Annotated in this window: 37 protein-coding genes, 1 tRNA gene and 1 pseudogene; 14 read left to right on the forward strand and 25 right to left on the reverse strand. The window is 70.9% G+C overall.

Going from position 1 to position 43,701, the window contains the following annotated elements; translation table 11 throughout:
- Positions 1-449: pseudogene (locus KILIM_RS15375) on the forward strand (iron-sulfur-binding reductase); the annotation flags it as partial.
- Positions 450-704: 255 nt separating this feature from the next.
- A complete protein-coding gene (locus KILIM_RS15380; protein WP_006593643.1) occupies positions 705-1,304 on the forward strand; it encodes a mycothiol transferase in 600 nt (199 codons plus the stop codon).
- Positions 1,305-2,058: 754 nt separating this feature from the next.
- Here the strand turns inward: KILIM_RS15380 and KILIM_RS15385 are convergent.
- The 5 genes from KILIM_RS15385 to dcd all read right to left on the reverse strand — a co-directional run bounded on the left by KILIM_RS15385 (position 2,059) and on the right by dcd (position 7,841).
- Positions 2,059-4,089, reverse strand: a complete 2,031-nt coding sequence (locus KILIM_RS15385; RefSeq protein ID WP_157551751.1) for an ABC transporter ATP-binding protein — start codon at positions 4,087-4,089, stop codon at positions 2,059-2,061.
- A complete protein-coding gene (locus KILIM_RS15390; protein WP_006593646.1) occupies positions 4,086-5,813 on the reverse strand; it encodes an ABC transporter ATP-binding protein in 1,728 nt (575 codons plus the stop codon). The genes KILIM_RS15385 and KILIM_RS15390 overlap by 4 nt, the downstream gene beginning before the upstream one ends.
- Complete coding sequence (locus tag KILIM_RS22545; RefSeq protein ID WP_006593647.1) at positions 5,807-6,496, reverse strand: TetR/AcrR family transcriptional regulator; 690 nt, start codon at positions 6,494-6,496, stop codon at positions 5,807-5,809. The genes KILIM_RS15390 and KILIM_RS22545 overlap by 7 nt, the downstream gene beginning before the upstream one ends.
- A gap of 65 nt (positions 6,497-6,561) precedes the next feature.
- Positions 6,562-7,257 carry an alpha/beta hydrolase family protein gene (locus KILIM_RS15400; RefSeq protein WP_006593648.1) on the reverse strand — a complete coding sequence of 232 codons (696 nt, stop codon included), beginning with the start codon at positions 7,255-7,257 and terminating at the stop codon, positions 6,562-6,564.
- A gap of 8 nt (positions 7,258-7,265) precedes the next feature.
- Positions 7,266-7,841 carry a dCTP deaminase gene (dcd, locus tag KILIM_RS15405; RefSeq protein WP_006593649.1) on the reverse strand — a complete coding sequence of 192 codons (576 nt, stop codon included), beginning with the start codon at positions 7,839-7,841 and terminating at the stop codon, positions 7,266-7,268.
- A gap of 321 nt (positions 7,842-8,162) precedes the next feature.
- Here dcd and dacB point away from each other — a divergent pair, with 321 nt between their 5' ends.
- Together dacB and KILIM_RS15415 are read left to right on the forward strand one after the other, a co-directional pair.
- A complete protein-coding gene (gene dacB / locus KILIM_RS15410) occupies positions 8,163-9,572 on the forward strand; it encodes a D-alanyl-D-alanine carboxypeptidase/D-alanyl-D-alanine endopeptidase (protein ID WP_006593650.1) in 1,410 nt (469 codons plus the stop codon).
- Positions 9,573-9,745: 173 nt separating this feature from the next.
- Positions 9,746-9,816, forward strand: a tRNA-Gly gene (locus KILIM_RS15415).
- 11 nt (positions 9,817-9,827) lie between these two features.
- Here the strand turns inward: KILIM_RS15415 and KILIM_RS15420 are convergent.
- Positions 9,828-11,522: a CYTH and CHAD domain-containing protein gene (locus tag KILIM_RS15420; protein ID WP_169330767.1), complete on the reverse strand. Its 1,695-nt coding sequence runs from the start codon at positions 11,520-11,522 to the stop codon at positions 9,828-9,830.
- A gap of 124 nt (positions 11,523-11,646) precedes the next feature.
- On the opposite strand from KILIM_RS15420, the gene KILIM_RS15425 reads away from it, so the two are divergent.
- Entirely contained in the window at positions 11,647-13,536 is a 1,890-nt protein-coding gene (locus KILIM_RS15425; protein WP_006593652.1) for an acyl-CoA dehydrogenase, read from the forward strand.
- Between the two features lie 523 nt (positions 13,537-14,059).
- Here the strand turns inward: KILIM_RS15425 and thiE are convergent.
- Positions 14,060-14,755, reverse strand: coding sequence for a thiamine phosphate synthase (thiE, locus tag KILIM_RS15430; protein ID WP_006593653.1), 696 nt, complete (start codon positions 14,753-14,755; stop codon positions 14,060-14,062).
- Between the two features lie 253 nt (positions 14,756-15,008).
- Here thiE and thiO point away from each other — a divergent pair, with 253 nt between their 5' ends.
- The 5 genes from thiO (at position 15,009) to KILIM_RS15455 (ending at position 19,742) form a co-directional block, all read left to right on the forward strand.
- Positions 15,009-16,256, forward strand: coding sequence for a glycine oxidase ThiO (gene thiO / locus KILIM_RS15435; RefSeq protein WP_006593654.1), 1,248 nt, complete (start codon positions 15,009-15,011; stop codon positions 16,254-16,256).
- Positions 16,253-16,501 (forward strand): sulfur carrier protein ThiS, encoded by a 249-nt coding sequence (thiS, locus tag KILIM_RS15440; protein ID WP_006593655.1) that lies wholly within the window; start codon positions 16,253-16,255, stop codon positions 16,499-16,501. The genes thiO and thiS overlap by 4 nt, the downstream gene beginning before the upstream one ends.
- 83 nt (positions 16,502-16,584) lie before the next feature.
- The gene (locus KILIM_RS15445; protein ID WP_169330769.1) at positions 16,585-17,322 is read left to right on the forward strand and encodes a thiazole synthase; all 738 of its coding nucleotides are present in this window, start codon (positions 16,585-16,587) and stop codon (positions 17,320-17,322) included.
- Positions 17,319-18,488, forward strand: a complete 1,170-nt coding sequence (moeB, locus tag KILIM_RS15450; protein WP_006593657.1) for a molybdopterin-synthase adenylyltransferase MoeB — start codon at positions 17,319-17,321, stop codon at positions 18,486-18,488. The genes KILIM_RS15445 and moeB overlap by 4 nt, the downstream gene beginning before the upstream one ends.
- Positions 18,489-18,866: 378 nt before the next feature.
- Positions 18,867-19,742: an AlbA family DNA-binding domain-containing protein gene (locus KILIM_RS15455; protein WP_006593658.1), complete on the forward strand. Its 876-nt coding sequence runs from the start codon at positions 18,867-18,869 to the stop codon at positions 19,740-19,742.
- An 18-nt stretch (positions 19,743-19,760) separates the two neighbouring features.
- Here the strand turns inward: KILIM_RS15455 and KILIM_RS15460 are convergent, their stop codons facing one another.
- From KILIM_RS15460 to KILIM_RS15510, 11 genes are all read right to left on the reverse strand, one after another.
- Positions 19,761-19,967: a hypothetical protein gene (locus tag KILIM_RS15460; RefSeq protein ID WP_006593659.1), complete on the reverse strand. Its 207-nt coding sequence runs from the start codon at positions 19,965-19,967 to the stop codon at positions 19,761-19,763.
- A gap of 21 nt (positions 19,968-19,988) precedes the next feature.
- A complete protein-coding gene (locus tag KILIM_RS15465) occupies positions 19,989-21,389 on the reverse strand; it encodes an NAD-dependent malic enzyme (protein WP_006593660.1) in 1,401 nt (466 codons plus the stop codon).
- 57 nt (positions 21,390-21,446) lie between these two features.
- The gene (locus KILIM_RS15470) at positions 21,447-21,890 is read right to left on the reverse strand and encodes a hypothetical protein (protein WP_157551752.1); all 444 of its coding nucleotides are present in this window, start codon (positions 21,888-21,890) and stop codon (positions 21,447-21,449) included.
- A 131-nt stretch (positions 21,891-22,021) separates the two neighbouring features.
- Positions 22,022-22,771, reverse strand: coding sequence for a sirohydrochlorin chelatase (locus tag KILIM_RS15475; RefSeq protein WP_006593662.1), 750 nt, complete (start codon positions 22,769-22,771; stop codon positions 22,022-22,024).
- On the reverse strand, positions 22,756-24,105 hold the full coding sequence (locus KILIM_RS15480; protein ID WP_006593663.1) for a sulfate adenylyltransferase subunit 1: 1,350 nt from the start codon (positions 24,103-24,105) through the stop codon (positions 22,756-22,758). Before KILIM_RS15480 ends, KILIM_RS15475 begins: the two co-directional genes overlap by 16 nt.
- Positions 24,105-25,100 carry a sulfate adenylyltransferase subunit CysD gene (cysD, locus tag KILIM_RS15485; protein WP_006593664.1) on the reverse strand — a complete coding sequence of 332 codons (996 nt, stop codon included), beginning with the start codon at positions 25,098-25,100 and terminating at the stop codon, positions 24,105-24,107. The genes KILIM_RS15480 and cysD overlap by 1 nt, the downstream gene beginning before the upstream one ends.
- Entirely contained in the window at positions 25,097-25,708 is a 612-nt protein-coding gene (gene cysC / locus KILIM_RS15490; protein WP_006593665.1) for an adenylyl-sulfate kinase, read from the reverse strand. The genes cysD and cysC overlap by 4 nt, the downstream gene beginning before the upstream one ends.
- Complete coding sequence (locus KILIM_RS15495) at positions 25,705-26,460, reverse strand: phosphoadenylyl-sulfate reductase (RefSeq protein ID WP_006593666.1); 756 nt, start codon at positions 26,458-26,460, stop codon at positions 25,705-25,707. Before KILIM_RS15495 ends, cysC begins: the two co-directional genes overlap by 4 nt.
- A gap of 84 nt (positions 26,461-26,544) precedes the next feature.
- A complete protein-coding gene (locus tag KILIM_RS15500) occupies positions 26,545-28,266 on the reverse strand; it encodes a nitrite/sulfite reductase (protein ID WP_006593667.1) in 1,722 nt (573 codons plus the stop codon).
- A gap of 107 nt (positions 28,267-28,373) precedes the next feature.
- A complete protein-coding gene (locus KILIM_RS15505) occupies positions 28,374-28,862 on the reverse strand; it encodes a precorrin-2 dehydrogenase/sirohydrochlorin ferrochelatase family protein (RefSeq protein WP_006593668.1) in 489 nt (162 codons plus the stop codon).
- A 64-nt stretch (positions 28,863-28,926) separates the two neighbouring features.
- Positions 28,927-29,160, reverse strand: a complete 234-nt coding sequence (locus tag KILIM_RS15510; RefSeq protein ID WP_006593669.1) for a DUF6458 family protein — start codon at positions 29,158-29,160, stop codon at positions 28,927-28,929.
- Positions 29,161-29,334: 174 nt separating this feature from the next.
- On the opposite strand from KILIM_RS15510, the gene KILIM_RS15515 reads away from it, so the two are divergent.
- Complete coding sequence (locus KILIM_RS15515; RefSeq protein ID WP_006593670.1) at positions 29,335-30,402, forward strand: LLM class flavin-dependent oxidoreductase; 1,068 nt, start codon at positions 29,335-29,337, stop codon at positions 30,400-30,402.
- Positions 30,403-30,429: 27 nt separating this feature from the next.
- Here KILIM_RS15515 and KILIM_RS15520 read toward each other — a convergent pair whose 3' ends face one another.
- Both KILIM_RS15520 and KILIM_RS15525 read right to left on the reverse strand, forming a co-directional pair.
- Positions 30,430-31,470, reverse strand: coding sequence for a Rossmann-fold NAD(P)-binding domain-containing protein (locus tag KILIM_RS15520; RefSeq protein WP_006593671.1), 1,041 nt, complete (start codon positions 31,468-31,470; stop codon positions 30,430-30,432).
- 205 nt (positions 31,471-31,675) lie between these two features.
- Positions 31,676-33,673: a bifunctional copper resistance protein CopD/cytochrome c oxidase assembly protein gene (locus tag KILIM_RS15525; protein ID WP_169330768.1), complete on the reverse strand. Its 1,998-nt coding sequence runs from the start codon at positions 33,671-33,673 to the stop codon at positions 31,676-31,678.
- Positions 33,674-33,700: 27 nt separating this feature from the next.
- On the opposite strand from KILIM_RS15525, the gene KILIM_RS15530 reads away from it, so the two are divergent.
- On the forward strand, positions 33,701-34,561 hold the full coding sequence (locus KILIM_RS15530; protein WP_006593673.1) for a maleylpyruvate isomerase family mycothiol-dependent enzyme: 861 nt from the start codon (positions 33,701-33,703) through the stop codon (positions 34,559-34,561).
- A 40-nt stretch (positions 34,562-34,601) separates the two neighbouring features.
- On the opposite strand, the gene KILIM_RS15535 is transcribed toward KILIM_RS15530, so the two are convergent.
- Complete coding sequence (locus tag KILIM_RS15535; protein WP_246308469.1) at positions 34,602-36,206, reverse strand: hypothetical protein; 1,605 nt, start codon at positions 36,204-36,206, stop codon at positions 34,602-34,604.
- A gap of 164 nt (positions 36,207-36,370) precedes the next feature.
- On the opposite strand from KILIM_RS15535, the gene KILIM_RS15540 reads away from it, so the two are divergent.
- Positions 36,371-37,126, forward strand: a complete 756-nt coding sequence (locus KILIM_RS15540; RefSeq protein WP_006593675.1) for an EAL domain-containing protein — start codon at positions 36,371-36,373, stop codon at positions 37,124-37,126.
- A 63-nt stretch (positions 37,127-37,189) separates the two neighbouring features.
- Positions 37,190-39,499, forward strand: a complete 2,310-nt coding sequence (locus KILIM_RS22550) for a putative bifunctional diguanylate cyclase/phosphodiesterase (protein ID WP_085956016.1) — start codon at positions 37,190-37,192, stop codon at positions 39,497-39,499.
- A gap of 27 nt (positions 39,500-39,526) precedes the next feature.
- Here the strand turns inward: KILIM_RS22550 and KILIM_RS15550 are convergent, their stop codons facing one another.
- The 4 genes from KILIM_RS15550 to KILIM_RS15570 form a co-directional block, all read right to left on the reverse strand.
- Complete coding sequence (locus KILIM_RS15550; protein ID WP_006593677.1) at positions 39,527-40,309, reverse strand: hypothetical protein; 783 nt, start codon at positions 40,307-40,309, stop codon at positions 39,527-39,529.
- Between the two features lie 102 nt (positions 40,310-40,411).
- Positions 40,412-41,641 (reverse strand): GDSL-type esterase/lipase family protein, encoded by a 1,230-nt coding sequence (locus KILIM_RS22555; RefSeq protein ID WP_051988820.1) that lies wholly within the window; start codon positions 41,639-41,641, stop codon positions 40,412-40,414.
- 170 nt (positions 41,642-41,811) lie between these two features.
- Positions 41,812-43,437, reverse strand: coding sequence for a serine/threonine protein kinase (locus KILIM_RS23405; protein WP_006593679.1), 1,626 nt, complete (start codon positions 43,435-43,437; stop codon positions 41,812-41,814).
- Positions 43,438-43,443: 6 nt separating this feature from the next.
- Positions 43,444-43,701 (reverse strand): hypothetical protein (locus tag KILIM_RS15570; RefSeq protein ID WP_006593680.1); only part of this gene is annotated, 258 nt, incomplete at its 5' end.

The following is a 43,701-nucleotide window of genomic DNA, read 5'->3' on the forward strand; positions in this document are numbered from 1 at the left end:
CCCCGGCGGCGCCCGCTCCTGCGGCGGCCAAGCCCAGCGCCGCACCGGCACCTTCTCCGGCGCACCCGTCGGGCCACCCGAGCGCGGCCGAGGCCTTCGCCAAGTTCCGAGGCGATGCCGGGGGTGGGCCGCCCGTGGCTACCGCGCCGCCGGCCGACTCGGCGCCGACTGCGGCTCCGGGGCCGCCAGCGAGTGAACCGGCTGCGACCCCCGACCCGCAGGCCTCGGCTGGTGAGACGGCGCGCGCCGACGAGCCCACCGAGCCCTCGCCCGCCGAGCAGCCAGCCACTCCCGAGCCTGCTGCCACTCCCGCTCCGGCGCCCGCCCAGTCGAGCACCACACCCGCCGGCGGTCGCGCAGACGCGGCGGCCTGGCAGCGCCTGGTCGACGCCGCCGACGGCAAGACCCTGCCCGCCTCGGAGGCGCTGAAGATCCTGCGCGGCGAATAGCCAACCAGCACCCCAGCCCACCCCTCCCCGATAGTCGTACTCTCCGGCCTGCTTCAGAGAATGGCTCTGCAGGTCGCCGCGAAGTAGGGCTCTCGGAGAGGGGTGGGCTGGTCTATGGGCCGTCGAGGCCGGTGACGCCGGGCGGCCCCCGGGGCCGGCCAAGGGCCAGGATCTGACCGCAGCCAGGTCGACACTGCGGGTGTCCCGTTGCCGGACCCTCCGGCACACGAGCCTTCCCGATTCGAAGGAGCGCCCATGTCCCTCACAGTCACCCCCGCCGTGCGCAGCGAGATCGACGAGCTCACCAGTTACGTCGAGCAGCAGCTGCGCGCGATCCGCACGTCCGCCTACGGCCTCACCGACGAACAGGCGCGGGTCACGCCCTGCGCGAGCGCCCTCTCGATCGGCGGCATCGTCAAGCACTGCGCCTACGTGGCCGACGGCTGGCGCCGCCGCCGCACCCAAGAGCCGGGCCCGGTCGATCCGCAGGCCTTTGCCGAGACGGCGCAGGCCTTCATGGCCAGCTTCGCGCTCACCGACCAGGAGTCCATCACGGACGCCCTGGCCGACTTCGACGCCGCGGCCGAGCGACTCCTCTGCGACCTGCGCGCCCTCGACCCCGATGCCGAGGTGCTCGAACCGCCGGCCCCCTGGGACGGCCGCTTCGAGCCGACGCCCACCCGCGCCCGGTACGCGATCCTGCACGAGATCGAGGAGTTCGCCCGTCACGCGGGTCACGCCGACATCATCCGCGAACAGCTCGACGGCGCCGACGCCGGTGGGCTCGACCTCGCAGTCACCGGCCGGCCGGGCAACGACTTCATCCGCCCCTGGACCCCAGAACCTAAGGCGTGACCCGTCTCCCACCCGGGGTGTTCTACGAACGAGGATCCACGGGCCCCTGCCGGTGAACCAGAGCACGCTGAGATGTAGCCCTCGCCACACACCACCGGGCGGCGATGACAGAGTACCGGCATGAACTTCTGCCCGGCCCAGGGCGACGCAACCGCCGAGCACGCTGATCGCGGCGCTGAAGGAGTGAGCGATGTTCGGTAGGCGAAAGAATCAGCCCGATCAGTACCCCTCACCCTACGAGGGGTCGGACTGGGCGGCGTTACGGGACTATCTCGAGCGACGCGCTCCGCTGCTCGACGCCCATGCCGATCCGATGTTCCGACCACGGGAGCAACTCGTCACCATTGAACGTCTCGATGTCAGCGTCGGCGTGGCGGGTGAGCCGTCGGTCGCCCGCTGGGTGCAACTCCTCGGCGGGGGCCCCACCGTCATTCTTCAGGCGAACACCTCACCCCGCGCGGCTGACGACCGGGGCCTACTTGAGCGGGGGTGGAGCGTCTTTGAACCACGAGGAGGCCCTGTCCTCCTCAATGCGACAGTGGCACTCGACGCCGGCGGTTGTCACCAGATCGTCGAGATGGCCCTCGACGCCCTCACTGCACCCCCCAGGGGCGAAGATCCGGTGCACTTGCGGGTCGTGGACGCAGCGTGTAGGCCGCAGGAACAAAGGGGTTGAGTCGACACTTCCCTCACGGCACAGCTCAGTTGGCATGCGATAGATCCGGCCCCAGCGGCCAGAGACATCGAAGGGGGGTCAGCTGGAGAAGTCGTTGTCGTCGGTGGTGGCGGCGCCGGCGAACTGGGCGTTGTAGAGGCGGGCGTAGGCGCCGTTACGCTCCAGCAACTGCTCGTGGTTGCCCTGCTCGACGATGCGGCCGTCCTCCATCACGAGAATGAGATCGGCGTCCCGGATGGTGGAGAGCCGGTGGGCGATGACGAAGCTCGTGCGATCGGTGCGCAGCGCGGCCATCGCCTGCTGCAGCAGCAACTCGGTACGGGTGTCCACCGAACTGGTCGCCTCGTCGAGGATGAGCAGCGACGGCTGAGACACGAACGCCCGCGCGATCGTGATGAGCTGGCGCTCCCCCGCGGACACGTTGGCGCCCTCGTCCTCGATGATCGTGTCGTAGCCGTCAGGCAGGTGCTGCGCGAACCGGTCCACATAGGTCGCCTCGGCAGCCGCGCGGATCTCCTCGTCGGTCGCGTCGGGGCGCCCGTAGGCGATGTTGTCGCGGATCGTGCCCTTGAACAGCCACGCGTCCTGCAGCACCATCCCGATCTCGTCGCGCAACTCGTCCCGAGACAGGTCGGTGATGTCGACACCGTCGAGCCTGATCCGGCCGCCGTCCAGCTCGTAGAACCGCATGATGAGGTTCACCAGCGTCGTCTTGCCGGCGCCGGTCGGCCCGACGATCGCCACGGTCTGGCCGGGCTCGGCGACCAGCGACAAGTCCTCGATGAGCGGCTTGTCGGGGCTGTAGGAGAAGTCGACGTTCTCGAACTCGATGCGCCCGCACGAGCCCTCGAGCGCCGGCCCGGCCACATCGGGCACCTGCTCTTGCGCGTCCAGCAGCTCGAACACCCGCTCCGCCGACGCCACCCCCGACTGCAGCAGGTTGGCCATCGAGGCCACCTGCGTGATCGGCTGGGTGAACTGCCGCGAGTACTGGATGAAGGCCTGCACGTCGCCGAGCGTCAACGCGCCCGTGGTGACCCGCAGGCCGCCGACGACCGCGACGAGCACGAACGACAGGTTGCCGACGAAGAACATGATCGGCATGATCATCCCGCTGACGGCCTGAGCCCCGAACGCGGCCTTCTGCAGCTCCCGGTTCGTCGTCTCGACACGCGCGATGACCTCCTCCCGGCGGCCGAACACCGTCACCAGCTCGTGCCCGGTGAACGCCTCCTCGATCTGCCCGCCGAGATCACCGGTAGCCGCCCACTGCCTGATGAACAGCTTCTGGCTGCGTTTGGCGATGAGGGCCGTGACCCCGATCGACACGGGGACCGAGATCAGCGCGATGAGCGTGAGCATCGGGGAGATCCACAGCATGAGCGCGAGGATCGCGACGACCTGCACGAGGGAGTTCAGCAGCTGCCCGAAGGTCTGCTGCAGGCTCTGGGTGAGGTTGTCGATGTCGTTGGTGACGCGACTGAGCAACTCGCCCCGCGGCCTGCGGTCGAAGTAGCTCAGTGGTAGCCGGTGCAGCTTCTCCTCGACATCGCGGCGCAACTGACGCATCGCGTTGACCGCGACGTCGTTGAACAGCCGGCCGGCCAGCCATGCGAGCAGCGCCGCGACGACGTACAGGCCGAGCACCAGCAGCAGGATGCGCGCCAACCCGCCGAAGTCGATGCCCTGCCCCGGCACGACGTTCATGCCGCCGAGCATGTCGGCGAAGGTCGTGTCGCCGCGGGCGCGCAACCCCTCGATGACCTGCTCCTTGCTGACCCCGGAGGGCAGCTGGGAGCCGATGAAGCCGGCGAAGATGAGGTCGGTGCCCCAGCCCAGCACCCGCGGCCCCAGTGTGGAGAGGATGACGGAGGCGATCGTCAGCACGAAGCCGCCGATGAGCTGGGTGCGCATCGGCGTCAGGCGACGCAGGATGCGGGCCGAGGAGGCGCGGAAGTTCAGCGATTTCTCCACCGGCATCGCCATGGCCGGCCCACGCCCCGGGCCACCGCCGGCCCCGCCCGGCGCAGGGCCACCGGGGCTGCCGGGCCGCGGCACCGCCGGCCGATCCTGGCCCCCACCGGAGGTCGCGTTCGTGGTGCTGCTCATGCCGTCACCGCCAGCTGCGACTCGACGATCTGCTGGTATTCCGTGCAGGTCGCCAGCAGTTCCTCGTGCCTGCCCAATCCGACGATGCGGCCGGCCTCGAGCACGACGATCTGATCGGCGTCCTCAATGGTGGAGACGCGTTGGGCGACGATGACGACCGTCGCGTCCGCCGTGTACGGCTTGAGCGCGGCGCGCAGCCGCGCGTCGGTGGCCAGGTCCAAGGCGGAGAAGGAGTCGTCGAACAGGTACAGCTCGGGCTGCGCGACGAGCGCCCGGGCGATGCACAGCCGCTGCCGCTGGCCGCCGGACACGTTCGTGCCGCCCTGGGCGATCGACGCCTCCAGGCCGCCGTCCATCGCCTGCACGAACGACGCCGCTTGGGCGATCTCCAGCGCCCGCCACAGCTGTTCGTCGGTCGCGTCCGGATTGCCGTAGCGCAGGTTACTGGCGACCGTGCCGCTGAACAGGTACGGCCGTTGCGGCACGAGCCCCACCCGACGCCACAGCTGCTCGGGGTCGATCTCACGCACGTCGACACCGTCGAGGCGCACGCTGCCGCCGGTGGCGTCGAAGAGCCGCGGCAGCAGGTTGACCAGCGTCGTCTTGCCGGAGCCGGTGGAGCCGATGATCGCCGTGACCGTGCCGGGACGCGCGGTGAAGCTGATGTCGCAGAGCACTGGCGAGTCGGCGCCGGGGTAGGTGAAGCTCACGTCGCGCAACTCCAGCAACCCGCGAGCCTGCCCGATCGGGGTGGGATTGCTGGGCGGCACGACCGTCGAGCTGGTCTGCAGCACCTCCATGATGCGCTCCGCCGAGACCGAGGCTCGCGGGATCATCGTGGCGACCATCGTGGCCATCATGACGCTCATGAGGATCTGGATGAGGTAGCTGATGTAGGCGAACAGCGCCCCGACCTGCATGTCTCCGGAGTCGATGCGGTGTGCACCGAACCACAGCACCGCCACCGTCGAGACGTTCATGACGAGCATGACGATGGGGAACATCAGCACCATGAGTCGCCCGACGCCCAACTGGGTGTCGGTCAACTCGTTGTTGGCGACGGCGAACCGCTCCCGCTCCTGCTCCTCGCGGACGAAGGCCCGCACGACCCGGATGCCGGTGATCTGCTCGCGCAGCACCCGGTTGACGTTGTCGAGGCGCGTCTGGGAGAGCCGGAACAGCGGCACCATCTTGCGGATGATGAGCAGGATCGCCACGAGCAGAACCGGCACCGAGACCGCAACCAGCCAGGAAAGGCCTACGTCTTCGCGCAGCGCCATGATGACTCCGCCGACCATCGTGATCGGCGCGGCGACGAGCATGATGGCGCCCATGACGACGAGCTGCTGAATCTGCTGCACATCGTTGGTGTTGCGGGTGATCAGCGAGGGCGCCCCGAACTGCGCGACCTCACGCGAGGAGAAGCTCATGACCCGACGCAGCAGCGCGGCGCGCACGTCGGCGCCCATGCCCATCGCGGCGTGCGCGCCGGCCCGCACGGCCCCGATCTGGGCAAAGACCTGCACCAGGCTGAACCCGAGCATCCACACCGAGACCGCCCAGATGTGCGCGGTGTCGCCGACGGCCACGCCGTTGTCGATGATGTCGGCGTTCAGGCTCGGCAGGAAAAGCCCGGAAATGCCGGCGACGAACTGCAGCACAATGACGGCGATGAGCGCGCCGCGATAGCGCGCTAGGTAAGTGCGGAGCAGGCGGCTCAGCATGGGCACTCCTTGGTGGCTGAAGGGGTGGCTGAAGGGGTGGCTGAAGTGGGGGCTGAAGTGGTGACGGGCGGTGTGATCTCTTGCTCGCGGCGGGCGGCGCCGTCGAGCAGTAGGTCGGTGACCTCGGCGGCCGACAGCAGTTGGGCGCGCCCGATCTGTCGGCTGGCGTTGCCGAATGCGAGCAGGCGCAGGACGTGGGCGAACTCCTCTGGACCCAAGCGCAAGTGGTCCGCGTCGCACGCGAAGAGTGACTCCAGCGCGGTGCGTTCACCGGGGTGGGCGCTGGGGATCTTCGCTTCGGGGTCGGGGCAGCCAGGGTGGCGGTGGTGTGCCGGCGGGCCGTTGACGCCCAAAGGCTGCAACACCTCGAGCAGCCCGGCGAAGCGCTCCATGAGCAGCTGGGTGGCGGCCAGCGTTCGCTCGCGCAGGGGCAGCGTCGGATCGATACCACCGATCGCGGTGCGCAGCGGCACAGGGCAGGCGATGGCGCCGACCACGGCATCCGTCAGCGCGTCCTTGGTCTCGAAGGCCCGGAACATCGTGCCCTCGGCTATGCCGGCGGCCTTGGCGATGTCGCGGGTGTTGGGCAGCTCGTGCCGCTCGCGCACCAGGCCGATCGTCACGTCGACCAGATGCCTGCGGCGCTCGTCCTGGCTCAGTGCAGGTGCGCGGCGGGCAGTCACGCGCCAGATCGTACGTGGAGTGAGTGCTCACTCACAACCTGGTTTGCGCTCCACCGAGCCCACTCTCAGATCGTCGCGCCGGCGCTCGGGTCGTCGGGCAGCAGGGTGCGGACCAGGAACGTAGCGGCCAAATCGTGCCAAAGGGGCGCCCGGCGCAGCATGAGGTGGCCCGCGCCGGCGAGGCGCTCGAAGGCGACCGACCGGCCATCGGCGCGGGCCCGGCGCACGAACGCCTCCGTGTCGGCGATCGGGCAGACGAGGTCGGCGGCACCGTGCAGGATCAGCACGTCGCGGTCGGCCAGGGGCTGAACGTCTTCGCCCGGCGGCAGCCAGGGCGCGAGCGCGACGACAGAACGGACCGCGCGATGGTCAGCGACCCGCAGTGCCGTCCGCCCGCCCAGCGAGTGCCCCAGCAGCCCGATCGGCACGCCCGGGGCAGCCTCCGCCAGGTCGTCCAGGGCCAATCGCGCCTCGACGGCCGTCGAGGCCGCAGCACCGTTCCAGCCGTTGTGCCGGTGCCGCAGCCGGACGACGGCGATGCGGTCCTCGCTGCGGCGGCGCACCGCGCGGCCGTAAGGGATCATCCGCAGGTAGGGGGCGCCCAGCCGACTCGCCTCGCGAAACCCCCGCTCCGGGCCGCCGTGCAGCAACACGAGGATCGCCGTCGACGGGGTGGGAGTCGGCACCACCTCCAGGTGCGGCCGCACCGGCTCCGGCAGATCCTCCGGCAACTCCCCCGGCGGGGGCGCCGCACTGGGCACAGCTGCTCCTACACCTGGGAGCGAAAAAAGTTGGCGTGGGAGCGGCTGGCCGTCGGGCCGCGCTGCCCCTGGTAGTGCGAGCCGCGCGCGGCGGATCCGTAGGGGTGCAGCGCCGAGCTGGTGAGCCGGAAGAAGCACAGCTGGCCGATCTTCATCCCCGGCCACAGCTTGATGGGCAGGGTTGCGACATTGCTGAGCTCCAACGTCACGTGCCCAGAGAAGCCTGGATCGACGAAGCCCGCAGTCGCGTGGGTCAGCAACCCGAGGCGCCCCAGCGAGCTCTTGCCCTCGACGCGAGCGGCGACGTCGTCGGGCAGGGTCACCGCCTCGAACGTCGACCCGAGCACGAACTCCCCCGGGTGCAGGATGAAGCACTCGTCCGGCTCCACCTCGACGAGCCGGGTCAGTTCCGGCTGCTCCTGCGAGGGGTCGATGACCGCGTACTTGTGGTTGTCGAACAGGCGGAAGTAGCGATCCATCCGCACGTCGATGCTCGACGGCTGGATCATGCCCGGCTCGAAGGGGTCGAGCACGACCCGCCCGGCATCGACCTCGGCCTGGATATCGCGATCAGACAGCAGCACGGCGTCAGGCTACCCGCGCGGGGCCGGGGTGGGCAGACGGTGCCCACGACAGCGCCACGGGCGCCGAATCTCCTTGTGCCACAACGATCAGCAGCCCCTTGGACCAGCGGGCATACCGAGATTTTGCACAACTGGCACTCAGCCCGGCCACCGGCGCGCCGAAAGGAGTTCGCGAGCGGTGGGCGATGTGCGACGTCCAAGACGGCCGGCGTCGGAGGGGGCGCCGGTCGTCGTGGAGGTCGCATGCGTCCGCCCGGAGGGGCTCGCGGTCCACTCTCTGACCGCCGAGCACCGGCGCCGACCCCCGAGGACTGACCAGGCATGACTGCGCGTCCCAGCCGTCCCGCCCACCCCAACTCTTCCCGCGGACGCCCGACCGCACAGCTGCGTCGCCGGGCCGTTGCGGTCACGGTCGGAGCGCTGCTCGCCCTACCGGTCGGGGGCCTCGCGCAGGCGCCGGCCGGCGCCGCCCCCCTGTCGACGGCCGCGGGAGCATCTGTCGCGGCGGGCGCCACTGGCACCACCGTCTCCGCGAATCACGCGCAGCTCGCGCAGGTCGGCGTCGCTGCGGCCAGCGCCGACCCGGTGCGCCTGTCGACCGCCCTGCAGGCCACGATCGCCCGGCAACTCGCCGGGGGCGCCCGCAGCCAGTACCTGGCGGGCCTCAGCGGCTACGTCGTCGACACCGCGACCGGGGAGGTCGTGTGGTCGCGCTCGCCGGACCGCACCCGGATGCCTGCGTCGACGCAGAAGGTCATCACGGCGTTCGTCACGCTGCGCTCGCTGCATCCGCAGGCTCAGATCATCACCAAGACCGTGCAGTCCCAGGCCAACCCGGGCAATGTCTACGTCGTCGGCGGTGGCGACCCGACGCTGACCCGAGCCCGCATCAACGCCCTCGCGGCGCAGACCGCCGCCGCCCTGCAGGCGCAGGGGCGCACGAGCGTCAACCTCTACCTCGACGACACGGTGTTCCCGCGCCCGACCTTGGCGACGGGCTGGAAGAGCAGCTACCTGCGCGGCGACGTGCAGCAGGTGCGCGGCCTGACCCTGCGCAGCTATCGCGGCGCCGACGGGACGCTGGCCGCGGGCGCGGCCTTTCGCTCCGAGCTCACCAAACGCGGTGTCGCCGTGGGCAACTACGGCCGCGGCACGGCCCCCGGCTCGGACGAGTTGGCGCGGACCGCGTCGGCATCGATCACCGCGATCATGAGCGTCATGCTCAACAACTCCGACAACGACTACGCGGAGTACCTGCTGCGCTTGTCGGCGTTGCGGGCCGGTGAGGCCCCGACGTGGAACGGCTCGCTGCGGCACGCCCGCTCCGTGCTGGCGGCCAACGGCATCCCGCTGACCGGGTACGCCGCCTACGACGGCTCCGGCCTGTCGCGCAGCAACCGGATGCCGGTGCGCACCCTGGTGCAGACCCTCACCGCGATGTACCAGGACCCGCAGGACCGGGCGCTCGTGTTCCGCCGCGGCGCGCTGCCGATCTCGGGGCAGACCGGCACCCTACGCACGCGTTACCACTCGAGCGTGCAGCGGTGCGCGGTCGGCAAGGTCAACGCCAAGACGGGCACGCTGGGCGATGTCGTGGCGCTCGCGGGCGTCGCGCACGGGGCCGACGGCCGCGACCGCATCTTCGCTTTCCTGGAGAACGGCAATCGCCGGACCGCCGCGGTGCGCAACGCCGTCGACACCCTGGCGACCAGCACCGTCGGCTGCCGCTGACCGTCGGCTACCGCTGGGCGTCCGACCGCCACGACCTCCCCCCGGCTGTCCCGACCGCCGAGCGCCTCGGGTACAGTTGTCCGTCGACGCGATCCACCGTGGTCGCGATCCGTTGCAGGAGACTGGCGAGCCTCGCTGAGATTTTCGAGAAACCGTCCGTGACCTGCAATAACGCGAGTGTAGTTCAATGGTAGAACATCAGCTTCCCAAGCTGAACACGCGGGTTCGATTCCCGTCACTCGCTCAACACTGGCCTCAGCCCGCCTCGCCGAGCGCGCGGGCTAGAGCCTTCTCGATCTTGCTGGCGTTGTCGGCCAGGCGTTGCGTCTCCCGGCCGACGAGCACGCCGTAGCTATAGGTGTCTTCACCAGCGGCACGGGCCTGGGCGGCGATGCGACGCAGCGTCTCGCGAGCCACCACGGCGTCTTGATGGTCGCCGAGGAGCTCCTGCAAATCCACCCACGCCGCCAGCTCCTGAGCGGGGTCCAGCGGCTGACGCCCGGCACTCTCCTCACCCTCCGCCCCGGCGCTGTCGCGAGCGGCCGCCTCGGCCTCCTCGGCGTCGTCGGCAGCACCTTCGGCAGCGTCGCCCAGCTCGTGCGGCTCCGGCGCGAACTTCGTCGCCGCCTCCACGGCGTACCGCGCAGCCTTGCCCTTCTTGCGCACCTCGTGCAGCTCGAACTCGCGCTCGGCGGGGGTGTCGGCCTCGTCGGCCAGCACCGCGCGCTTCTGCACGCGGTGGGTCGCGGCGAGCAGGAGGTCGTGCAGGCTGCGGCGGCGGCGTTTGCGCCAGGGCAGCGCCAGCAGGAAGTCGGCAATATTGGCCAGCAGGCGTTCGTATCGAGGGCTGTCCAGCGCCGCCACCGCCCGCTCATGCGCCTGGGCGTGCGTCGAATTCAGCTCTCGCCTCAGCCGATTGCGGATCGGGCCGCGCACATCGCGCCGCGGCAGCTCATCGAGTTCACCAAGGATGCGCTCCCGCACCACCTCCCCGTCTCGAGCGCCGCCGAGCGTGCGCGTCAACCAGCGCACCTGACGACGCATCGCCTGCGTCTGCTCCGCGTCGAGCCACGGGCGGATCGTGCGCAGCGTCGCCCGCAGCCGACGGGTGGCGACGCGCATCTTGTGCACCGCGTCGGGGGCGTCGTCGCGAACGGCGCCGGTCAGCGCCTGGATGACGCCGAGTTGGGCCGCCGCGTAACGCCACACCGCCAGTCGCGCCCCGGTGACGTCCGCGGCGATCGACACGTCTTCGGGCACGGCGACCGACGGCCCAGGCTGCAGACCCAGGCTTTCCAGCGCCCGCGCCAGCTTCGACGGGGCCCTTGAGGGGGCCACCCCGATCGTCTCGAAGCCGGCCAACACCGCGGCGACCACAGACGAGGAGGCCGCCTCGGCCTCCGGGGCACTGATGGCCACCGCCGGCTCGGCCGTCACGATCTCGACCTCGACCTCGCGCCAGGTGATCCGCAGCTCGCTGCCGGCCCGACCGGGGCGCCAGGCCTCGACGGTGTCGTCCTCGAGCAGCCCGATCCGCGCGCCGTCGGCGTCGAGCAATTCGCGCCGCACGCGCACGGTGCGCAGCACGCAGACCGGCAGCAGCACCTCCCGACCGATGATCGGGGCGATGACCTCGCGCAGGCTGGCGGGCACGAAGCTACGCGCCGAGCCGAGGGGCGCGGTGTACTCGGTGCGGCGCCACGCCCCGTCGTCGGACTGGCCCCCGGGAGCTTTGAGGTGCCAGCCGGCGTCGGTACCGCCGGTGCGGCGGCGCAACGTGTGCTTGGCGGCGAGCAACGCGAGGTCGGGAGTGTCGTGGTAGACGGCTGTTTGGACCATGCGGCGAGCCGGCCCCACCGTGGTGATCGGACCGAGTCCGGCCAGACGTGGCAGCCGGTCGTCGCGGGACAACTCGAACTTCAGTTCTGTCTCAAGCGCCGCGCCAGTCACGCCCATCAGTCTACGGAAGGAGCACGGTGGCCGCCCGGCCGTGCGACCCGGCCGCCTTCGGCTCTTGCACCACGTCAGGCGTTCGTGCACAATCATGTTACTGGCCGGTAACAAAGGGGTATTCGTGAGCCACTACAAAAGCAACGTCCGCGATCTGGAGTTCAACCTCTTCGAGGTACTGCGGCGCGACGAATTTCTCGGAGAGGGCCCGTTCGCAGACGTCGATGCGGACGTGGCGCGAGAGATTCTGCGGGAGGTCGCCCGACTGGCCGAGAACGAACTCGGCCAGAGCCTGCTGGACTCCGACCGCAATCCGCCGGTCTTCGACCCCAGCACCAACACGGTGACCCTGCCGGAATCGTTCAAGCAGTCGTACAAGGCGTACATCGACGCCGGGTGGGGCATGCTCAACGTGCACGGCGAGCTCGGCGGCACGGTGATCCCGCCGTCGCTGCGCTGGTCGGTGGCCGAGTTGATCCTCGGGGCCAACCCCGCCCTCTACATGTACACGGCCGGTTTCGGCTTCGCCACGATCCTCTACGAACTCGGCACTCCCGAGCAGAAGCAGATCGCCCGGCACATGATCGAGCGGCAGTGGGGCTCGACGATGGTGCTCACCGAGCCCGACGCCGGGTCGGATGTCGGCGCCGGACGCGCTAAGGCGGTACAGCAGGCGGACGGCACCTGGCACATCACCGGCGTCAAGCGGTTCATCACCTCCGCCGAACACGACATGAGCGAGAACATCGTGCACCTCGTGCTGGCCCGCCCGGAGGGGGCGAGCGGCGGCACGAAGGGACTCTCGCTGTTCTGCGTGCCGAAGTTCCACGTCGACCTCGAGACCGGCGACCCGGGCGAGCGCAACGGCGTCTTTGTGACAAATGTCGAGCACAAGATGGGCCTGAAGGTCTCGACGACCTGCGAGCTGCGCTTCGGCGAGAAGGAGCCCGCCGTCGGCACCCTCGTCGGCGATGTGCACGAGGGCATCGCACAGATGTTCCGGGTCATCGAGTACGCGCGCATGATGGTCGGCACGAAGGCCATCGCCACCCTCTCCTCCGGCTACCTCAACGCGCTGCAGTACGCCAAGGAACGTGTGCAGGGTGCGGACATGACCCAGATGGCCGACAAGGCCGCACCGCGCGTCACCATCACCCAGCACCCCGACGTGCGCCGCTCGCTCATGCTGCAGAAGGCCTACGCGGAGGGGCTGCGGGCCCTGGTGCTCTACACCGCTTCCCTGCAGGACGTCGTCGCGCGGCACGAGCTGTCGACCAGCGAGGTGCACGCCGAGCCGGGTTCGGGTGCCGAGGCCGGTTCGGAGGTCGACCTCGCGATGCGCGTCAACGACCTGCTGCTGCCGATCGTCAAGGGCGTCGGCTCGGAGCGGGCGTGGGTGCTGCTGGGCACCGAGTCGCTGCAGACCCTCGGCGGGTCCGGCTTCCTGCAGGACTACCCGATCGAGCAGTACGTGCGCGACGCCAAGATCGACACGCTGTACGAGGGCACGACCGCGATCCAGGGCATGGACTTCTTCTTCCGCAAGATCATCCGCGACAAGGGCGTGGCCCTCGGGCACGTCGCCGCGCAGATCCAGGGCTTCGTCACCGACGGGCCAGCGGCGCTGGGCACCGAGCGCAAGTTGCTCGGCCGCGCCGGCGAAGACGTGCAGGCGATCCTGGGCTACATGGTCGGCGAGCTGATGAAGTCGGACCCGCGCACCGGGGAGGACAACGACCCGCGCAACCTGTACAAGATCGGGCAGAACACCACCCGGCTGCTGATGGCCGCCGGTGACGTGATGGTCGGCTGGCTGCTGCTGCGGCAGGCGGAGATCGCCCTGCAAGCTCTGGAGCGCGAGAACCTATCCGACGCTGACCAGGCCTTCTACACGGGCAAGGTCGCCGCCGCCCGCTTCTTCGCCCGCACCGTGCTGCCGCTGCTGGCCGGCGAGCGCGACATCGCCACCCACACCGACAACGCCCTCATGGACCTGCCCGAGGCCGCCTTCTAGCCCGGGCGGGCCACCCCTGTCCGACCCGCCGCCCACCCCTGTCCGACCCCGCCGCCCGCCCCTGTCCGTCCCCCGCCGCCCGGCCCCTGTCCGTCCCCCGCCGCCCGGCCCCTGTCCGTCCCCCGCCGCCCGGCCCCCCACTCGACGGTTGCGCCTACTGCCGACGGTCGCTGTTGCGACCGCAACCCTCGGCAGGGAGCGCGCCCGTCGACCCGGGGGCTGGGACCCCGGGGGCTGGGCCGGACGGGGCGCCCCACCCCACCCGCCGACCGTCGCGCCTACTGCCGACGGGTGCCGTTGCGACCGCAACCCTCGGCAGGAAGGGCGACCGTCGACCTGGGGGGCTGGGCTGGGGGCTGGGCTGGCGGCTGGGCTGGGCTTTCCGCCAAAGCAAAGGAGCCGGCGCCCCCCGAGGGCGCCGGCTTCCTGTGCTCATCCTGCCGCCTGCACCGCCCGGCCGGGGAGAGTCTGTCCACATGGCAGGACAGAACTTGTCGACATGCGGTCGTGTTGTCGACAAGGACTAGGAGCGCAGGCGGGCGCGCAGCCTCGCGGCGACCGTCTGGGGGTCCTCGGCCTGCGTGAGCACCCGGACGACGACCGCCCGGGTGGCGCCGGCGTCGACGACCTGCCCCAGCGTCTCCTCGTCGATGCCGCCGATGGCGAACCACGGTTTGGCCTGCGGTTCTTGGGCCGGGGACGCTTGGGCTGCGGCACGGACCAGGTCGAGACCGACGCCGGGGCGCCCGGGTTTGGTGGGCGTGGCCCAGACCGGGCCGGTACAGAAGTAGTCGACATCGTCGTCGGCGAGCGCGACGGCCAGCTGCTGTGGGTCGTGGGTGGAGCGCCCCACAAGCGCCTGGGGCACCAACTGTCGACACTGAGCCGGGGTGAGGTCGCCCTGGCCGACATGCAGCACGTCGGCTCCCGACAGGATCGCTACGTCGGCGCGATCGTTGGCGCTGAACAGCGCGTTGGCCTCGGCGGCTCGGCGCGCCAGCACCCCCAACAGTTCGAGCTCGCGGGCGGCCTCCAGGGTCTTGTCGCGCAGCTGGATGATGTCGACGCCCCCGGCGAAACACGCGGCGACGAACGCGTCGAAGTCACCGCGCGCCTCCCGGGCGTCGGTGCACAGGTAGAGGTGGGCGCCCTGGAGTCGGGCCCGCAGGTCGGCGCTCTGGATGGCAGTGGGTGCGGCGGCGGGCGCGTCGATCGGCATACGCCCCACCGTAGGGGGCCCGCGCGGCGGCGCGAGTGGCGCCGCGAGGCCGGCGGTCGCGGGTTGGTCGCGGGTGGCCGTGGGCGGCCCGCGCTGCCGCCCTCGGCGGCCCGGGATACGGTGGGGAAAATCCGCGGGAGCCACAGCGCGCGGGGCACCGGGCCACCGGGCCGCCGCGCAGGGTGGCTGAGAGGGCGCCCGCAGGCGCCGACCGCTCGAACCTGTCTGGGTCATGCCGGCGAAGGGAGGGTGCATGCGCGTCGTCGTCGTCGGAGCGGGCATCGTCGGGCTGGCCATCGGGTGGCGCCTGTCGACGCAGGGCATGCGGGTGGTGCTCGTCGATCCCGCGCCGGCCACCGGGGCCACCCACGCGGCGGCGGGGATGCTCGCTCCGGTCGCCGAGACGTACTACCGCGAGGAGGCGTTGGGCCGGCTCTGCCTGGCGTCGGCCGCACGCTATCCGGAGTTCGTCGCGCAGGTCGGGCAGGCGCTGGGTCGGTCGGAGGCCGACGTTGGCTATCTGCCGACGCGCACCCTCATCGTCGGCGCCGACTCCGCGGATCGCGGCTCGCTGAGCGACCTGCACGAGCTGTCGACGTCGTTGGGGTTGGCATCGCAGCGCATCACCACCCGCGAGGCGCGGCGTCTCGAACCGCTGCTGGGACCGGGGCTGAGCTGCGCATTTCTGGCCCAGGGCGATCATCAAGTCGATCCGCGGGTGCTGGCCGCGGCGCTGTTGGAGGGGCTGGCTGCGCGTCACGCGAAGTTCGTGCCGGGTCTCGTGACCGCGGTGACGCACGAGGGTGACGACGCCTCCGCGGTCACCGGGGTGCTGCTGGCCGACGGGAGCCGGATCGGCGCCGATGCGGTGGTTCTCGCCAACGCGGTGGGCGCCCGCGACATTGCGGGTCTGGGCTTTGAGCCGGCGGTCCGGCCCGTGTACGGCGACGTGCTGCGCCTCGATGCCCCGGCGTCCCTGCGCGGCCTCATCGGCGGCACGATCCGGGCGTTGGTCGCCGGCCGACCCGCCTACCTGGTGCCCCGTGCGGATGGAACGCTGGTGCTGGGGGCCACGAGCCGCGAGGACGGCAACCCGAGCGTCAGCGTCGGCGGCGTGCACGAGTTGCTGCGCGACGCCATCCGGTTGCTGCCGGCCCTGGCCGAGTTCACGCTGCTGGAGTCGGTGGCCCGGGCTCGTCCCGGCACGCCGGACAACGCGCCGCTGCTGGGGCGGTTGCCGGCGCTCGGCCTCATCGCCGCGACGGGCACCTTCCGCAACGGCGTATTGCTCGCGCCGATCATCGCCGACACCGTGGCCCACCTGGTGGGGACCGCCGACCGGCCCGTCGGCTGTGACCTTGCCGCCTTCGCGCCCGACCGGTTCGCGCAGGCCGACCCTGACCTCGCCGCCGCTGCTGCACCCGCCGACGCCACCGCTGCGCCCGCTGCGGACAGCGGGGCAGCCACGGCCACCGCTACTACGACAAAGGAGCCCGTGTGAGCACCGACGTCACGATCACTGTCAACGACGAGCGGCGCACGCTGCCGCCGGGGTCGACGTGCCGCCAACTCGTCGAGCAGCTGACGGGCCGGGAGGTAGATCCGCTCGGGCGCCCCAGGGAGGGCGCCGGCCTCGGCATCGCACTGGCGGTCGACGGGGCGCTGGTGCCGCGGGCCGAATGGAACGACACACTGTTGCGTGCAGATCAGCGCGTCGAGGTCGTCACCGCCGTGCAGGGAGGGTGAGCGTGAGCGAACAGGTGGGCGTGAGCGTGGGCGAGCAGCTGACGGGAGAGCTGACGGAGCCGTTGGTCATCGACGGAGTGGCGATGTGCTCGCGACTCATCCTGGGCACCGGCGGCATCCCGAGCCTGGACGCGTTGGGCGCGGCGCTCGACGCCTCCGGCACCGAGCTGACGACCGTGGCGATGCGTCGCTACTCCCCCGGCGAGGCGGGCTCGCTGTTCGAGCTGCTGAGCGACCGCGGCATCCGCATCCTGCCGAACACGGCCGGCTGCTTCACCGCGCGCGAGGCGCTGCTGACCGCCGAGCTGGCGCGCGAGGCGTTGGAGACCGACTGGATCAAGCTCGAGGTGATCGCCGACGAGACGACGCTGCTCCCCGACGCCCCGGAGTTGTTGGAGGCGGCCGAGCAGCTCGTCACGAAGGGCTTCAAGGTGTTCGCCTACACCAACGACGACCCGGTCACGGCGCTGCGCCTCGAGGAGCTGGGGTGCGTGGCGGTGATGCCGCTGGGGGCGCCGATCGGCACCGGACTGGGCATTCTCAATCCGCACAACATCGAGCTGATCGTCGCCCGGGCGGGTGTGCCGATCGTGCTCGACGCGGGGATCGGCACGGCCTCGGATGCCGCGTTGGCGATGGAGTTGGGGTGTGACGCGGTGCTGCTGGCGACGGCGGTGACCCGCGCGCACGATCCAGCGCGGATGGGCGCGGCGTTTCGGCATGCGGTGGCGGCCGGGTATCTGGCGCGCCGCGCCGGGCGGATCCCGCAGCGTCGCCACGCCTTGGCGTCCTCGCCGATGGAGGGGCGGCCCGACCTATGAGCACCCCGCTCCCTCCGCTAGTCGAGCCCGGGCCGCCGCTGACGCCGACGCAAAGCCGCCGATATGCGCGCCACGCGATCCTGCCGAGCATCGGCATCGAGGGTCAGCGCCGGCTGCTGGCGGCGAAAGTGCTGGTCATCGGGGCCGGCGGGCTCGGCTCCCCCGCGCTGCTCTACCTGGCTGCGGCGGGGGTGGGGACCATCGGGGTCATCGACGACGACGTGGTGGACGAGTCGAACCTGCACCGCCAGGTCGTGCACGGCGTCGCGGATGTCGGGCGGTTGAAGGTGGAGTCGGCGCGGGACGCGATCGCGCGGATCGACCCGGCCATCACGGTGATCCCGCACGCGCAGCGGCTGACGGTCGAGAACGCTCTGGAGATCATCGGCGGCTACGACCTGGTGCTCGACGGCGCGGACAACTTCGCGACCCGCTACCTGGTGGCCGACGCGTGCGAGATCTCCGGGACGCCGTGCGTGTGGGGTTCGATCCTGCGGTTCGACGGGCAGGTCAGCGTGTTCTGGCCCGGCCGCGGCGCGGTGTACCGCGACCTGTTCCCCGATCCGCCCGATCCGGCGTTGGTGCCGTCGTGCGCGGAGGCCGGGGTGTTCGGCGTGCTGTGCGCGGCGATCGGCGCGGCGATGGGCACGGAGGCGGTCAAGCTCATCACGGGCGTCGGCCGAACCCTCGTCGGCCGGCTGCTGATCTACGACGCCCTCGAGGCGACCTGGCGGGAGCTGGCGATCCGCCCCGACCCGTCGCGGACGCCGATGACCGCACTTGAGGCGGTCGGTGCGTACTGCGCTGCTCCCGCCGCGCAGCCGGCGGAAGCGAGCGGTCGACCGGCTGGCTCCGAGATCGACGTGGAGACGTTCGACGCCCTGCTGGCCGCCCGATCCCGCGGCGAGACCGACTTCGACCTCGTCGACGTGCGCGAACAGGTGGAGTGGGACCTGGGCCATATCGACGGCGCCCGCCTCATCCCCAAGGACCAGATCCTCTCCGGTGCGGTCAAACTCCCCACCGATCGCCCTCTGCTCTTGCACTGCGCCGCCGGCGGCCGCTCCGGCCAGGTGCTCGACCACCTCGTGGCCCAAGGCCACGCCGACGTCCGCCACCTACTCGGCGGCTACACCGCCTGGGAGCGCGCTCACCGGGACGAGTGACACAGCTCGCGGCGCTACAGGACACAGCCCAGCGCGTCGGCACACAGCCCAGCGCAACAGGACACATCTGGGGCGGACGGAACACACCTGACCAGGCGTGTCCCGTCGGGTCAGGCTGTGTCCCGTTGCGACCAGGCGTGTCCCGTCCAGACCCGTGCGCCACGACTGCTCTTGGCCGCCACGTGTTCGATCTGCCGCAAGCCACGTGTTCGATCTGCCGCTGGGTGCGCGTTCGATCAGCCGCTGCTCTGTCATCAGTTTTGGCGCCCTGCCGCGCGGCCTCTGGGACCAGCTGGCCTGGTGCAACGTAGGCTCGATGGTGCGCTTGCGGTGCGCTGACCTGCCGCTCGCCACCCCCTGAGACCCGCGAGGAGTTCTGTGCCGCACAGTCCGATGTTGGTGACCTTCGCGCTCGTTCAGCCGATGATCCTGCTCGTGGCCTGGCTGATGGGCCTGGGCGCCCAGCGGCTGTTGCGCTCCCGCGTGCGGCTGTCGGTGTCGACGACGACCGTGGCCTCGGTGCTCGGCATGTGCCTCGGCTTCTTCGTCGCCGGCTGGTTCGTGCCGGGGCTGAACCTGTGGAGCCCGATCGCCCTGCTCATCGCGTTCGCCACCGACGTCGTGGTGCTGGGCCTGGTGTCCGCGCTGGTGCTGCGGCTGGCGCCGCCCCCGGCTCGGCCCTCGATCCGCGCACAGGCGGCGGCGGGTGAGAGCGATCGGCTCGAGCTGAAGTCGTCCGCGCGGGTCAACCTGCGCACCGGTCAGCGCGACGAGCGGATGGAGCTCATCGTCGCCAAGACCGTCGCCGCGTTCGGCAACAGCGACGGGGGCACTCTGCTGCTCGGAGTCGACGACGAGGGCACCTTGCTCGGCCTGGCTCCAGACTTCGCGACGCTCAAGCAGCCCGACCCCGACCGGTTCGAGCTGTGGCTGCGCGACCTGCTGCAGTCCCGCCTCGGCACGAACGCCGCCGGGCTGCCCATCGCAGACTTCGAAGAACTCGACGACGGCAGCCACGTCTGTCGGCTGCTGTGCCCACCATCACCGCGACCCATCTACCTGCGCCCCGGCAAAGGCCAAGCCGTGGTCCCCGAACTGTGGGTACGCGTCGGCAACTCCAGCCGCATGCTCGGCGTCGACGACGCCGTGGAGTACATCGCGCATCGCTGGCCGATCCCGGTGGTGGCCGCCGCGCGCGCCCAAGCCCGCGACCAGGCCCGCCGGTTCCGCGCCGGACCGCCACCCACGCGCTGAACCGCGAACCGAGCCCCCTCAGCGGCGTTTGGTGGCGGTGACGAAGAGGCGCCAGCCGAAGAACGTGAACGCGGCCGCGGCCAGGGAGGCCAGCAGCAGGTTGCCTCGGTTGAACTGGTCGACGCCGAACACCGCGGCGAGCACCATCATGACGATCGCGCCCGCCCAGAAGTCGCGCCCTGCCTCGAAGACCGAGCGGCGCGGCCGACGTTGCCGGTCACGCATGGCTCGACCTGGCCCGCGTGCTCATGGCCGGCAGACGCCGTCTTCGCGGGCCGCGTGGGCCGCCGCGGCCGCCACCGCGGGGGCCACGCGGGGGTCGAAGACCGACGGCACGATGTAGTCGGGCCGCACCGCATCGCCGACGACCTCCGCGATGGCCACCGCCGCCGCCGACTTCATCGACTCCGTGATCTTGCGCGCCCGGGCGTCGAACGCCCCCCGGAACATGCCCGGGAACGCCAGCACGTTGTTGATCTGGTTCGGGAAGTCGCTGCGACCCGTCGCAATGACCGCGGCGATGTCCGCGATGAGCTCGGGGCGGATCTCCGGGTTCGGGTTCGCCATCGCGAACACGATCGGGTCCGTGGCCATCGACTTCACGTCGTCGACCGTCAGCAGGTCGGGTCCGGCCAAGCCGATGAACGCGTCCGCGCCCGCGATGACGTCGGTGATGGTGCCCGCCAACCGGTCCGGGTTGGTGTTACCCGCGAACCACTGCTTACTGGCGTTGAGGTCTTCTCGGCCGGTGTGCACCGCGCCCCGACGATCGACCCCGACGATATTGCGGACCCCGGCGGCCATGAGCATCTTGCTCACCGCGACCCCGGCCGCCCCGACGCCGGCCACGACGACCTTGAGGTCTTCGTGCTTCTTGTCCACCAGCCGTAGCGCGTTGTGCAGGGCGGCGACCGTGACGATCGCCGTGCCGTGCTGGTCGTCGTGAAACACCGGAATGTCCAGCGCCGCCACCAGCCGGTCCTCGATGTCGAACGCCCCTGGCGCCGCGATGTCCTCCAGGTTGATGCCGCCGAAGGTCGGCGCCAACGCCGTGACGATCGCCACGATCTCGTCGGGGTCCTTGGTGTCCACGCAGATCGGGAACGCATCGACGCCCCCGAAGTGCTTGAACAGCATCGCCTTGCCCTCCATCACGGGCATCGCCGCCTCGGGCCCGATGTCGCCCAGGCCGAGCACCGCCGTGCCGTCGGAGACGATCGCCACCGTGTTCTTGCGGATCGTGTACTCGTAGCTGACGTCGGTGTCCCGCGCAATCTCCATGCAGACCCGTGCGACCCCAGGCGTGTACGCCATCGCCAGGTCGTCCTGATCGTTCAACGGCGACGACGGCACCACCTCGATCTTGCCGCCGCGGTGCATGACGTGCGTGCGGTCGTGCCACTCCAGCACCTCGACATCGGGCAGCGCGTCGATGGCCGCCCGCACCTGCTGCTGATGGGTCTCGCTGCCGCAGTAGACGACGATCTCGTCGGTCAGGTGCGAGCCGGTGACGACGAAGCCCTCCAGCCCGACGATGTTGGCGCCGACATCCCCGATCGCCACGGCCAGACGACCCAGCGTGCCCGGACGGTTCACCATCCGAACGCGCACGCGAACGGAGTAGGCAGGGGTGGGCGTAGGCGTCATCGACATACCCGCAGGCTACGCGGCGCCGGGGCGTCGGCTGCGCGCGGCTCCCCGGGTTCAGGCCGCTTCGGCGTGCAGCGGGAACGCCGCTGCACGATGCGCGAGGACCCCCGTCGGCGTCGCGATCGCCAGCCCGTCGAGACGGATGCCGTGCCCCTCGCAGACGTCCCGCAGCACCGATGCCGTCTGGTGATCGTTGCCGATCGGCGCCGCGCGGCCCCGCCGCGCCAGCACGGCCACGAGATCACGAATGCCCAGATCGGCCAGGTGGCCCAGGAGGGTCTGCAGGCAGCGCCGCTGCTCCGCAGCCGTGGCGTCGAAATCCCACTGGTCGATGGCGACCGACTGGATCAGCTGCACGCGCGCATCGCACAGCAGCAGGTAGAGGCAGCCGGCGTAGCGGCTCGCGTCGGAGGCGAAGAGGTCGACGGCGTCGGCGAAGATGTCGGGATCGGTCAGGGGACGGTCCGCCCAACCGCTGGGCAAGTGCTCGAAAGTCATGCCTGACACTGTGGCCGCAAACCCGTGGGACGCGTCGGCGAGCATCCACAGCCCTGTCCGATTCGCTCGCGGGCGGGCCGGGCCTGTGGATGAGGGTCCGGCGTCGGCCGGGGCGAGGCCGACCAGGCCGGTTACGGCACCGGCGTCAGCGCGGAGTGTTCCCGGGCTATCCGGGTGCAGACGAGGTCGACGATGCGGGAGTCGGCGGCGAGGGTGTCGCCGGCGGCCTCGATCCCGAGTTCGGCGGCTCGGCGCAGCCCGGCGTCCAGCAGCAACCCCGGAGCGAGGAACCAGGGCACCACCCCGGGATTTCGCGCGCCCCGCAGACCCACGGCAGCCACCGCCGCCTCGACATCGGGACCACGGGTGACGAACGCCGCCACCACTGGCACCTCGAGGGCGAACCCGAGCCGCTCGGCGACCTGCGCCGCCTCCGCGTTGGCGCTCTCGTGCGACGAGCCGGTGCCGAGCAGGATGATCGAGTCGTGCCCGGCCGCTCGCAGCGCCTGGGCGCGCGCCGCCACCGCCGCGTCGAGCAGCGGGTGCGGGCCCAGCACCGGACTGATCCGCGCGTGCAGGTCGACCCGGTCCGCCAACGCCGCGCCGACCCGGCCCGGCAGGTCCTCACGGGCGTGGAAGGCCGTCGCCAGCAGCAGCGGCACGACGATCACCTCGCCGGTCAGCTGCGCCAGCACGTCCTCCAGCAGCGGCTGCGACAGCTCCAAGAAGGCCAGCTCGACCCGCGGGGCGGGCTCGTCGCGCAGGCACGCCTCGGCGGTCACGGAGACGGCGACGCGGTCACGTAGGTCGCGCAGGGCCGCCGCCGACCGGGGGTCGCGGCTGCCGTGCCCGACGAGCAGCACGCTCAGGGACTCAGCCACTCGTCGTCCTCCACATCGTCGGGCAGGACGCCGAATGCCGGCGGGCCGGCCATCCCGGCGGCCAAAGTCCCCCCGGTGTTGGGGTCGATGAGGATGAAGGCACCGGTCTCGCGCAGCCGCACGTAGTCGTCGACCGCGACCGGCTCGGCCAGCTGCACGGTGACGCGGGCGATGTCGTTGAGCTCGATCGGGCGGCCGTGGGAGACCCACGCGGACTCATCCAGATCCCAGTGCGCCCCGACCTCCCGCACGATGGCGCGGACCGTCGAGGTGCCGACCCGGGCCAACACCCGGGCGCCGACGACGCCGTGACCCTGCGCCAACCAGCACACCGTGCCCTCGATCTCGCGGACCTCCTGCGGCAGCGCCTTGGCGTGGCTGAGCACCTGCCCGCGGCCCACGTCGAGCTCGTCGGCCAGCAGCACGGTGACCGACTCGCCCGCGACCGCCCGATCGACCGGCCCCCACGGGGTGTCGATGCCGGTGACCGTCGAACGCAGCCCGCCGGGGGTCACGACGATCTCGTCGCCGACAGCGATGGTGCCGTCGGCCACACGCCCGGCCAGGCCGCGGTAGTCGGGATGCTCGGGGGTGCGCGGGCGGATGACGAGCTGCACCGGCAGGCGCAGCGGGCGCTCGTCGGCGTTCTCCGTGAGGTTCTCCAGCAGTTCCAGCAGCGGCGGGTGCGCGCTCCAGGCCGGGCCGGGCTGGACGACACCCTCGCCGGTCAGCGCCGACACCGCGGCGATCCGAAGGTCGCGCAGCCCCAGGCTCTCGCCCACCTGCGCGACGTCGGCGGCGACGGCGGCGAAGCGCGCCTCGTCCCAACCGATCGCGTCCATCTTGTTGACCGCGACGATGACGTGCGGCACCCGCAGCAGCGCCATGACCGCCAAGTGCCGACGGGTCTGCACGCTGACGCCATTGCGGACGTCGACGAGCACGAGGGCAGCCTGCGCGGTCGAGGCCCCGGTCACGGTGTTGCGCGTGTACTGCGTGTGCCCGGGGGTGTCGGCCAGCACGAAGCTGCGCCGAGGCGTCGAGAAGTAGCGGTAGGCCACGTCGATCGTGATGCCCTGCTCGCGCTCGGCCCGCAGACCGTCGGTGAGCAGCGCGAGGTCGACCTCGTCGCTGCCGCGGCGGCGACTCGCGTCCTCAATGGCCTCGTACTGGTCGGCCAGGATCGACTTGGTGTCGTACAGCAGCCGCCCGACGAGGGTCGACTTGCCGTCGTCGACGGACCCGGCCACCACGAGCCGCAGCTCGCGGCGGTTGGCCGCGGCATCGTCGACGCCGACCGGACCAGCCGTGCTCACAGTGGGGGTCAGCGACATCAGAAGTAGCCCTCTCGCTTGCGGTCTTCCATGGCGGCCTCGGAGAGGCGATCGTCAGCTCGAGTCGCGCCGCGCTCGGTGAGGCGGCTCACCGAGATCTCGGCGATGACCTCGTCCAGCGTCGTGGCGGTGGAGTCGACGGCGCCGGTGCAGGAGCCGTCGCCGACCGTGCGGTAGCGCACCGTGCGGGTCTGGAGCGTCTCGTCGTCGCGCGGGCCGAACCACGGGCCGGGGGTCAGCCACATGCCGTCGCGGCGGAACACCTCGCGCTGGTGCGCGTAGTAGATGCTCGGCAGCTCCACATTGTCCTGGGCGATGTAGCGCCAGACGTCCAGCTCGGTCCAGTTGCTCAGCGGGAACACGCGGGTGTGCTCGCCGGGGGCATGCCGACCGTTGTACAGCGTCCACAGCTCGGGGCGCTGGCTGCGCGGGTCCCAGCCGCCGAAGGCGTCGCGGATCGAGAAGACCCGCTCCTTGGCGCGCGCCCGGTCCTCGTCGCGGCGGGCGCCGCCGAGTAACGCGTCGAACTTGTACTGCGTGATTGTGTCAAGCAGCGGGATGGTCTGCAGCGGGTTGCGAGTGCCATCGGGGCGCTCGACGAGTCGCCCGTCCGCGATCCACTCCTCCACCGCAGCGACGACGAGATTGTGTCCACCCTCTGCCACAACGCGGTCGCGGTACTCGATGACCTCGGCCAGGTTGTGGCCGGTGTCGACGTGCACGAGGGTGATCGGCAGCGGCGCCGGCGCCAGCGCCTTGCGGGCCAGGTGCAGCAGCACGGCGGAGTCCTTGCCGCCGCTGAACAGCAGCGCGGGGCGGTCGAACTCGGCGACGACCTCGCGGATGATCTGGATGGCTTCGGCCTCCAGCATGCGCAGCGACAGCTCGAGCGTCGGCTCGGCGCTCTCGCCGGGCGCCACGGTTTCGGCCGCCTCGGTGGCGGCGCTGGTGGGCTCGGTCGTCGCGCGCTCGGCCGCGCGGGCGGTCAGCGTCACAGCAGTCCCCTTTCGGACAACATCTGGTACACGGTCTCGACGTCGGCACCCAGGTCGGAGCCGGTGGTGTCGAGCCGCAGGTCGGGCTCGGCGGGTGCCTCGTACGGGTCGTCGACCCCCGTCAGGCTCGAGATCTGGCCCGCGGCGTGCTTGGCGTACAGGCCCTTGACGTCGCGGCGGGCGCACTCGTCGACCGGGGTAGCGACGTGCACCTCCAGGTAGGCGGTGCCGTCGGCCGCGTGACCGGCGCGCACGGCCGCGCGCGTCTGCTCGTACGGCGCGATGACCGGCACGAGCGCGACGACGCCGTTGCGGGCGAGCAGCCGGGCCAGGTAGCCGACCCGGCCGACGTGGGCGTCGCGGTCGGCGCGGCTGAACCCCAGTCCCGGAGAGAGCGCCTCGCGCAGTTCATCGCCGTCGAGCACCTCGACGGCCCGGCCCTCCTCGCGCAGCCGGTCGGCCAGCGCGTAGGAGATCGTCGACTTGCCGGCCCCGGAGAGACCGGTGAGCCACACGGTGACGCCTGGCCCCGCCGGCCGCGCCGCCTGCACCTGGGCGTCGGCGATCGCGGCGATCGTCAGCGCGTCGGCGCCCCCGACCCCGCTCATCGGTGGATCCCGCATTCGATCTTGGCGGTGCCGGCCCAGCGGCCCGCGCGGGCGTCTTCGCCGGGCAGCACCTTGCGGGTGCAAGGGGCGCAGCCGATCGACGGATAGCCCTGGGCCACCAGCGGATTGACGATGACGTCGTGCTCGGCGACGTACGCCGCGACATCCGCGTCGCTCCAGCCGGCCAGGGGCGCGATCTTGACCCGCTGGCGGCGGGCGTCGAACGCGATCTGCCGGGTGCCGGCGCGAGTGACCGCCTCGGCGCGGCGCAGACCCGTGGCCCACGCCTCGTAGTTCTCCATCGCCTCGTCCAGCGGAGTCTCCTTGCGCAGCAAGCAGCACAGGTCGGGGTTGCTGGCGAACAGGTCGGCGCCGTACGCCTCGTCCTGCTCCGCCGGTGTCTGCTCGGCGCGCAGGTCGATGACGTTGACGGCGTACCGCTCGCGGACGGCGTCGCGCGTGGCCAGAGTTTCGGCGAAGTGGTATCCGGTCTCCAGAAAGAGCACGTCGGTGCCGGGAGCGACCCGGGCGACCAGGTGCGCGAGCACGGTGTCCTGCATCGAGGCGGTCAGCGCCCAGGTCGGCCCGAAGGTGGCGGCGGCCCAGGCGATGACGTCGGCGGCGTCGGCATCCCGACCGGGGCCGTTCTTGGTCGGGTTGACGATGCCCAGTTCGGCGATCCCCGCGGCGGCGATCTCCTCCAGCTCCGCGGCGGAGCGCAGGGGTGATCGCCCTGTGATCTGTGCAGTCATGGTGTCTCCTGGTGGGTGGAGCCTCGTCGCGGCGAGGGTGGCCGCCGGAGTCGGCGAACCGCGGCCTCGGCCGGCGAACGTCGCTCAGACCAGTTGGTCCTCGGGGGCGCGCTGCGCCCACTGTGCGAACCGTTCGCCCGGCTCGTGACCGTCGGCGTAATGACGCACGACGCGCTCCACGTATTCCGGCAGTTGCTCGGCGGTCACCTTGTGTCCGCGCAGCTTGCGACCGAAACCGGCGTCCAGCCCGAGGCCGCCGCCCAGGTGCACCTGGAAGCCCTCGACCTGGTTGCCCTCGTCGTCGACGACGATCTGCCCCTTGAGGCCGATGTCGGCGGTCTGAATGCGCGCGCAGCTGTTCGGGCAACCGTTGATGCCGACGCTGACCGGGTGCTCGAGGTCGAGCTCACCCAGGCGCGACTCCAGCACCCCGACGAGGGTGGCGGCGCGGGCCTTGGTCTCGACGATCGCCAGCTTGCAGTACTCCAGCCCGGTGCAGGCCAGGGTGCCGCGGCGCCAGGTGGAGGCGCGGGCCCGCGGGCCGTGCGGCTCGATGGCCTCGATGAGCCCCTCGACCTTCTCGGGGGCGACGTCGAGCACGAGCAGCTTCTGCAGCGGCGTCAGCGTCACGCGATCGGAGCCGGCGGCGCGCGCGGCCTGCGCGATGGCGGTCAGAATCGTGCCGCTGACCCGCCCCGCGATCGGGGAGAACCCGACGATCTTGAGGCCGTCGGCCTGGTCGTGCACGCCGACGTAGTCCGGCGGCCGGGCGGGCGCCTGGGCGGCCGGACCGTCGATGAGCTTGCGCTGCAGGTACTCGGTCTCCAGGATCTCCCGCACCTTCAGCGCGCCGAGGTCTTGCACGAGGTACTTCAGGCGGGCCTTGTTGCGCAGCCGGCGGTAGCCGTAGTCGCGGAACAGCTGGGTGACGCCGTGCCAGACCTCCGGCACCTCCGCCTCCGGAACCCACGCCCCGAGGCGCACGGCCAGGTGGGCGCTGGTCGACAGGCCGCCGCCGACGAGCAGGTCGAAGCCGGGCCCGTGTTCGGGGTGGACCACCCCGACGAAGCTGATGTCGTTGATCTCGGGCACGGCGTCCCAGTGCCAGCTGACGCTCGACTTGAACTTGCGCGGCAGGTTCGACAGCGTCGGGTCGCCGATGAAGCGCTCCTTGATCTTCGCGATCGCGGGGCGGGGGTCGATGACCTCGCCGGCGATGACCCCGGCGACGGGGCTGCCGAGGATGACGCGGGGGCAGTCGCCGCACGCCTCGGTGGTGTCGAGCCCGACGGCCTCGAGGCGCTCCCAGATGGCCGGCACGTCTTCGACGCGCACCCAGTGGAACTGGATGTTCTGCCGGTCGGTGATGTCGGCGGAGTCGCGGCAGTACGTGGTGGAGATGTCGGCGATGGCCTCGAGCTGAGCCAGGCTCAGCGAGCCGCCGTCGACGCGCACGCGCATCATGAAGTGGATGTCGTCGAGCTCGTGCGGCTCGAGCTGGGCCGTGCGGCCGCCGTCGATGCCGGGCTTGCGTTGCGTGTACAGGCCCATCCAACGGAAGCGGCCGCGCAGGTCGTCGCTGGTGATGGAGTCGAAGCCCTCGACGGAGTACTTCTCGATGATGCGGGCGCGGACGTTAAGCGGGTTGTCCTCGGCCTTGAACTCCTCGTTGTGGTTCAGCGGGTCGGTCTGACCCAGTGCCCACTGGCCCTCGGGGCGGGCGGCCCGACGACCCTTCCCGGCGGCGCCGGAGCGCGCAGCCGGCGCAGCTCCCGGCGTCACATAATCCTCAGTTGTGATGGCCATGACGTGAGCTTATACAGCCGGAAAATCAGCGCCGGTTGGTGTCCATCCTTCGGAAGGGCGCTGGTCAACGACGCTGCGCGCACGATAAAGACCGCGCGGAACAGGGATCAGCGGCTGGGCGGCAAATGGGTCGCGAGTTCGTCACGCAGTCTGCGTGATTGACGGAAGTCGCCGCCGGAGAGGACCGCCAGCTGAACGGCCCCCCGCCGGGCCGTCGCGGGGGTCACCGCCAGGCCTGCGGAGCCGTCGTCGGCGCGGACGCAGAAGACGCGGGCCGCCTCGGCCTCGGCGACAACCCGCGTGTTGACGCTCGGGGAGTCGGTGGCGGCCAGGGCGTACCAGGCGCCCTCGAGGTCACCGGCGGCGTAGTCGCGGGCCAGCCAGGCGACGTGCTGGGCCCGGGCAAGCGCCTCGATGCTCGGCTCGACACGCGGCGAGACGACGACCAGGTCGGCGCCGGATTCCAGGAGGGGTGGGATGCGGCGGGCGGCGACCCGGCCACCGCCGACGACAACGACGCGCCGGCCCGTCAGGTGCAACCCGGCGAGGTAGGCGGGCGGGCGATCAGCAGTGGAGGCAGAAACCTCAGCGGCCATGGACCGATGCTGTCACACCGACCTCGTGCCCCTCGGGAGCGCGGGAGCGCGGGCGCGGTCGCGCTCAGGGGCGGCCGTAGGGGTCCTGCGGGTCGCGGTACTCGGTGGTGCGCTCGACGACATCGGCGCCGCGGCGGCGCTGGTTGGCCAGCACGAACGACAGGATGATCGTGGCCACCCCGGCGGCCATGCAGATGTAGCCGACCATGACGAGGTCGATACCCGAGAGGCGGTCCTGAACCGCGAAACTCAGCACGGCGCCGAGTGCGACGAGGAAGACCCCCAGTCCGATCGACATGACACCTCCATCGGTGGACAAGTACAAGGCACAGACGCTTCCCTATCGGCAGAGCCAACCGAGCTAACAGGCGAAACTCCCGCCAACTTCTCGAATCTCCTTGGCAGCGGCGGCTACTCGTCGGGCGCGGGACACCCGGGGCATACGAGCAGGGGTATCGCACGTTGCCCCTGCATGAGCAGTTCGACCACCGGCCCCCGCCGCGTCCCCCTCTCCATCCTCGACCTGGCGCCCGTCTCCGAAGGCGCCGACGCCGCGCAGGCTTTGCGCGACTCCACCGAACTGGCCCGCCTGGCCGACGACCTCGGTTACGCGCGCTTCTGGATGGCCGAGCACCACGGCAGCCGCACGTTCGCGAGCTCCGCGACCTCGGTGCTGCTCGCGCACATCGCCGCCGCCACCCGGCGCATCCGCGTCGGCTCGGGCGGCGTCATGCTGCCCAACCACGCGCCGCTCATGGTCGCCGAGCACTACGGCACCCTCGCCACGCTCTACGGGCCGCGCATCGACCTGGGCCTGGGCCGCGCGCCGGGCACCGACCCCACGACCGCCGCCGCGTTGCGGCGCAGCACCGGGCAGCTGGACTCCTTCGCCCAGGACGTCGCCGACCTGGCCACGTGGTTCGGCCCCCGCGAGGAGGCGCCCGGACTGCGCGTGCGCGCCCTGCCCGGAGAGGGCACGCGGGTGCCGCTGTGGATGCTCGGCTCGTCGCTCGGCGGGGCGAGCGTCGCCGCCGCGCTCGGGCTGCCGTTCGCGTTCGCCAGCCACTTCGCTCCCGACCAGCTGACGCAGGCCCTGGCCTACTACCGCGAGAACTTCGACGCCTCGGCGCCGACCGCGCAGGTCGACCGGCCCTACGTCATGGCCGGCATCAACGTGCTGGCCGCTCCGACTACTCGGGAGGCCGAGGTGCTCCGGACGTCGTCGATCGTCATGGCCGCCCAGATCCGCTCCGGCAACGCGGGCCCCATCGTGCCACCCGACGAGGCGGTGCTGGAGAACCTCGACCCGCGCATCGGCCAGCTCGTCGAGAGCCTGCAGCAGGTGCGGGCGGTCGGCACCCCCGACGAGGTGGTCGCAGGCATCGACGCGTTCGTCGCCCAGCACGACCTCGATGAGGTCATCACGACGACGTACACGTGGGACCCGGCGCTGCGGCGCCGCTCCTACGAGCTGCTCGCCCAGGCTTACGGTCCGTTGCCGCAGCCGACCGCAACCGTGCCGACCGAGGCAGTCGCCTAACCCGGCCCGACCTCAGCCGTCCCGATCTCAGACGGCAACGAGTGAGGGCAGGTGCTGGGTGAAGGTGTCGCGGGCGCGCTGCCAGATGTCGCCGTTGGGCAGCGTCGCCAGCACGGGCCGCAGCTGCTGGGAGTAGGCGAGCGTCGCCTCCAGCGGCAGTAGCGTCGCGATGTTCTCGATGGCGATGAGCCGCAGCGACCGGCTGCCGCCGCGCAACTCCAGCGTCGGCGACGCCCAGGTCGTGCGCTCGTGGTAGATCGGCAGCATGTTGCGGTCGCTGGACGGCGCGCACGTGACGTCGGCGATGACGGAGGTGCGCCGGTCCGGGCGGTCGAGGTCGGTCTCGGTGAGGAAGGGCACGACCGGGCCGCGCTGCTTGACGGCGTTGATGACGATGTCGTGATCGAGCAGTTCGCCCTTGTCGACGACGCGGGTCTCCTCGCGGTCCCACCGAGTCGGCTCGATGCCGGCGACCCGCAGCGCGTCGCAGGCGCCGGCTCCGGAGTTGCCCAGCGCGCCGAGCACGAGGCCGCTGGGGCGGTACCAGTCCCCGCGCTGCCGCAGCAACTCATCGAGCGCGTCCTTGCTCATGGGGGTCAACGAGCGAGGCAGCTCTTGGCGGTAGGCGAGCACGGCGAGCGCGGCGGCGACATAACCCGCCCAATAGCTGAAGGCGGCGACCCGATGCCCGGTGTCGTCCACGAGGTGCTCGAGGTCGTAGAGCACACCGCCGCCCTCCGTGAACCGGCGCAGCAACTGGTCGGCGCCCTTCTGGCCGGCGAAGGCACTGCCGAAGTACACGTGGTCGCGCAGGGGCGTGTCGCCCGCAGGCAGTTCTTTGAGGCCGAGGACCAGGGCCTCGGGCGGCGCGTCGGGCCAGCTGTCCGCCGGGGCGACGAGGCAACCCACGGCCTCGTACTCACCGATCGGGAACACGCGACTGGACGACTCCTCGACGACGATGCGAAAACCCTCGCGGATCAGTTCGGCCGCGTCGGCGGGGCTCAGCGGTGCGCGCCCCTCACCGGTCGATTCGTGGCGGATCCACAGGGTGGGCTTGCCGGTCACGGGTCTCCTCAAACGGGTATGCGGTGACGGTCCCCCGGGGGAGACACGCAGTTTCTGGAAAGGATGACACGCACCGCGGACTCCTGAACACCCCCTGTCCGAACCTTGAGGCAGGAGAAGGAACTCCGAGCGATGCACACAGTTCTTTGTGTATAGATGCACAAGGAGCCGCCGGGTCGGCGTCGCCGGTCACCGCAGGGCGCCGCTACTCGCCGCGCCGGCGGTAGTACTCCCCCAGCCGCGCGAGTTCGGCGTTGTAGGCGGCCAACTCGGCGTCGTCGTCGCGGTCGGCCTGTCGGTCGCGACGCCGCGCCTCCTGCTCGTCACTGCGCATCCACACCACCGCCACCGAGATCGCCAACAACAGCATCGGAATCTCGCCGAAGCCCCACGTCAGCGCACCCCCCGCGACCTGGTCAGCGAGGAGGTCGACGTGCCAGGGCAGGTCGAGGGCGGTGAAGTAGTCGGCCGCCAACGGCCGGGCGGTGCTCAGCAGCGCCACCCCGAAGAACGCGTGAAAGCTCATCGTGACGAACAACAGCACCAGCCGCAGCGACGGCGGCCAGCGCCGCGGCCCCGGGTCGGCACCGACCAGGCACCAGCAGAAGACATACCCGGCGAGCAAGAAGTGCACGGTCATGACGATCATGCCGACGTGGGTCCGCAGCGCCAGCTCGAACAGCGACGTGAAGTAGAAGAGGTAGAGCGAGCCGGCGAAGTTGATGCTCGCGACCACCGGGTTGGCCCAGAACGTCATCCAGCGGGAGTGCGCGGTGGCCAGGAGCAGCTCGCGTGGGCCGAGGGTCTTGTCGCGGCGGGCCGGCAGCGCCCGGGCCGCCAGGGTCAGCGGCGCGGCCAGCACCAGCAGCACCGGCACGAGCATCGCGATCGACATGTGCATGAGCATGTGCGCCGAGAACATGAGTCGGCCGTAGACGCCCGGGGCGCCGTTGGTGGCCCACAGGAAGATCAGCCAGCCGAGCACCCAGCACGTGGTGCGCAGCGGCGACCAGGCGTCTCCGCGACGGTGCAGGCGCACCACCGCCGCGACGTACAACCCGATCGCCAGCAGCCCGACGGCCAGCATGAGCGGGTCGATGCGCACGGTCGTCAGCCACGCCCAACCCTGCGGCGGCGCGGCCGGTGCCGGGTAGCCGGTGAGGGCGACCGTGGCGTCGGCCGCGATCTGGGAGGGCAGCGGCGGCGCCGATCGCGACAGCGCCACCCCGAGGCCGACCGCAGCGCCCATGAGGCCGAGTTCGACGATGGCCAGGGCGGCGAAGGCGCCCCTGGTGCCTTCGGACGTACCGCCCGCTGCGCGCAGGCGGGCGACGATGCCGGACCGCATCCGCCAACCGGCCAAGGCCAAGAGCACCAGCAAGGCCACCTTGGCCAGCACGAGCATCCCGTAGCGGCTGGTGAGGCCGTCGAGGGAGCCGACGCGGACCGCGGCGTTGACGACCCCGGAGAGGGCGACCGCGACGAAGCACCAGAGGAAGATCGTCGAGCAGCGAGCGACGGTGATCGCCAGGGCGTCGCCCAGGCGGGACCACAGCAGCAGGATGGCGGCCAGGGTGCCGACCCAGGTCAGCGAGCCGATCAGGTGCACCGCGAGGGAGTTGACGGCCGTGTCGTGGGCGGCCGCACCGGCGGCGTGCCCGACGAGGGCGAGGATGGCCAGCGCGACGAGCGTGATGGCGGCCAGCCACGTCGAGCCGCCGCGGGTGCGCACGGTGGCGGCGCCGAGCGTGACGACGGCGGCGAGCACGGCGTCGATCAGCAACACCCGGAAGTACTCGATGGCCCACACCTGGCTCAGCTGGCCCAGGTAAGCGGGGTCACCGAGGGCGATGCCGGAGATATTCGAGACCGAGAGCAGCAACCCGATCGTGGCGGTCAGGGTCCACACCGAGCCGGTGACCACGGCGATGCGGCGGGCGGTGCCGCGGCGGTCGGTGGAGGCGCGTTCGGGCACGATCGTGCCTGCCACCAGCAGCAACCCGAGGGTGCCTGCGGCGGCCAGATCGTGCACGGCCCGGGTCAACGGGATGCCCCAACGGACCAGCGGCCCGCCGTCCTCGAAACCCACGAGCCCCGCGAAAGCCCCGGTGAACGAGCCGGCGAGGATCACGACGAGCACCGCGACCGCGACAGGGACCCCCACCGCCGGCGTGGACACCCAGGATCGACTCGGACTCGCCATGTCGGTCAGCCTAGATAGTGTGGCGTCATGCCCATGCACCCGGCCGCACCCGACGACCTCCCCGGCCTAGTCGCCGCCTTCGCGCAGACCGCCCAGGCCATGGTCGACCTGGCGATCACCTGCAGTGACGACGACTTCGCCAAGCCGACCGACTGCCCCGGCTGGAGCGTGAAGGATCAGATCTCGCACATCGCCTCCACCGAGTCGTTGCTGCTCGGCCGCCCCGACCTGAGCGTCGAGGTGCCCAAGTACGAGCACCTGCGCCACGACCGCGCCCGCGCCATCGAGAACGGTGTGCAGGTGCGGCGCGATCGCCCGGGCAAGGAGGTGGCGCAGGAGTTGCACCGCGTCGTCTCCGCCCGCCTCGGCCGGCTGCGCGACAGCGAACTGCAGCCGGATGAGATCGTGGCGACCCCGATGGGAGAGATGACCCTCGCCGAACTCATCACCCGCCGGACCGCGGACGTGTGGGTGCACGAGCAGGACATCCGCTCGGCCCTGGGGCGCCCGGGCAACTTGGACAGCCCGGCCGCCGCGGTCTTCTGCCAGCTGGTGCTCGACCAGTTGCCGCAGATCGTCGTCGAGCGCGCCGGGGTGCCGGCGGGCAAGGTCGTGATGATCGAGTTGACCGGACCCGTCATCGCGCGCGCCGGCGTGCGGGTCGACGACGTCGATGGGCAGACGGTGGGTCGGCTCATGTTCTCCGGCGGCACCGACGAGACGGGGCCGATCCCGGCGATCGGGCGCACGACGAGCATCCAGCTCTCGACCGAGGCGTTCGCCCGTCGGGCCGCCGGCCGGGTCGCGGTCGACGACCTGCACTTCACCACGCTCGGCGACGACGCCACCGCCCACGCGGTCTTGGAGAACCTCGTCATCACGCCCTGAGGGGTGCTGCCGCTGGTTGTGGCTCTGGTGCCGTCCGAGCTCAGGGGCGGGCCAGGAGGCCGGCAAGCGCGGCGAGCGTGAGGGCGCTGCGGGGCTCGACCGGGGTACGCCACAACCCCCCGTGCACGGCGTGTGCCGCCTCCGCCTGCCACGGGGTGGCGGGGGCCGGTCCGCCGGCGTAGAGGTCGTGCACGAGCAGCGCCGCCATGAGGGTGCTGCTGGTCGCGGGCTCGAACACCTCGACGCCGAAGCGGTGGGCGCCTGCGTAGGCGGCGGCCAACGCACGGTTCTTCAGCACCGACCGGGTCCGTGTCGGCGGTGCCACCGAAAACGACACGAGATGCCCCTGCTGCCGCGCCTCATAGGCGCGCCAGCGTTGGATGCGCTTGGCGAGCAGGTAGTTCGGCCCCTGCTGGGTGACGATGCTGTCGTTGATCGGCGGCGCACCGCCGGCGGGGTCGTAAGTGTCGTAGTGCCGCACGAGCAGGCGACCGCGCCCCAATCCGCGTGCCACCGGACCCAACCGGCCCAACAGGCCCCCGCCCTCATCGACGTCCCGGCGCTCGAATGCCGCCCAGGCCGCGACCCGCGCCTCGTCGGGCACCGCGAAGACGTCGGTGGGGGTCGCGAGAAACGCCAGCGCCACTTGGCGGTCGGCGCGCTGCAACAGGCGGTAGGTGAGGTCGTCGACCGCCGCGGCCACCCGCACATGCTGCGCGCCGTCCGCATACGCGTAGGCACCCAGCACCAGATCGCCGGTCAGCTCCTCGAGCCACGTGGCCACGGCGGGCAGGTCGCGCACGAGATCGGCGCCGGCATGGTCGGCCAGACCGCCCTCTCCGGCCGCGGCGGCTCCCTGCCTCTCGTCGACGACCGGCACCGTGAGGCGCCCGGCGTAGCCGCGCACGTCGGCGAGCAGTGGCGCCCACACCTGCGGGCCGGGCAGGTCGAGGGCCGCGACGTCGGCACCCCAGCGCAACAGCGGGCGCAGCGGCCCAATCTGTGAGGCCGCTCCCAGCACGACCGCCGTGCGACCGGGCAGGCTCAGCCACTGCGGATTGGCCATGACCCGACGCACCGCGTCGGCCGCGTCCGGCTCGACGACGCCCGCGAGCACCCACAGGTCCAGCTGGGCCCGCAACTCGTCGCCGAAGAGCCGCCGGCCGGCGTACGGGATCGACAGAATCCGCTCCGGCTCGCCGTTGCCGTGCACGGTCGCGGCCTCCAGCCGAGTGGCGCAGGTCGTCGGCCGCTGCGCCAGCGGCACCTCCCGCGCACTGCCGCGCTCGTCATCTCCCTCAGGCTCGGTGGCGGGGTCGCGCCACTGCAGGTGGTGGTGCACCGAGGCCAACCCTTCGGAGGCGATCGCCGCCGCGCGCGCCGGGTCGCTGGCCCCCCGCTCCAGGAGCTCGCGGAAGTGACGGGGATAGCCGGCTCGCCACTCCGCTTCGCCCAGCGCCGCGCGGGCGGCGCTCTCGTCGACGGCGGCGAGCGCGTCGGCGACGACGCGACGGCCCAGTTCGGCGGAGCTACGCCGGTCGCCGACCTTGGGCAGGCAGACTCCGCCGCCCGGCGAGGCGGCAGCGCTTGCCCCAGCGCCGAAACCGCCGAAGCCCAAACCGCCGATGCCGCGCCGCCCGATCATGGCCCAACCCTGCCATTCGACCGGCATTGTTGGCTCGTGGCGCACCCTGAGCAGCGCCTGCAAGAACGCGCAGATTCGGCCTGGATGCCGCGAATTCGCGTCGGAGCGTTCAGTTCTGCGCGAGATCGGCCGAAGTACTGACATGGACCCCGGAAGGTGAGGCAGTGGCTAATTCGCAGGACCGCGTCGGCATCGACGCCCTCGTCACGTACTTTCAGCCGTTCTACAACCTGAGCACCGCGGGTCTGCAGGGCTTCGAGGCGCTGGCCCGGGCCCGCAGCAACGACGACAGCCGCGCGCCCTCTCCCGCGAATCCGGCCGTGGCGAGCCCGCAGACGGACCTGCGTGAGCTGGACCTGTGGATCCTGAACGACGCGCTGCCGCACCTGCAGGACTGGCGCTCCGAAGCAGGCCACGAGGGGCTCATCCTGTCGCTCAACCTGTCGTGGGAGTTCGTCGACCACCCAAACTTTGCCGGCGACATCCTCGACGCGCTGTACCGGCACTCCGTCCCCGGCCACCGCCTGCTGGTCGACCTGCCGGCTCAGGTGTTTCGGCGGCTGCGCCCCGACGGCCCCAGGGCCACGCAGCTGCGCCGGCTGCAGGAGCGCGAGATCACGTTCTGTATCGACGGATTCACCGGGGACGACCTCGACCTGCTGAACTGCCCGCTCGCCACGAGCGTCGACATCGTCAAGGCGCACCCGGCGCAGCTGACCGGCCCCCGGGAGGCGTTGGAGCAGATCGTCACGGCCGTCCACGACGCCGGACTGCCCGTCGTGGTCGCCGGTGTCGAGACTCCCGAACACCTGGCCCTGCTGCGGGAGCTCGAGGTGGAGTGGGCCCAGGGGTTCCTGCTCGGGGAGCCGGAGGAGGCCGCGCGTGCGCTCGAGCGCTCCGCGGCCCGCTTGTCCCTGTGAGGTTTGGGGCGGCGCGATCGGCGGCGGGTCGATCGCGGTGAGGGCTGCAGTCGGTCGGGCACGATGAGCGCCACCAAGGTTCGGCGGCCGCACCCACCCGCTGTGCCCGGGGCGGATCGGATGCTGCCGGCCACCGCCGCCACCCGCCTCCTGGCCGTCTTGGCCCTCCTCGGCGCCTGCACCTCCGCGGTCGCCTTCATGCTGGACCCGAAGGGCACCGGCGCGACCGTCTACGCGCTGGTGGCGGCCGTCTTTGTCGTCACGATCGTCGCGGCCCCCCTGGCCCGCAGGGTCCGCCCGCTGCGGATCTGGCTCGTGCAGACCCTGGCGGGGCTGGCCCTGCTGTTCTCACTGTTCAGTCAGGCGGTCCCGCTGCGGATCGGCCCCCTGCGCTACTCCGACATCACGTACTTCCTCGGGTACGTCTTTCTGCTGATCTGGCTGGTGCTCTTGAACCAGCGGATCGCGTCGGGCGGGCACGGCCGGCGGCTTCTCGACGGAGCGGCCGCGACGATCGGCGTGACGCTGGCGCTGTGGTCTGCGGTGTTGGCGCCGATGGCCGACGGAGCCGCGTTGCCGCCGGCGCTGGTGTGGTCGGTCTATCCGACGATGGACGTGCTGCTGGTCTCCCTCTGCCTCCATCTGTGGTTGCGGATGGGGCGGCAGGTGCCGGCGGTGAGCTGGCTGCTGGCCACGCTGGTGCTGCTGCTCTGCCTCGATCTGGTCAACTCGATCACGGGCATCCTCGCCCCGCCGGGCGAATGGCCGCAGGTCATGGGCCTCTACCAGTTTTTCTTCCTCGGCCTGGTCATGGCCACCACGCATCCGTCGCTGATCCGACTGACGCAGGTTCGTGCGGCGACCTCGGAGGGCGGACGCAGCGGGCTGCGCGGTGCGCTCACCCTGCTGACCACCGTGCCCGTGGTGTTGGCGGTCGCGCTGCCCAAGACCGGGGACACCGACGTGATCGTGCGGACGGTGCTGGTCTCGCTCATGCTCGCGGCGACCTTCACACGGCTGTCGATATCGTTGCGGGCGTTGGCGCGGACGGAGGCAGACTCGCGCCTGCGCGCCACGCAAGACCCGCTGACCGGTTTGCTGAACCGGGCCGCCTTGCGGGATGCCCTCACCGACCTGACGGGCGAGCCGCGCGATGAGGCGCCGTCGACCGCCGTGATCTTTCTGGACTTCGACAACTTCAAGCACGTCAACGACACCTGGGGCCACGACGCCGGCGACACGCTGTTGCGCACGGTGGCGCGTCGGCTGGTCGGGCGACTCGAGGGGGCTCAGGTCATCGCGCGGTACGGCGGCGACGAGTTCGTGATCGCCGCCCCTGTGGAAGACCTCGCGGACGCGCTGCTGCTGGCCGAGCGGTTGCGCCGCTGCTTCGACGAGCCGGTGGCCGTGGTGACCGACCGGGTGCACACGGTGACGCCGTCCATCGGGGTCACCGTCACGGGCCCGCTGCGGTCTCGATCGACCGACGAATTGATGACCGAGGCGGACGCGGCGATGTACGAGGCCAAGCAGCAGGGCCGCGGCCGGATCGTCGCCTTCGACGCGGAGCTGGCCGACCGGCACCGGTTGCAGGCTCGGGTCGGCGACCGGCTCGCGGAGGCGATCACCGCCGATGCCTTCGACCTGCGCCTGCAGCCAGTCATGGGCGGGCCCGGATACGGCACGGTCGTCGGCTGGGAGGCCCTGGCCCGTTGGCACGACCCGGAGCTCGGGGACGTGCCGCCGTCGGTCTTCGTGCCGTTGGCCGAGCAGTTCGGGCTCATCGGAGCGCTGGGCGAGTCGATGCTGCGCCGGGCCTGTGAGGAGCGCGCGCGGCTGGGCGGCGCGCTCGGGCAGTCGGACCTCGCGATCTTCGTCAATGTGTCGCCGGATCAGCTGCTGCAGCCGAACTTCGCGCAGGTGGTGCAGGCGACCCGGGACGCCGCGGGGTTGCCGCGGGACAGCCTGTGGGTAGAGATCACCGAGTCGCTGATCGTCGACGAGGGGCATGCGGGGTTGGCGACGCTGGACTCGTTGCGCGCGGTCGGGGTGCGTGTCTGCATCGACGACTTCGGCACCGGCTACGCCTCGCTGTCGACGCTGCTCCGGTTGCCGGTGGACTGCGTGAAGCTGGATCGCTCGCTCGTGGCGCCGCTGGGGGTCGACCCGGCGACTCCGGGCCGGCTGCGCGCCGTCATCGACATGGTGCACAGCCTCGACATCCCGCACGTCATCGCCGAGGGGGTCGAGACGCAGGCGCAGGCCCAGGCGCTGCTCGACCTCGGGTGCCCGATGGCGCAAGGATGGTGGTTCGGTCGACCCAGTGCCCCGGAGGACCTGCTGACCGCGACGTCGCCTCGGGCCCCGGGCTGAGCGGTCGGGTGTTGCCTCGGGGCCGTTTCAGCCGGCGGTGGGACTGCCGAGGTAGCGGAGCAGGGCGGCGCGGCGGCGGCGGACGAGTTGGAGGGCGATCCAGCGCCCGAGGAAGAACACGGGCACGCTGACCGCGATGACGAGAAGGGCGCCGAGCAGGAACGGCTCGGGTCCCCAGCGTTGCCCGCGGGGTAGGCCGAGCAGCCGCGGAACGATGAACAGGGCGGCGAGCAGGGCTGAGCCGATCGGGGGCACGGCGAACCAGGGGGCAAAGATCAACACGAGCCAGCGCGTCTGGGTGCGCCAGTCGCGCCGGTGGCGCCACCGCCACGTCAGGGAGCGCTGCTGGTAGGGCAGCAGGATGCCCAGCCACGACGCGATGGCCAGCATCGGAAGCGGGATGACGAGCAGGGTGAGGGCCACGCTGACGGCCGACAGGATGTCGTGATGGCGCACGCCGATGACGACGGCGGTGACGGCGCACGCCGGCGCGGTGAGCAGCCACATCAGGGCGATCTTGGCGAGCAGGTAGTGGCGCATGGCCGCCGGGTCGGGATCCTGCAACGCCTGCAGCGCCCGCCGCGGGCTGGAACCGAGCACATTGGTCGCCGGCACGTCCGCGACCATCCACGACTGCAGCAGCATCGCGAAGGCCAGCGGTCCGTGCAGCGTCACCAGCCAATCGCGGAACTCCACCGGCACGACGAACACCGCGACCAGAAAGAGCCCCGCATTGGCCAGCACCACCAGCAGCGACTCGAACGGCCACGACGTCGCCTCGCGCCACTCGGCCTGCATCGCTTGCCACACATACCTATGGTGACCTGCGCGGACGGGTGCTGATGACGGGCTCTTGTGCGAAACCCGCGGCGAGCGAGCCGACCGAGGCCCTTGAGTATTGGGCTGGGATCGCTACGAGGCCAACCCCAGCCCGCGAATCGATTCCGCGACCCGATTGGCCATGGCTTCCTGCCCCTTGAGGATGGGATGGGCCGCGTAGGAGTTGTTCGCACTGGCCGGTGTGATCGATTTTACGTAGGAGTCCGCTGTGCACAGTTCGTGTCCAGCGAACGAGTCAAGTGTCGACACGTACTCGATGTTCAAACCGCGCGCCTGCGCGTCCCTGACGGAGCGACTCAAGCCATTTTCGAGGTCGCTCGCAAGGTTTACGAGCAACTGGCGGGAGACTGGATCGAGCCAGACGCAGTGCTTCGGCAGGTTGAAGTCGGACTTCGTCATGAGACTGGGGTATCCCACCACGACGATCTTCTGCCCTTGACTATTTCGACGAATGCCATCGTACGTCTGGGCCAAGCGGCCAGGGAGCTTATCCCGGATCAGCTTCTTCGACCGCTCCACCGCAGCGAAGCAAGCACGAAAGTCGCTCAGCGTGCAGACTGTGACCGTAGTTGCGAAAGCAGCGTCATTACCGCCGATTGTGACGGTGATGAACTTCGCACCTGGAAGCCTGCGGAGGTGCTCGAGCTGAGTGACCTCGTTGAATTGACGATTCTTGAGGATGTTGTTGGTCACAGCCCCCGAGCAGGCCATGTGCCCAGAGGGGTGAATCGGCACGCCCACCTTTTCCGCCAGCAGTCGCGGCCATGCCTGAGAGCTACGATGACACGAGTTTCGGGAATTTGCAGTCCCTTCGTCGAAGGGCGGATTCCCCTCACCGGAGGAGAAGGAGTCGCCCATGGCGACAAAGAAGGACTGCGACGGGGCCGGATTCGCGGGCTTGCTCGGCGCATCAAGCTGCACGCCGTTGGCCCAGATCGCTCGGTGACCAGGGGCGTAAACGACCAGGTTTCCGTCGTTTTGCAGCTCCAGGGTCGATCCGGAATTGCCCGAAGTCCCCGTTGCCCAGACCGGCCGATTGCCCGGTGCGATGACCACCGCATTTCCGTCGTCCTGCATGCGCAGAATCGAGTTGCGGTTGGCGTCGGCCACGGTGTGCGACGCCCACAGCACCGCTCCGGATGCCGCGTACTGCACCAGGTTGCCGTCCTGCTGCATCCGCAGGGTGGAGCTGCCATTCGGCGCACGAAGGCTCTGGTCCGGCCCCAGCGTCTGACCTGGCAGGAGAAACCACTCGCCCGGGTCCGCCTTGGCGCCAGCGGCCAAGGGAACGGTGAGTGCCACGACTAGGGCCACTGACAGGCCCAGTCTGCGGGTCGCGGTTCGGGTATGGCTGGGAAGCACGGTTCACCTCGCGGGGCATCGTCAGGGCCGAACGGAGGGGCCCCGGTTGCCCAGCAGCCTTCCCCCACGGTGCAGTTCGCAACAGTGCAGGGGTGCACCCTCGCCGGGGCCTACGGGTCAGCTGGATCGCAGTTGCGGTCGGGGCCCTCTCCGGCGACCCGACGCACCATCACCGACGCAAGCTTCTCCCCCATCTCGGCTAGCCGGTCGAACTCGTCGTCTGCTCCAGCATCGGCGACCACTAGGTCCGCACGCTTCACGGCGAAAACTGCGACTTCATAAGTACTACCTACTGACGAGTCTCCGGAGCCGAACCATTGAGGGCCGCGCCACTGCTTGATGCTGTCGGGGTCGTCCCAGGAGTAGATGTGTTCGACGTGCCACGTATCGTCGGTATCCGCGTTTCGCATGGCCGTCACGATCCGCACATCCTCCGGCACGTCGGCGGTGCCCTCGATGTATGCGCAGCTCATGACGTTCGCCCCGCTCGTCGGGCGCGTGATCCTTGCCGTACCCCAGGGGGTCGCCGTCGTACCCCCAGGTGGCAATGCCTGCAAGGCAGCGCTCTTCGCGTCGGGCGCACGGGTGATCGTGGGGACCGCGCCATGCGCTGACCTGGCTTCTCGCGAGACTTCGTCGCCCCGGGGTGCCCCGAGATAAAGGCCGGCGAAGCCGGTGACGGCGACTGCTGCCACTGCAGTGGCAGCGAGTCGCATGCGCCCTCTATCAGGCTTGCGTCGTTCGTCGGTACGGGCGACCGCGATGAGGCCGTCGGCCCACAGCACCGGATCCGTGGGGCGGCGCTCGGGATCCGGATCGAGCATCGCGCCAATATGATGTGCCACGAGTTGAGGACGCGGTGCACCTGCCACCCTGGCTGCGGCCTGCAGCCGCGGGACGAGATCGGCATCCGCCACCGGAGTCTCACCCAGCAGACAGAACGCAGCAATGGCCCCGAGAGAGTAGCGGTCCGCCGGGGGGCGCCGTGGCTCGTAGGGCGATTGACGTACTTCAGGCGCGGCGAACGCAGGCGAATGCAGCCCTTCGAGATCGCCTCCATGTGCGATGAGGCGCATAGAGCTGACGTCCACCAGCACAACCCCCCGGCCAGGGCTGACAATGCAGTTGGTCGGCTTGACATCGCGGTGGAGCGTCGGGTTGCCGCGCGTCAGAGTTCGCGAGTGAAGCGTCGCAATAGCCTCGGCGATATCACGCACATATCCCATGCGTTGCGAGAAGTTCGCAGGTGACGCGGGTGACTGGTCGATGACCTCGTCCAGCGTCGGCCCGTCGACCCACTCCAGCACGGAGTAGGCGATGGCGTCAGCCTCACGGTCAGCCCTCTTGGCCGGATGCGGCGGCGGACCGACGAACGCGGCGCGGATGCGCACGAGATGCGGCGTGTTGAGTTGCTGCAACAGCGCCACCTGGTCCTCCCACAGCTGCAGATCTTCAGGAGTGGGCCAGCTGACTCCGGGGCCGACAGTCCGGTGGAGTGCCTTGACCGCGAATTCGAGGGGCTCTGTCAATCCACCTGAATAGCGGGCCCGGTAAACAGTGCCTTCGCCGCCGGTCGCCCAGCAGTGTGTGAGCTCATACCGGTCGGGAGCATCGATCGGCCCCGCAAAGAGCCTCGTCCCCGCCTGCCATGAAGCGGAGGCGGGTCGGGGCACCGAGCGCGAAGCCGCACCCACGGTCGATCGACTACGGGCAGCAGCCTCGGATTCGGACGACACGGCGCGCTACTGCCTATTGCCCGCGACTGGGTCGAGATGCTCAACGTCGTTGAGAGTCACCCAGCCGTGCCGCAGGGCCGCTTGCGCAAGCGGAATGCGATAGTCGGCGCCGGACGATGAGCCAGTAGCCATGAGACCTGGCAGGTCGTACACCAACAGCTCATCGCGGATGCCGCGCACGACATTGCGTACGTACCCCTGCTGCCGATCGAGTCGACGGGCGATCTGGGCGTATGTCGCCGGCACCGCGCCGGCTCCTCGCTG

The sequence above is a fragment of the Kineosphaera limosa NBRC 100340 genome, assembly GCF_000298215.1.
In the GTDB taxonomy this organism is placed as follows: Bacteria; Actinomycetota; Actinomycetes; order Actinomycetales; family Dermatophilaceae; genus Kineosphaera; species Kineosphaera limosa.

Excerpts from the sequence above, each read along its gene's own strand:
- thiO (WP_006593654.1), top strand. The coding sequence starts at position 15,009 with ATGCGCGTCGTCGTCGTCGGAGCGGGCATCGTCGGGCTGGCCATCGGG.
- KILIM_RS22550 (WP_085956016.1), top strand. The coding sequence starts at position 37,190 with ATGAGCGCCACCAAGGTTCGGCGGCCGCACCCACCCGCTGTGCCCGGG.
- KILIM_RS15390 (WP_006593646.1), bottom strand. The coding sequence starts at position 5,813 with ATGCTGAGCCGCCTGCTCCGCACTTACCTAGCGCGCTATCGCGGCGCG.
- KILIM_RS15460 (WP_006593659.1), bottom strand. The coding sequence starts at position 19,967 with ATGCGTGACCGGCAACGTCGGCCGCGCCGCTCGGTCTTCGAGGCAGGG.
- KILIM_RS15510 (WP_006593669.1), bottom strand. The coding sequence starts at position 29,160 with ATGTCGATCGGACTGGGGGTCTTCCTCGTCGCACTCGGCGCCGTGCTG.
- moeB (WP_006593657.1), top strand. The coding sequence starts at position 17,319 with ATGAGCACCCCGCTCCCTCCGCTAGTCGAGCCCGGGCCGCCGCTGACG.
- KILIM_RS15500 (WP_006593667.1), bottom strand. The coding sequence starts at position 28,266 with ATGGCCATCACAACTGAGGATTATGTGACGCCGGGAGCTGCGCCGGCT.
- KILIM_RS15535 (WP_246308469.1), bottom strand. The coding sequence starts at position 36,206 with ATGATCGGGCGGCGCGGCATCGGCGGTTTGGGCTTCGGCGGTTTCGGC.
- KILIM_RS15385 (WP_157551751.1), bottom strand. The coding sequence starts at position 4,089 with ATGAGCAGCACCACGAACGCGACCTCCGGTGGGGGCCAGGATCGGCCG.
- KILIM_RS15515 (WP_006593670.1), top strand. The coding sequence starts at position 29,335 with ATGAGCAGTTCGACCACCGGCCCCCGCCGCGTCCCCCTCTCCATCCTC.
- KILIM_RS15495 (WP_006593666.1), bottom strand. The coding sequence starts at position 26,460 with ATGACTGCACAGATCACAGGGCGATCACCCCTGCGCTCCGCCGCGGAG.
- KILIM_RS15505 (WP_006593668.1), bottom strand. The coding sequence starts at position 28,862 with ATGGCCGCTGAGGTTTCTGCCTCCACTGCTGATCGCCCGCCCGCCTAC.
- KILIM_RS15470 (WP_157551752.1), bottom strand. The coding sequence starts at position 21,890 with ATGACTTTCGAGCACTTGCCCAGCGGTTGGGCGGACCGTCCCCTGACC.
- KILIM_RS15445 (WP_169330769.1), top strand. The coding sequence starts at position 16,585 with ATGTGCTCGCGACTCATCCTGGGCACCGGCGGCATCCCGAGCCTGGAC.
- KILIM_RS15480 (WP_006593663.1), bottom strand. The coding sequence starts at position 24,105 with ATGTCGCTGACCCCCACTGTGAGCACGGCTGGTCCGGTCGGCGTCGAC.
- thiE (WP_006593653.1), bottom strand. The coding sequence starts at position 14,755 with ATGCCGATCGACGCGCCCGCCGCCGCACCCACTGCCATCCAGAGCGCC.
- KILIM_RS15525 (WP_169330768.1), bottom strand. The coding sequence starts at position 33,673 with ATGGCGAGTCCGAGTCGATCCTGGGTGTCCACGCCGGCGGTGGGGGTC.
- KILIM_RS15380 (WP_006593643.1), top strand. The coding sequence starts at position 705 with ATGTCCCTCACAGTCACCCCCGCCGTGCGCAGCGAGATCGACGAGCTC.
- dacB (WP_006593650.1), top strand. The coding sequence starts at position 8,163 with ATGACTGCGCGTCCCAGCCGTCCCGCCCACCCCAACTCTTCCCGCGGA.
- cysC (WP_006593665.1), bottom strand. The coding sequence starts at position 25,708 with ATGAGCGGGGTCGGGGGCGCCGACGCGCTGACGATCGCCGCGATCGCC.
- KILIM_RS15465 (WP_006593660.1), bottom strand. The coding sequence starts at position 21,389 with ATGACGCCTACGCCCACCCCTGCCTACTCCGTTCGCGTGCGCGTTCGG.
- KILIM_RS15530 (WP_006593673.1), top strand. The coding sequence starts at position 33,701 with ATGCCCATGCACCCGGCCGCACCCGACGACCTCCCCGGCCTAGTCGCC.